At 73.1% G+C, this 45,675-nt stretch carries 39 protein-coding genes and 2 tRNA genes; 15 read left to right on the top strand and 26 right to left on the bottom strand.

Annotation, left to right across the window (positions count from 1 at the left end; genetic code table 11):
• Window positions 1-117: 117 nt before the first annotated feature.
• Complete coding sequence (locus tag ACFV6I_RS02570) at window positions 118-837, bottom strand: DedA family protein (RefSeq protein WP_079135742.1); 720 nt, start codon at window positions 835-837, stop codon at window positions 118-120.
• A 342-nt stretch (window positions 838-1,179) separates the two neighbouring features.
• Here ACFV6I_RS02570 and fbaA point away from each other — a divergent pair, with 342 nt between their 5' ends.
• Window positions 1,180-2,202 (top strand): class II fructose-bisphosphate aldolase, encoded by a 1,023-nt coding sequence (gene fbaA, locus ACFV6I_RS02565; RefSeq protein WP_380423333.1) that lies wholly within the window; start codon window positions 1,180-1,182, stop codon window positions 2,200-2,202.
• Between the two features lie 114 nt (window positions 2,203-2,316).
• Here the strand turns inward: fbaA and ACFV6I_RS02560 are convergent, their stop codons facing one another.
• Window positions 2,317-2,736, bottom strand: coding sequence for a DUF3151 domain-containing protein (locus ACFV6I_RS02560; RefSeq protein WP_063348524.1), 420 nt, complete (start codon window positions 2,734-2,736; stop codon window positions 2,317-2,319).
• 122 nt (window positions 2,737-2,858) lie between these two features.
• Here ACFV6I_RS02560 and ACFV6I_RS02555 point away from each other — a divergent pair, with 122 nt between their 5' ends.
• Window positions 2,859-3,737 (top strand): DUF3152 domain-containing protein, encoded by an 879-nt coding sequence (locus tag ACFV6I_RS02555; RefSeq protein WP_063348523.1) that lies wholly within the window; start codon window positions 2,859-2,861, stop codon window positions 3,735-3,737.
• A 19-nt stretch (window positions 3,738-3,756) separates the two neighbouring features.
• On the opposite strand, the gene ACFV6I_RS02550 is transcribed toward ACFV6I_RS02555, so the two are convergent.
• From ACFV6I_RS02550 to purS, 4 genes are all read right to left on the bottom strand, one after another.
• Window positions 3,757-4,584, bottom strand: coding sequence for a sterol carrier family protein (locus ACFV6I_RS02550; protein ID WP_380423332.1), 828 nt, complete (start codon window positions 4,582-4,584; stop codon window positions 3,757-3,759).
• A gap of 65 nt (window positions 4,585-4,649) precedes the next feature.
• Window positions 4,650-6,905: a phosphoribosylformylglycinamidine synthase subunit PurL gene (gene purL, locus ACFV6I_RS02545; protein ID WP_063348521.1), complete on the bottom strand. Its 2,256-nt coding sequence runs from the start codon at window positions 6,903-6,905 to the stop codon at window positions 4,650-4,652.
• Window positions 6,905-7,606 carry a phosphoribosylformylglycinamidine synthase subunit PurQ gene (gene purQ, locus ACFV6I_RS02540; RefSeq protein WP_363579827.1) on the bottom strand — a complete coding sequence of 234 codons (702 nt, stop codon included), beginning with the start codon at window positions 7,604-7,606 and terminating at the stop codon, window positions 6,905-6,907. The genes purL and purQ overlap by 1 nt, the downstream gene beginning before the upstream one ends.
• Window positions 7,603-7,857: a phosphoribosylformylglycinamidine synthase subunit PurS gene (purS, locus tag ACFV6I_RS02535; RefSeq protein ID WP_045692676.1), complete on the bottom strand. Its 255-nt coding sequence runs from the start codon at window positions 7,855-7,857 to the stop codon at window positions 7,603-7,605. Before purS ends, purQ begins: the two co-directional genes overlap by 4 nt.
• 467 nt (window positions 7,858-8,324) lie before the next feature.
• On the opposite strand from purS, the gene ACFV6I_RS02530 reads away from it, so the two are divergent.
• From ACFV6I_RS02530 to ACFV6I_RS02500, 7 genes are all read left to right on the top strand, one after another.
• Window positions 8,325-8,642, top strand: a complete 318-nt coding sequence (locus ACFV6I_RS02530) for an Lsr2 family protein (RefSeq protein ID WP_063348519.1) — start codon at window positions 8,325-8,327, stop codon at window positions 8,640-8,642.
• 137 nt (window positions 8,643-8,779) lie between these two features.
• A tRNA-Gly gene (locus ACFV6I_RS02525) sits at window positions 8,780-8,852 on the top strand.
• A gap of 39 nt (window positions 8,853-8,891) precedes the next feature.
• Window positions 8,892-8,967 (top strand) — tRNA-Gly (locus ACFV6I_RS02520).
• Window positions 8,968-9,125: 158 nt separating this feature from the next.
• Entirely contained in the window at window positions 9,126-10,139 is a 1,014-nt protein-coding gene (locus ACFV6I_RS02515; RefSeq protein WP_380339112.1) for an ABC transporter ATP-binding protein, read from the top strand.
• Window positions 10,136-10,969, top strand: a complete 834-nt coding sequence (locus ACFV6I_RS02510; RefSeq protein WP_063348517.1) for an ABC transporter permease — start codon at window positions 10,136-10,138, stop codon at window positions 10,967-10,969. The genes ACFV6I_RS02515 and ACFV6I_RS02510 overlap by 4 nt, the downstream gene beginning before the upstream one ends.
• 103 nt (window positions 10,970-11,072) lie before the next feature.
• Window positions 11,073-12,305 (top strand): sensor histidine kinase, encoded by a 1,233-nt coding sequence (locus ACFV6I_RS02505; RefSeq protein WP_380369807.1) that lies wholly within the window; start codon window positions 11,073-11,075, stop codon window positions 12,303-12,305.
• A 28-nt stretch (window positions 12,306-12,333) separates the two neighbouring features.
• The gene (locus ACFV6I_RS02500) at window positions 12,334-12,954 is read left to right on the top strand and encodes a response regulator transcription factor (RefSeq protein WP_350876631.1); all 621 of its coding nucleotides are present in this window, start codon (window positions 12,334-12,336) and stop codon (window positions 12,952-12,954) included.
• Between the two features lie 51 nt (window positions 12,955-13,005).
• Here ACFV6I_RS02500 and ACFV6I_RS02495 read toward each other — a convergent pair whose 3' ends face one another.
• From ACFV6I_RS02495 to purD, 4 genes are all read right to left on the bottom strand, one after another.
• Entirely contained in the window at window positions 13,006-13,905 is a 900-nt protein-coding gene (locus tag ACFV6I_RS02495) for a phosphoribosylaminoimidazolesuccinocarboxamide synthase (RefSeq protein ID WP_063348514.1), read from the bottom strand.
• 73 nt (window positions 13,906-13,978) lie between these two features.
• Window positions 13,979-15,619 carry a N,N-dimethylformamidase beta subunit family domain-containing protein gene (locus ACFV6I_RS02490; protein ID WP_380423331.1) on the bottom strand — a complete coding sequence of 547 codons (1,641 nt, stop codon included), beginning with the start codon at window positions 15,617-15,619 and terminating at the stop codon, window positions 13,979-13,981.
• Window positions 15,620-15,838: 219 nt separating this feature from the next.
• Window positions 15,839-17,419: a hypothetical protein gene (locus tag ACFV6I_RS02485; RefSeq protein WP_380423330.1), complete on the bottom strand. Its 1,581-nt coding sequence runs from the start codon at window positions 17,417-17,419 to the stop codon at window positions 15,839-15,841.
• Window positions 17,420-17,951: 532 nt separating this feature from the next.
• Window positions 17,952-19,199 carry a phosphoribosylamine--glycine ligase gene (gene purD / locus ACFV6I_RS02480; protein ID WP_063348512.1) on the bottom strand — a complete coding sequence of 416 codons (1,248 nt, stop codon included), beginning with the start codon at window positions 19,197-19,199 and terminating at the stop codon, window positions 17,952-17,954.
• A 375-nt stretch (window positions 19,200-19,574) separates the two neighbouring features.
• Between purD and ACFV6I_RS02475 the strand changes: the two genes are divergently transcribed.
• The gene (locus ACFV6I_RS02475) at window positions 19,575-20,360 is read left to right on the top strand and encodes an SLATT domain-containing protein (RefSeq protein WP_079135741.1); all 786 of its coding nucleotides are present in this window, start codon (window positions 19,575-19,577) and stop codon (window positions 20,358-20,360) included.
• Window positions 20,361-20,413: 53 nt separating this feature from the next.
• Here ACFV6I_RS02475 and ACFV6I_RS02470 read toward each other — a convergent pair whose 3' ends face one another.
• From ACFV6I_RS02470 to ACFV6I_RS02460, 3 genes are all read right to left on the bottom strand, one after another.
• Window positions 20,414-21,061 (bottom strand): hypothetical protein, encoded by a 648-nt coding sequence (locus ACFV6I_RS02470; protein WP_063348510.1) that lies wholly within the window; start codon window positions 21,059-21,061, stop codon window positions 20,414-20,416.
• Between the two features lie 115 nt (window positions 21,062-21,176).
• Window positions 21,177-22,313 (bottom strand): GntR family transcriptional regulator, encoded by a 1,137-nt coding sequence (locus ACFV6I_RS02465; RefSeq protein ID WP_380423329.1) that lies wholly within the window; start codon window positions 22,311-22,313, stop codon window positions 21,177-21,179.
• Between the two features lie 197 nt (window positions 22,314-22,510).
• Window positions 22,511-23,308 (bottom strand): carbon-nitrogen family hydrolase, encoded by a 798-nt coding sequence (locus tag ACFV6I_RS02460; RefSeq protein ID WP_063348508.1) that lies wholly within the window; start codon window positions 23,306-23,308, stop codon window positions 22,511-22,513.
• Window positions 23,309-23,481: 173 nt separating this feature from the next.
• Between ACFV6I_RS02460 and ACFV6I_RS02455 the strand changes: the two genes are divergently transcribed.
• The 3 genes from ACFV6I_RS02455 (at window position 23,482) to ACFV6I_RS02445 (ending at window position 26,515) form a co-directional block, all read left to right on the top strand.
• The gene (locus tag ACFV6I_RS02455) at window positions 23,482-24,303 is read left to right on the top strand and encodes a maleylpyruvate isomerase family mycothiol-dependent enzyme (RefSeq protein ID WP_380339134.1); all 822 of its coding nucleotides are present in this window, start codon (window positions 23,482-23,484) and stop codon (window positions 24,301-24,303) included.
• A 165-nt stretch (window positions 24,304-24,468) separates the two neighbouring features.
• A complete protein-coding gene (locus ACFV6I_RS02450; RefSeq protein ID WP_380339137.1) occupies window positions 24,469-25,302 on the top strand; it encodes a Bro-N domain-containing protein in 834 nt (277 codons plus the stop codon).
• 364 nt (window positions 25,303-25,666) lie between these two features.
• Window positions 25,667-26,515 (top strand): Bro-N domain-containing protein, encoded by an 849-nt coding sequence (locus ACFV6I_RS02445; protein ID WP_380423328.1) that lies wholly within the window; start codon window positions 25,667-25,669, stop codon window positions 26,513-26,515.
• A gap of 57 nt (window positions 26,516-26,572) precedes the next feature.
• Here ACFV6I_RS02445 and ACFV6I_RS02440 read toward each other — a convergent pair whose 3' ends face one another.
• The 6 genes from ACFV6I_RS02440 to pdhA all read right to left on the bottom strand — a co-directional run bounded on the left by ACFV6I_RS02440 (window position 26,573) and on the right by pdhA (window position 34,552).
• Window positions 26,573-27,919, bottom strand: a complete 1,347-nt coding sequence (locus tag ACFV6I_RS02440; RefSeq protein WP_380423327.1) for a nitrate/nitrite transporter — start codon at window positions 27,917-27,919, stop codon at window positions 26,573-26,575.
• Between the two features lie 98 nt (window positions 27,920-28,017).
• Window positions 28,018-29,196, bottom strand: coding sequence for a M64 family metallopeptidase (locus tag ACFV6I_RS02435; protein WP_380423326.1), 1,179 nt, complete (start codon window positions 29,194-29,196; stop codon window positions 28,018-28,020).
• 230 nt (window positions 29,197-29,426) lie between these two features.
• On the bottom strand, window positions 29,427-30,650 hold the full coding sequence (locus tag ACFV6I_RS02430) for a benzoate/H(+) symporter BenE family transporter (RefSeq protein ID WP_380423325.1): 1,224 nt from the start codon (window positions 30,648-30,650) through the stop codon (window positions 29,427-29,429).
• A gap of 294 nt (window positions 30,651-30,944) precedes the next feature.
• Window positions 30,945-32,408 (bottom strand): dihydrolipoamide acetyltransferase family protein, encoded by a 1,464-nt coding sequence (locus ACFV6I_RS02425; protein WP_380423324.1) that lies wholly within the window; start codon window positions 32,406-32,408, stop codon window positions 30,945-30,947.
• Between the two features lie 15 nt (window positions 32,409-32,423).
• The gene (locus ACFV6I_RS02420; protein ID WP_063348502.1) at window positions 32,424-33,398 is read right to left on the bottom strand and encodes an alpha-ketoacid dehydrogenase subunit beta; all 975 of its coding nucleotides are present in this window, start codon (window positions 33,396-33,398) and stop codon (window positions 32,424-32,426) included.
• The gene (pdhA, locus tag ACFV6I_RS02415; protein ID WP_063348501.1) at window positions 33,398-34,552 is read right to left on the bottom strand and encodes a pyruvate dehydrogenase (acetyl-transferring) E1 component subunit alpha; all 1,155 of its coding nucleotides are present in this window, start codon (window positions 34,550-34,552) and stop codon (window positions 33,398-33,400) included. Before pdhA ends, ACFV6I_RS02420 begins: the two co-directional genes overlap by 1 nt.
• A gap of 426 nt (window positions 34,553-34,978) precedes the next feature.
• Here pdhA and ACFV6I_RS02410 point away from each other — a divergent pair, with 426 nt between their 5' ends.
• Both ACFV6I_RS02410 and ACFV6I_RS02405 read left to right on the top strand, forming a co-directional pair.
• On the top strand, window positions 34,979-35,638 hold the full coding sequence (locus ACFV6I_RS02410) for a response regulator transcription factor (protein WP_063348500.1): 660 nt from the start codon (window positions 34,979-34,981) through the stop codon (window positions 35,636-35,638).
• 67 nt (window positions 35,639-35,705) lie between these two features.
• Entirely contained in the window at window positions 35,706-36,806 is a 1,101-nt protein-coding gene (locus ACFV6I_RS02405) for a phosphotransferase (protein ID WP_079135737.1), read from the top strand.
• Between the two features lie 20 nt (window positions 36,807-36,826).
• Here the strand turns inward: ACFV6I_RS02405 and ACFV6I_RS02400 are convergent, their stop codons facing one another.
• From ACFV6I_RS02400 to ACFV6I_RS02370, 7 genes are all read right to left on the bottom strand, one after another.
• Window positions 36,827-38,473: a protein kinase gene (locus ACFV6I_RS02400; RefSeq protein ID WP_380423343.1), complete on the bottom strand. Its 1,647-nt coding sequence runs from the start codon at window positions 38,471-38,473 to the stop codon at window positions 36,827-36,829.
• A 264-nt stretch (window positions 38,474-38,737) separates the two neighbouring features.
• Complete coding sequence (locus ACFV6I_RS02395) at window positions 38,738-40,216, bottom strand: protein kinase (protein ID WP_380423323.1); 1,479 nt, start codon at window positions 40,214-40,216, stop codon at window positions 38,738-38,740.
• Window positions 40,217-40,473: 257 nt separating this feature from the next.
• On the bottom strand, window positions 40,474-41,085 hold the full coding sequence (locus ACFV6I_RS02390; RefSeq protein WP_380369757.1) for a bacterial proteasome activator family protein: 612 nt from the start codon (window positions 41,083-41,085) through the stop codon (window positions 40,474-40,476).
• 198 nt (window positions 41,086-41,283) lie between these two features.
• Window positions 41,284-41,970: a hypothetical protein gene (locus ACFV6I_RS02385; protein WP_380423322.1), complete on the bottom strand. Its 687-nt coding sequence runs from the start codon at window positions 41,968-41,970 to the stop codon at window positions 41,284-41,286.
• Between the two features lie 134 nt (window positions 41,971-42,104).
• On the bottom strand, window positions 42,105-43,082 hold the full coding sequence (locus ACFV6I_RS02380) for an NAD(P)H-quinone oxidoreductase (RefSeq protein ID WP_380423321.1): 978 nt from the start codon (window positions 43,080-43,082) through the stop codon (window positions 42,105-42,107).
• 47 nt (window positions 43,083-43,129) lie between these two features.
• Window positions 43,130-44,176 (bottom strand): TrkA family potassium uptake protein, encoded by a 1,047-nt coding sequence (locus ACFV6I_RS02375; RefSeq protein ID WP_079135735.1) that lies wholly within the window; start codon window positions 44,174-44,176, stop codon window positions 43,130-43,132.
• A 49-nt stretch (window positions 44,177-44,225) separates the two neighbouring features.
• Complete coding sequence (locus ACFV6I_RS02370) at window positions 44,226-45,479, bottom strand: molybdopterin molybdotransferase MoeA (protein ID WP_380423320.1); 1,254 nt, start codon at window positions 45,477-45,479, stop codon at window positions 44,226-44,228.
• Window positions 45,480-45,675: the final 196 nt, after the last annotated feature.

Raw genomic sequence — 45,675 nt, 5'->3', positions numbered from 1 at the left:
GCGCCGCGCCGGCCCCCCGCGCCCCCCCCCCCCCCCGGGGGGCGGGGGGGGGTGTGTCCCGCGCCTCGGCCCCGGCGCCCCGCCCCCCTTCGCGTGCACTGCGCGAAGCCCCGGTGCTCAGCCGCGCCGGTGGCGGCCGCCGCTCTGCACGGCGTCGGCCTCGGTGCTCTCCACGGCGCCGCCGGCCTTCCGCTTCTTGCGCTCGCGCAGGACCTCGATCAGGATCGGCGAGATCGAGAGCAGGACGATCAGCAGCACCGCCGGGATCAGGTACTTGTCGATCACCGGGGCGAGCGCGTCGCCGAAGAAGTAGCCGATCAGCAGCATGGACTCGGTCCAGAGCACGCCGCCGACGACGTTCCACAGGAAGAACGTCCGGGCGGGCATCTCCAGGGTGCCCGCGACCGGGTTGAGGAAGGTCCGGACGATCGGCATGAAGCGGGCCAGCACCACGGCCTTGCCGGGCCCGAACTTGTTGAAGTACTCCTCCGCCTTCATCACGTACTCGCGGCGGAAGATCTTCGACTCGGGCTTGTCGAACATCTTCGGCCCGACCTTGACCCCGATCAGGTGCCCGAGCTGGGCCCCCGCGACCGCGGCCACCGGGGCGCCGACGAGCAGGACGGCGATCGGCAGCTTGGCGCCGTCGCCGAGCACCGACGAGGCGGCGTTCGACGCCGCGACGCCGGCGATGATCAGCAGTGAGTCACCCGGGAAGAAGAAGCCGACCAGCAGGCCGGTCTCCGCGAAGATGATCGCGATCAGCCCGATGGCGCCGACGGACGAGATCAGTGATTTGGCGTCGAGAAGGTTGACGGCCAGCTGGTTGTAGTCCACGGCCGCAGGATAGCTGGCCGTTCTGTCCGGAGGCTTCGCCCGGCAGGTGTATCCGGTGTCCGCCGAACGTCGTAGGAGCGGGCCGTCCGCGTCGTCGCCGGCGACGGTCCGACTGGCGGGCTCCTGCTGACCTGCGGGCACGAGTCTGGGAGGATGGCACGGGCGTCCGGTCCGCAGCGGCACACCACCCTCATTGCCGTACCGCGGAGGTCGCTCGAACCTTGGTGCCGGAGAGCCACACCGCAGCGCCGCGCGTCGGCGGCCGGCACGGAGTCGTACCGAAGGCGTACACAGCGTCGGACAGCACCGTCCGTACGCCGCAACCCGACAGGAGCGGATCGCATGCCCATCGCAACTCCCGAGGTCTACAACGAGATGCTGGACCGGGCCAAGGCGGGCAAGTTCGCCTACCCGGCCATCAACGTCACCTCGTCGCAGACCCTGCACGCCGCACTGCGTGGTTTCGCCGAGGCCGAGAGCGACGGCATCATCCAGATCTCGACCGGTGGCGCGGAGTTCCTGGGCGGCCAGCACAACAAGGACATGGTGACCGGCGCCGTGGCGCTGGCCGAGTTCGCGCACATCGTCGCCGCCAAGTACGACATCACCGTCGCGCTGCACACCGACCACTGCCCGAAGGACAAGCTGGACGGCTACGTCCGCCCGCTGCTGGCGGTCTCCGCCGAGCGCGTGGCCAAGGGCCGGAACCCGCTGTTCCAGTCGCACATGTGGGACGGCTCGGCCGAGACCCTCGCCGACAACCTGGCGATCGCCCAGGAGCTGCTGGCCCAGGCCGCCGCCGCCAAGATCATCCTTGAGGTCGAGATCACCCCGACCGGCGGCGAGGAGGACGGCGTCACGCACGAGATCAACGACGAGCTGTACACCACCGTCAACGACGCCGTGCGCACCGCCGAGGCGCTGGGCCTGGGCGAGAAGGGCCGCTACCTGCTGGCCGCCTCGTTCGGCAACGTGCACGGCGTCTACAAGCCGGGCAACGTCGTGCTGAAGCCGGAGCTGCTGCGCGAGCTGCAGGACGCGATCGGCAAGCAGTACGGCAAGACCGACCCGTTCGACTTCGTCTTCCACGGCGGTTCGGGCTCGACCGCGGCGGAGATCGCCACCGCGCTGGAGAACGGCGTCGTGAAGATGAACCTGGACACCGACACCCAGTACGCCTTCACCCGCCCGGTCGTGGACCACATGTTCCGCAACTACGACGGCGTGCTGAAGGTCGACGGCGAGGTCGGCAAGAAGAACACCTACGACCCGCGCACCTGGGGCAAGCTCGCCGAGGCGGGCATGGCCGCCCGCGTGCTGGAGGCCGCGCAGCAGCTGCGCTCGGCCGGCAACCGCCTGAAGTGAGCCCGGTGGCCGGGCTGAGCCCGGCCACCGTGTGAACGCGGATGCGCCCCCCGGTGGACTTCACCGGGGGGCGCACCTGTGTTGTGGGTCCGCTGCCTCAGCAGCCGTGCGGGTCTACTGCTTCAGCTCCGCGTACGCCTCCGCGCTGCTGTCCTTCAGGAACTGCCAGCAGCGGGCCTCCTCCTCGGTGTCCTTGATCGCGCCGGCCGCCCGTGCGAGCCCGGCCAGGCAGCGCAGGAAGCCGCGGTTGCCGCGGTGCTCCCACGGCACGGGGCCGTGGCCCTTCCAGCCGTTGCGGCGCAGTGCGTCCAGGCCGCGGTGGTAGCCGGTCCGGGCGTAGGCGTAGGACTCGACGTAGCGGCCGGCCGCGTAGGCGTCGTCGGCGAGCATCGCCCAGGCGAGGCAGAAGGTCGGGAAGTCGGCGGCCACCTGGGTGGGTGAGGCCGATTCCTCCGCCAGCATGCGGTAGGGCTGCTCGTCCTCCGGGAGAAGGGTCGGGTCGGGGCCGTCGAGAAGATTCCGGTGAATCGCCATGCAGGCAGTCTGCCACCCGAGACGCCAGGGTCAACCGCCGTCCCGGGATCGGCGGCGGCGGCCGGACGCCTGCATACCCGGTATGTGGACATTCACCCGTTCGCCATGTCAGGGTGTCGATCATGCCCGCAGCCAGATCCGCCGCCAGGAGCAGCAGTGCCCGCGGCCGACGACGCCGCCGGCCGCCGCGCCGGCTCGGGCCCGGCATGCTCGCGGCGCTGGTCACGGCGGTGGCGGTGCTGGGCGGTACAGCGGCCGTGCTGACCCGCTCCTTGGACGCGCCCGACGGCGGGCCGACCGCCCAGGCGCGGATCGCCCCGCCGACCGAACAGGCCCCCTCGCCCGCCGGCCCGACACCGACCCCGACGCCGACCGACACCCCGAGCGAGCCCCCCGCCCCGCCCTCGCCGCCCGCCCCCACCACGCCCGACCCCGGCCCGGCCAAGGGCGCGGGCACCTTCAGCATCGCCGCCGCCACCGCCCAGCCGGTCGGACGCGGCACCGTGCGCCGCTACCGGGTGGAGGTCGAGGACGGCATAGGCATCGACGCCGCCTCCGCCGCCGCCCAGATCCACGGCTTCCTCGGCGACAAGCGCGGCTGGACCAACGACCGCAAGAACGGCTTCCAGCTGGTCGCCGGCGGCGGGTACGACTTCACCGTGAAGATCGCCTCGCCGGCCACCGTGGACCGGATCTGCGGCGCCTCCGGCCTGGACACCCACGGCGAGGTGAACTGCAACGTCGGCAACCAGGTGCTCGTCAACTCCAAGCGCTGGAACACCGGTTCACCGCAGTTCAGCGGCCCGCTCGACGAGTACCGGGCGCTGATCATCAACCACGAGGTCGGCCACCGGATAGGCCACGGGCACGAGACCTGCCCCGGCCCGGGCAAGCCGGCGCCCGCGATGATGCAGCAGATCTACGGGCTCAAGGGCTGCGAGCCGAACGCCTGGCCGTACTCGGAGAACGGCACCTACCTCAGCGGGCCGTCGGTGCCGTAGGACGCCCCCTGAAGCGCGGCTACCCGAGCACCGGCAGGTACTCCCGCAGGTCGCTGCGCTCGCCGGAGGCGGAGACCGCCGCCGCGTCCACCGCGGCCGCCCAGTCGGCCCGGCCGGTGGCCAGCCGGATCCAGGTCAGCGGGTCGGTCTCGACCACGTTCGGCGGGGTGCCCCGGGTGTGCCGGGGGCCCTCGACGGCCTGCACGACGGCGTACGGCGGGATCCGCAGCTCGACCGCGCCGCCCGGCGTGCGGTCGGCGAAGGCGTCGGCCAGCAGCCGGGTGACGGCGGCGACGGCCTGGCGGTCGTGCGGGAAGCCGTCGAGGCCGAGCGCGGCGGCCAGGTCGTCGGCGTGCACGACGGCCTCCACCAGCCTGGTCACCAGCATGTCGGCGAGTGTCATCGAGCCGAGCCGGATCTCGAACCGCCGTACCGGGTCGGCGGCTTCGGGCCGGTCCAGCAGGCCGGTCAGCGCGTCCGCCGCCCGGGTGAAGGCCTGCGCCACCGAGGCCGCGTCCCCGCCGAAGTCGCCGGCGGCCCTCGCCCGGGCCTGCTCGTCGAGCAGCGGCGCGACCGTGCCGACCGCGGCCACCCACCCCGGCAGGTCCAACGGCGCCCGCCCCTCCAGCGGATCGTCGAGGTGCTCGGGGACGAAGGCGAGCTGGACGGCGAGGTGCGCGATCAGCTCGCGGACCGTCCACTCCCCCAGCCTGGTCGGCCGGGCCAACCACTGCTCGGCGTCCGGGCGTTCACAGAGCTGCCGGACGGCGTCGCGCAGCGCGCCGGTCTGCGCCGCGAGCGCGATGCGCACCTTCTGCGGCTGGTAGGTACGGGGCTTGGGGGGCATGGCCCCCAACATACGCCGAAGGGCGGACGGCCCCGTCGGACCGTCCGCCCCTCGAACCGTGCGGGTCAGGCGAGCAGAGCCTCGATGACGCCGGTGTGGGCGTCCTTCAGCTCGGCCAGCGAGACGGTGAACTGGCCCTGGACGTCCAGGGATTCGCCGTCCACGACACCGATGCGGGTGGCCGGCAGGCCGCGCGCGGTGCACATGTCGTTGAACCGGAGCTCCTCGCTGCGCGGCACCGCCACGACGGCGCGGCCGGCCGACTCGGAGAACAGGAACACGAACGGGTCCGCGCCCTCGGGCACGATGATCCGCGCGCCGTGGCCGCCCTTGAGGCAGCTCTCCACGAGCGCCTGACCGAGGCCGCCGTCGGAGAGGTCGTGCGCGGCGTCGATCATGCCGTCGCGCGAGGCGGCGATCAGGATGTCGCCGAGCAGCCGCTCGCGCTCCAGGTCGACCTTGGGCGGCAGACCGCCCAGGTGGTCGTGGACCACCTGCGACCAGGCCGAGCCGCCGAGCTCGTCCGCGGTGTCGCCGAGCAGGTAGAGCAGCTGCCCCTCCTCGGCGAAGGCGGCCGGGGTGCGCCGGGTGACGTCGTCGATGACGCCGAGCACCGCGACCACCGGGGTCGGGTGGATGGCGACCTCGCCGGTCTGGTTGTACAGCGAGACGTTGCCGCCGGTGACCGGGGTGCCGAGCACCAGGCAGGCGTCGGCCAGGCCGCGGGTGGCCTCGGCGAACTGCCACATCACGTCCGGGTCCTCGGGGGAGCCGAAGTTGAGGCAGTCGGAGATCGCGAGCGGCTTGGCGCCGCCGGCCGCGACGTTGCGGTAGGCCTCGGCGAGGGCCAGCTGGGCGCCGGTGTACGGGTCCAGCTTGGTGTAGCGGCCGTTGCCGTCGGTGGCGACCGAGACGCCGAGGTTGGTCTCCTCGTCGATCCGGATCATGCCCGAGTCCTCGCCGACCGAGAGCACGGTGTTGCCGAGCACGTAGCGGTCGTACTGGTCGGTGATCCAGGACTTGGAGGCCTGGTTCGGGGAGCCGGCGACCTTCAGCAGGTCGGCCTTGAGGCCCTCGCCGGTGGTCGGGCGGGCCAGCCGCTCGCCGGTGGGGGCGTCGGCCTGCAGCGCGTCCTGCCAGCTCGGGCGGGCGTACGGGCGCTGGTAGGTCGGGCCCTCGTGGGCGACGGTGCGCGGCGGCACGTCGACGACGAGTTCGCCGTGCCAGAAGATCTCCAGGCGCTCGCCGTCGGTCACCTCACCGATGACGGTGGCGATGACGTCCCACTTCTCGCAGATCTCCAGGAAGCGGTCGACCTTGCCGGGCTCGACGATGGCGCACATGCGCTCCTGCGACTCGCTCATGAGGATCTCCTCGGGCGAGAGCGTGTTGTCGCGCAGCGGCACGGTGTCCAGCTCGACCCGCATGCCGCCGGAGCCGGCGCTCGCCAGCTCCGAGGTCGCGCAGGACAGGCCGGCGCCGCCCAGGTCCTGGATGCCCTTGACGAGCTTCTCCCGGAAGATCTCCAGGGTGCACTCGATCAGGAGCTTCTCCTGGAACGGGTCGCCGACCTGGACGGCCGGACGCTTGGTCGGCTTGCTGTCGTCGAAGGTCTCGGAGGCGAGCACGGAGACGCCGCCGATGCCGTCGCCGCCGGTGCGGGCTCCGTACAGGATGACCTTGTTGCCGGCGCCGGAGGCCTGCGCGAGGTGGATGTCCTCGTGCTTCATGACGCCCACGCACAGCGCGTTGACCAGCGGGTTGCCCTGGTAGCAGGAGTCGAAGACGACCTCGCCGCCGATGTTCGGCAGGCCCAGGCAGTTGCCGTAGCCGCCGATGCCCGCGACGATCCCGGGCAGCACGCGCCGGGTGTCCGGGTGGTCGGCCGCACCGAACCGCAGCGGGTCCATCACGGCGACCGGGCGGGCGCCCATCGCGAGGATGTCGCGCACGATGCCGCCGATGCCGGTGGCCGCGCCCTGGTAGGGCTCGATGTACGACGGGTGGTTGTGCGACTCGACCTTGAAGGTCACGGCGTAGCCCTGGCCGACGTCGACCACACCGGCGTTCTCGCCGATGCCGACGAGCATCGCGTCCGAGTCGGGCTTCTTGTCGCCGAACTGCTTCAGGTGGACCTTGCTGCTCTTGTACGAACAGTGCTCCGACCACATGACCGAGTACATCGCGAGTTCGGCGCCGGTCGGGCGGCGGCCGAGAATCTCGCGGATGCGCGTGTACTCGTCCTCCTTGAGGCCGAGTTCGGCCCAGGGCTGGGCGACGTCCGGGGTCTGCTCGGCGTTCTTGACGGTGTCGAGGCTCATCAGGCGTTCACCAGCTGCTTCAGGACGGAAGTGAAGAAGCCCAGGCCCTCGACGGTCGGACCGGTGAGCGGCTCCACGGCGTGCTCCGGGTGCGGCATCAGGCCGACGACATTGCCGGCGGCGTTGGTGATGCCGGCGATGTCGCGGTACGAACCGTTCGGGTTACCGCATCCGTCAGCGGCATCGCCGCGGGCCACGTAACGGGCCACCACCCGGCCCTCCGCCTCCAGTTGGTCCAGGACGCGCTCCTCGGCGACGAACCGGCCCTCGCCGTTCTTCAGCGGAACGACGATTTCCTGGCCCGCCGAGTAATCCCGGGTCCAGGCGGTACCGGTGTTCTCGATGCGCAGCTTCTGGTCGCGGCAGACGAAGTGCAGCGAGTCGTTGCGGGTGAGCGCGCCGGGCAGCAGGTGCGATTCGCAGAGCACCTGGAAGCCGTTGCAGATACCGAGGACCGGCATTCCCAGCTTCGCCTGCTCGATGACGGTGTCCATCACGGGCGAGAAGCGGGAGATCGCGCCGCAGCGCAGATAGTCGCCGTAACTGAATCCGCCCGGCAGGACGACGGCGTCGACCTGGTGGAGATCCTTGTCACGGTGCCAGAGCGCGACCGGCTCGGCGCCGGCCAGGCGGACCGCGCGCTGGGCGTCACGGTCGTCGAGGGAGCCGGGGAAAGTGACGACGCCAACGCGGGTGGTCACTTCGCCGCCTCCTCGACGCGGACGGTGAAGTCCTCGATCACGGTGTTGGCGAGAAAGGTCTCGGCGGCTTCGCGGATACGGGCGAGCGCGGCGTCGTCGACCGGGCCCTCCACTTCCAGCTCGAAACGCTTGCCCTGGCGGACGTCGGCGATCCCGGTGAATCCGAGACGGGGCAGTGCACGCTGCACCGCCTGGCCCTGGGGGTCGAGGATCTCCGGCTTGAGCATGACGTCGACTACGACGCGTGCCACTGGCACTCCCGGTGGTGTCTTCGGTGAGGCGGGGGAACTCCAGACTACCGGGGGTTTCGGGCGGGATTGCTGGCCGGGGCAGGCGACGCGCGTAGACCCGAGACCCTTACGCGGCAAGGGATCCGCGCCCGTGAACCCCCGGCCGGGCCGCGCGGTTTCCACGGATTCGGCCCCCGGAACGAGAACACCCGAAGAACACCCGAATACGGCACTCCGGGACAGATCGACCCGTCCCGCACTCCGGTATCCGGCACTCCGGCGAAGACACGTGAATATCCGGAAAAGAATGCCGGACTCTTCGATTTCGACCCCCTTCGGGTGCAGAATAGGGCCACCTGTCGCGGCAAGTGCTGCGTATCCGGCGGGCCACCAGGCCTGCCCGTATGCGCTTGCGCGAGTGGTGCACATCAGGCCCCCGGACGCACCCCGCGGACCGGCGGCCGAATTGCCCGAGAGGATTGACACCCATGGCTCAGCGTGTAGTTGTCACGCTCTCCGACGACCTGGACGGCGGCGCCGCGGCGGAAACCGTCCACTTCGGCGTCGACGGGAAGTCGTACGAGATCGACCTGTCCGTGGACAACGCGGAAAAGCTGCGGGAGGCCCTCGCTCCGTTCGTCGCGGCCGGCCGCCGCCAGAGCCGCACCGGAAAGTCCTTCCGCCGCACCGCGCTCACCCCGGACCCGGCCGCGGTGCGCGCCTGGGCCCTGTCGCGCGGCATGGAGCTGCCGGCCCGCGGACGCATCCCCAAGCACGTGTACGAGCAGTTCGCCGAGGCGAACTGACCGCCCCGGGCACCCCGGTCGCCCCGCCCGCCTGGACCGAAAGGGTGGGGCGACCACCCCGAACGATGCTGTAGAGTAATCCTCGTCGCCGCAACGGAGAGATCCGAAGAGGCGGCGGGTGCCCCACCAGGCACCATGCGGACGTGGCTCAGTTGGTAGAGCATCACCTTGCCAAGGTGAGGGTCGCGAGTTCGAATCTCGTCGTCCGCTCGCAGTGTGCGAGCACAGCACAACTCCATAGTTAGACCTGCGGACGTGGCTCAGTTGGTAGAGCATCACCTTGCCAAGGTGAGGGTCGCGAGTTCGAATCTCGTCGTCCGCTCCAGAACGAAAGGCCCCCTCGATCGAGGGGGCCTTTCGGCATTCCCGCGCCACCTTGATCCCGGGCCCATGACATTTGTCATCGCCGACCCGTGGATCTCCACCGCCGGCTCATGACGGCGCGCACTGCCCGCCCGACCGGGGAGGCGGAAGGCTTGAGCCATGGAAACGAGCCAGCCCCTGCGCCCCGGCGACAGCGTGATCGAGGTCACCGACCTGCACCGCCACTACGGCACCGGCACCACCGGCTACCACGCCGTCCGAGGCATCGACCTGACCGTCGGCCGCGGTGAGCTGTTCGCCCTGCTCGGCACCAACGGGGCGGGCAAGACCTCCGCCATGGAGCTCATCGAGGGCCTGGCCGCCCCGTCCGGCGGCACCGTCCGGGTGCTCGGCCACGACCCCCACCGGGAGCGCGCCGCCGTCCGCCCGCGGATCGGCATCATGCTCCAGGAGGGCGGCTTCCCCGGCGACCTCACCATCGCCGAGACCGGCCGCAGCTGGGCCGGCATGACCAGCGGCGCCCGCCCGGTCGACGAGGCCCTGGAGCTGGTCGGCCTCGGCCACCGCCGTGACGTCCGCGTCAAGCAGCTGTCCGGCGGCGAGCGGCGCCGGCTCGACCTCGCAATGGCCCTGCTCGGCCGCCCCGAGGTGCTCTTCCTGGACGAGCCCAGCACCGGCCTCGACCCCGAGGCGCGCGCCGCCGTCTGGCGGCTGGTCCGCGAACTGCGCGCCCAGGGCACCACCGTGCTGCTCACCACGCACTACCTGGAGGAGGCCGAGGAGCTCGCCGACCGGCTGGCCATCATGCACGGCGGCCGGGTCGTCACCACCGGCACCGTCGCCGAGGTGATCGCCGGCCGGCCCTCCCGGATCAGCTTCGACCTCCCCGAGTTCACCGGGACCGCGCTGCCGGTCCTCGCCGGGGCCGAGATCGCCGTCGACGGCCGCAAGGTCACCGTGCAGACCGGCGGCCTCCAGCGCACCCTCTTCGAACTGCTCGGCTGGGCCCAGCAGCACGGGATCGCGCTCGGCTCCCTGGACGCCCGCAGCGCCTCGCTGGAGGAGGCCTTCCTCGCCATCGCCTCCGAGGCCGCCCACCAGGCCCCGCCCCAGTCGCCCGCCGCCCCCACCGCCCGCACCGCCCGCCGCCGCCTGATCGGATCCGCCCGATGACCACCGCCACCGCCGCCAAGACCGCCGCCGGCCCGCAGAGCACCACCGCCCGCCGACTGCTCTCCCTCGGCCGCGCCGAGGCCACCCTGCTGCTGCGCAACCGGGCCGCCCTGTTCACCGCGCTGCTGCTGCCGCTGCTGCTGATCGCAGGCCGGCGCAACATGCTCAAGCAGCAGGCCGAGTCCCACCCCGGACTGGACGTCGACACGCTGCTGATCACCGGCACCATCGGCGGCATCCTCGCCTTCGTCGTCTACTACAACCTGACCGCCGCGTACGTCGCCCGCCGCAACGAGCTGGTGCTCAAGCGGCTGCGCACCGGCGAGGCCCGGGACATCGAGATCCTGGCCGGCACGGCGGTGCCCTCGGTGAGCCTCGCCCTGATGATGTGCGCCGTGGTCGGCGTCGGCGCAGCCGCCCTCCTCAAGCTCAGCACGCCGGTGAACCCGCTGCTGCTGGCCGTCGGGCTGGTCCTGAGCATCGCCGTCTTCATCGCACTGGCCGCCATCTCCAGCGCCTTCACCAAGACCGTCGAGACCGCCGGCATCACCACCCTCCCGGTGCTGCTGGTCTCCCAGTTCGGCTCCGGCCTGCTCATCCCGCTGGAGATCATGCCCCCCGGGCTGGCCGACTTCTGCCGCCTGCTGCCCACCACCCCGGCCTTCCAGCTGATCCGGATCGGCTGGACCGGCAGCGACGGCTCGGCCGCCGCCACCGGCTTCGCCGGCACCTGGTCCACCGCCGCCCCGCACCTGGTGACCGGCGCCGTCTGGCTCGGCCTGGCGGTCTGGGGCGCGGTGCGCTACTTCCGCTGGGAGTCGCGCCGCTGACGCCCCGGCGGGCACCCTCTCTGGAAGTGCGAAGGTCAGACCCCCGTTCCGCCTCTGATATGAAGGTAGCGACACGATCTTGATCGATACGGGGAGCGATTCGATGGCCGTCCAGGGGCCGGTTCGCAGATGGAAGGGCTTCGGCAAGCCCCAACGCGCCGAGCTGTACTTCCGCTGGTCGCTCTACATGGTGGCCTGGTGCATCGTTCCGGTGAACCTGGTGCTCAGCGCCTCCTCCGTCGCGAACCTCGACCGGTCGGTCGGCGCCGTCCGGGTCACCCTGGTCGTCTCGCTCGCGTCCACCCTGCTCTGCCTCCGGGCGTTCCGCACCTCGCTCGACCACTACCTGCACCGCCCCACCGAGCACCTGCGCTGGCTGATCGTCAACAGCGCGCTCTCGGTCGCCGGTTCCTGGGCCGTCCTGCTGCTGGGCCCGTCCGCCGCCGAATCCGGGCAGCCCGGAGGGACTCCGTTCACCGCGGCGATCGCCATCGCCATGCTGTGCGCCGCCATCGGTCCGATCAGCGTGGGCCTGCCCCTGCGCCAGGTCTTCCCCGCCGGACTCGGCCTGATCCTGCTGACCGCCCCGGCGATGCTGCTGACCGGGGTGAGCCCAGCCACCACGGCCGGACTGGCGGTCGGGGCGGCGATCAGCCTGACCGCCCTCGTCGGCACCTGCCGCAGCTTCGCCTGGGTGACCGCGATCATCTGGGAACTGGAGACCGCCCGCGAGGCCCAGTCCCGGCTGGCCGTCGCCGAGGAGCGGCTGCGGTTCTCCCGCGACCTGCACGACGTGATGGGCCGCAACCTCACCACCATCGCGCTCAAGAGCGAACTCGCCGTCCAGTTCGCCCGCCGCGGGCGCCCGGAGGCCGCCGACCAGATGGCCGAGGTGCAACGGATCGCCCAGGAGTCGCAGCGCGAGGTCCGGGACGTCATCCGCGGCTACCGCACCGCCGACCTGCACGCCGAGGCGATCGGCGCCCGCGCGGTGCTCCGCAGCGCCGACGTCGCCTGCGAGATCGACCTCGGCGAGAACGCCGACCAACTGCCGCCGCCGATCCAGTCGGTGCTCGGCTGGGTGATCCGCGAGGCCACCACCAACGTGCTGCGGCACAGCGAGGCCGCCCACTGCCTGATCCGGCTGGACCTCCAGGACGGCCGCGCCGTCCTGGAGCTGGAGAATGACGGGGTGCCCGCCGTCCCGCTCCCCTCGCAGGGCGGCGGCACCGGACTGCGCGGCCTGCGCGAACGGCTGGCCGCCCACGACGGCGAACTGACCATCCCCGAGACCGCCCAGGGCACCTTCCGGATGCTCGCCGCCGTACCGCTCTGACCCGCACCCACCGACGGAGGACCGCCCGATGACCGACCCCGCACCCGTGCGTGTCCTGCTCGCCGACGACGAGCACCTGATCCGGGGCGCGCTGGCCGCGCTGCTCTCCCTGGAGGAGGACATCACCGTGGTCGCCGAGGCCGGCTCCGGGCCGGAGGCGCTGGCGATGGCGCAGGCCCACCGCCCGGACGTCGCGGTGCTGGACCTCCAGATGCCCGGCAAGGACGGCATCGAGGTGGCCACCGAACTGCGCCGGCTGCTGCCGGACTGCCGCTGCATGATCGTCACCGGCCACGGCCGCCCCGGCTACCTCAAGCGGGCGCTGGAGGTCGGGGTGCGCGGCTTCCTGCCGAAGACCGTCTCGGCGGCCGACCTGGCCGGCATCATCCGGACCGTCCGGGCCGGCGGCCGGTACGTGGACCCGGAGCTGGCCGCGGACGCGATCAGCGCGGGCGAGACCCCGCTCACCCCGCGCGAGACGGACGTCCTGGAACTGGCCGCCGACGGCACCTCGATCACCGAGATCGCCGAACGGGCGGCACTGTCCCCCGGCACCGTCCGCAACTACCTGTCCTCGGCGGCCGGGAAGCTGGGCGCCGAGAACCGGCACGCGGCGGTGCGGATCGCCCGCGAGCACGGCTGGATCTAGGCCGATCCAGATCGGTCCAGGACCGGGCACCGGCTCGCGGGCGGCCGGGCGTCAGGCCCAGGCGGTGCCGGTCAGCCGCTCGTACACCTCGATGTACTTGGCGCGGGTCTGCTCGACCAGCTCGGCCGGCAGCTCCGGCGGCGGCTGCTCGCTGTAGCGGTCCCAGCCGGAGGCCGGGGAGACCAGCCAGTCGCGGATCAGCTGCTTGTCGAAGGACGGCTGCGAGCGGCCGGGCTGCCACTCGTCGGCCGGCCAGTACCGGGAGGAGTCCGGGGTGAGCACCTCGTCGCCGATCAGCAGCTCGCCGTCCAGCAGGCCGAACTCGAACTTGGTGTCGGCCAGGATGATGCCGCGGTCGCGGGCGATGTCCCGGGCCCGGCCGTAGACGTCCAGGGTGGTGCGGCGCAGCTGGGCGGCCAGGTCGGCGCCGATCCGGCGGGCGGTCTCCTCGTAGGAGACGTTCTCGTCGTGCTCGCCGACCTCGGCCTTGAGCGCCGGGGTGTAGATCGGGGCGGGCAGCTCGGAGCTGTTCTCCAGGCCCTCCGGCAGGGCGATGCCGCAGACCGTGCGGTTCTCCTGGTACTCGGCCAGGCCGGAGCCGGCCAGGTAGCCGCGGGCGACCGCCTCGACCGGGACCATGTCCAGGCTGCGGCAGATCAGCGTGCGGCCCTTCCAGTCGGCGGGGGCGCCGGACGGGACCTCGGTGGAGATCACGTGGTTGGGGACGATGTCGGCGATCCGCTCGAACCACCACAGGGACAGCTGGGTGAGGACGCGACCCTTGTCGGGGATCTCGTTCGGCAGCACCCAGTCGTGGGCGGACATCCGGTCGCTGGCGACCATGACCAGCTCGCCCGACTCGGTCCGGTAGAGGTCGCGCACCTTGCCGGTGTGCAGGTGGACCAGGCCGGGCACCTGGACCGGCTCGGGCTTGGTGACAAATCCGCTCAAGGTGTCTCAGTCCTCAGGGGTCGTTCGCGGGCGTGGGGCGCGCGAAAGGGGAGGTCACTGCCCCCGCAGTCTTTCACGAACCCCCGAGACCCCGTTTCTGGCCGAGGGCGGCCCCGCTCCGGCCGAGGGCGGCACCGTTCTTGCCGGGGGCGGCACCGTTCTTGCCGGGGGCGGGCTCGTTCTTGCCGAGGCGGTCGAGCAGGTTCGCGGTGGCCCGCTGGATCCGCTCGTCGGTGAGGCCGGGGCGGCCCAGCGCGGGCGACCAGGCGAAGGTGCCGGCCGCGAACACGTACGCGCCGCTGGGCGCCCGGTACAGCGAGGTCTCCTGGTAGCGGGTGCGGCCGCCGAGGTCCTGGTACGGCGAGTGCGCGAGCAGCACCCGCTCGGTGTGCTCGGGCAGCGCCACCTTGGGGTAGTAGCGGTCGGCCTCGCCGGCGACCAGGCCGGGCAGTTCGTCGCCCTCCTGCAGGCCCGTACCGTCCCAGAGCCAGTGCGCGGTGTGCCGGGCGATCAGCGGGACGGGCGCGGCGACCCGGCCCGAGTACTGCAGGCCGAGCACCTGCTGCTCGGGCTCGCCGGCGTCCCGCCACAGCGCGCTGGCCGAACCGGGCACCCCGACGGCCGGGCTGCCCGGCTGGACCTTCTGCCGCTTGCGGCAGTTGAGTAGCCGGTTGGGTTCGCCGGAGGCGGCGGCGGTCAGCTCGACCCGCCAGTACATGGTGTTGGCGGACAGGAACACCAGCGAGGTGCCGTCGTCCCTGGCCTGCTCGACGGCCCGGCGCATCGGCTCGGACCAGTACTCGTCGTGGCCCGGGAAGATCAGCGCCCGGTGCCGCCCCGGGTCGACCAGGCCCGCGTGCAGGTCGGTGGCGGTGGCGTAGGAGAGGTCGTAGCCGTAGCGCTCGGCCCAGCGGATGAAGTCGTAGGCGTGGCCGACGTGCAGCGGCAGCCCGGCGGTGGCGTGCGGGCGGTCGAAGGAGACCGTGACGGCCGCCTCCGGCTCGCCGACCAGGCCGCCCAGACCATCCCAGGCGTGGTAGAGGCTGGCGCCGCTGCGGCCGTCCTCGGGGAACAGGTTGTAGGCCTGCCAGGTCACGTCCGGGACCACCAGGAGCAGCTCGGCGGCGTGCTCCCGGTCCTCGAAGTCCCGGACGGTGAACGGGATGTGGCTGCGGTGCAGCATGTCCGCGGTGGTCAGCACGGCGACGTACGCGCCGGGCTTCCAGTGCACCGGGATCTGCAACCGCCAGGAGTGCCACCAGTGGTGGCAGGAGACCGTCCGCTCGACCACCAGCGGGGCGGGCTGGGCCAGCCCGGCGATCAGCGGGCTGGACGTCATGTGGCGGGCGCCGTCGCCGCCGTAGTGGCCGATCCGCCAGACGTCCACGGTGAACTCGCGGGGCGGGTTGACGGTGACCCGGAAGTCCACCGAACCGCCGGGGCGGATCACCCCGGCCGAGGCGAAGCCCTTGATCTGCTGGTCCACGTCGTTGGCGCTCTGCGGGGTGCCGACCGGCGGCTTGGGCCGGGCGCCGACCGCCAGCGGCCGCTGGCCGGGCGCGTTCACCGAGACGTACCAGGGGACGGCGCCCTCGGCGCCGGCCAGGTACTGGTCCGGGCTGCGCAGCCAGGGCAGCGGGCCCTGGCCGAAGGGGTCGGAGACGCTGTAAGCGTGCGTTCCGGACTCCCAGCGGCGGTTGAGTTCCGTGCCCACGCGCCCCTCCCAGGTGCACTTCCGCCCGGTTGGCACGTGCCCCCCGGATGTGCGTGCGGTCTAATACACCACAGAGTGCTGGCGCTCCGTCACCCTGTGGTCGCAATTGGTGCCGGGAATCTCACGCCCTCCCCCGGCCGGGCCTCCGGCCTGCGAAGACGGCCGCCCGCCGGTCGGTTTGGGGGCGCGCGCCGGAGCGCCGAGCGCCGCCTGTCCGGCTCACAACCGGACGGGTTTCTCCAGACGGACGTCGGCGGCGTCCAGCCAGGCCCGCAGCGGGCCGTCCTGGCCCTGCTCGACGGCCTGGGCGACCGGCCCGGCCAGGTCGGTACGGCGGATCCCGCCCAGCAGCAGCACCGGACCGTCCAGCCAGTCCAGGCCGGGCGCGCCGCCCGCGGTGTCCACGGCGGCGCAGCAGACCATCGCGGTGACGTGGTCGACCAGCAGGTCACGGCCGCTGCGGGCGGTTTCGAGCAGCGGGGCCGGGGCGGTGGTGCGGGCCAGCTGGGCGGCCAGCGCGGCGGCCAGCTGCTCCCCCTCGCCCTCGGCGAGCCGGACCAGCAGCCGGGTGAGCGTCGGGGAGCCGGGGCGGGCCTGCGGGGCGAGCCGGTCCAGGGCGGTCTGGAGGGCGGCAGCACGGGCCCGCCAGCCGGCGTCCACCACGTCGGCCGGGTAGTCGGTCCACTCCAGCTCGTGCCAGGCGCCGGCGGCCGGGCTGCCGAAGAACAGCTCGGCGGCGAGCCGGGAGACCGCCCGGTCGACGGTGCCGGGCTCCTCCAGCAGGTCGCAGGCGGGGCGGTCGCCGAGCCGGGTGCCGTAGCCGTCGGCCAGGCGGTCGCGCCGGGACAGCTCGGTGAGGGCGGAGACGACGCCGGCGTTGAGATGGGCGGGGTGGCGGCCGAGCCGCCAGGCGGGCAGCGCGACCCGGGTGAGCAGCCGGTCCCAGCCCGCGTAGGCCAGGCCGACCTGCTCCTGGGCGGCGATCCGCAGGCCGTAGTCGACCGTCCTGGCCTGCTCGGAGGCCCAGCTCGCGACGGAGCGCTCCAGCTCGGCGGCGTGGCCGCGGCAGGCGCCGAGCAGCCGGCGGGTGATCCCGCGGGTGATCCGCTCGGCGAGCCCGGCCGGACCGCGGCGCTCCGGCCGGGGCGGGCCCGCCAGGGTGCCGCCGCCGAGGCCGGGGGCGGCATGGCCGGAGTCCAGGCTGGCGTCCAGGCTGCGCAGGAAGCGGCGGGCGGCGGCGATCTCCGGGTCGGCGGAGGCGGCGGTGCCGGCCACCACGGGGGCGAGCAGGGCGCGCAGTTCGCCGGCCCGCATCCACCACAGGAAGGGCGAGCCGATCACCAGGACCGGGCCGGGCGGCTCGGGGTGCGGCCGCAGCGGGCGGGCCCGCCGAGCCTGCGGCACGTCCTCCAGCCAGCTGTCGCAGTCCGGGGTGAGGGCCACCGCGGAGGGCGCGGGCACGTCCAGCCGGTCGGCGAGTTCGTCGATCAGCCGGTACAGCTCGGGCGCCTCGACGCGTTTCAGCGGGACGGCCGGGGTCCGGGGCGGGACGGCCCGGTGGTAGGCGCGGGCGGTCAGCCCGGCCACCAGGAGGGTCAGCGCGGCCACTGCGCAGACCGCCCAGCGGGCGGCGTCCCACCCGGTGGCGTCGGAGGAGCCGGGTGCGCCGATCCGCCCGGTGAACCGGCCCGCGAGCAGGACCACCGCGACGGCGGCGGGCATGACGGCGGCGGCCAGGGCGAGACCTCGGACCCGCAGGACCGCCTGGGCGTGAGCGCGCGCGGTGTCGACTGCGGCCATACGGTGCGGCACCCCCTTCGGAGCCCTCGGGCGCCCGGCGACGGGCCCTGAGCCGACTCGAAACGATCAGTTCCGACCGGGAAGCGGAGGCGTCCGATCCCCGGTAGTGCATGCTGTGTGGCGCTTCTGCCATGTTCGACGCACCGGCCCGGGTGGGTGTTCCGGATCGCCCCGGTTTCCACTCGTCCCGGTGACACCGCCCGGATTCCGGACGGTCACGACCGGTCCGGTGCGAAGCACCCGGGCACCCGCCCGGCCGGACGCCGTCCAGCATCCCCCCGTGGGAACACCGCTACCCGGCGGCGACCCCGGCGCACGGCCACGTCGCACTGCGATCCAGCGCACCATAAGGCCGGGCGCCCGGCTACGTCAGCCGGATGCGGGTGCTGTCACCCGATGGGCTGGAATCCGACCGCCGAACGGTGCGCCGGCCCCCGGAGTCACTCCCGCCCCGGAAACGCCGCAGGGCGCTGCGTCCATGGGGGGAAATCCCATGGTGCGCGGCGCCCTGCGGGCGGAGGCGGGGCAGGGCCTACTCGGTGGCTGCCTTCAGGGCGATGTCGGTGCGGTGCTGGCCGCCCTTGAGGGTGATCCGGTCCACGGCGGCGTACGCGCGGTCGCGCGCCTCCACCAGGTCGGCGCCGGTCGCGGTGACCGACAGGACGCGGCCGCCGGCGCTCAGCACCCGGCCGTCCTCGTCGGCCCTGGTACCGGCGTGCAGGACGAACGCGGTGCCGTCGGCCTCGGCCTCGGCCAGGCCCTCGATCGGGTCACCGGTGCGCGGCGCGGCCGGGTAACCCTCGGAGGCGACGACCACGGTGACGGCCGCGCCCTCGTCCCAGCGCAGCGGCTCCAGCTGGTCCAGGGTGCCGGTGGCGGCGGCCAGCAGGACGGCGGCCAGCGGGGTGCGCAGCCGGGCCAGCACGACCTGGGTCTCCGGGTCGCCGAAGCGGGCGTTGAACTCGATCACCCGGGTGCCGCGCGAGGTGAGCGCGAGGCCCGCGTACAGCAGGCCGGAGAACTCGGTGCCCCGGCGGCGCAGCTCGTCGACGGTCGGCTGCAGGACGCTCTGCTGGACCTCCTCGACCAGCCCGGCGGGCGCCCACGGCAGCGGCGAGTAGGCCCCCATGCCGCCGGTGTTGGGGCCCTCGTCGCCGTCCAGCGCGCGCTTGAAGTCCTGCGCGGGCTGGAGCGGGACGACGGTGGTGCCGTCGGTGATCGCGAACAGCGACACCTCGGGGCCGTCCAGGTACTCCTCGATGACCACGCGCTCGCAGGAGGCGGCGTGCTCCAGCGCGGCCGCGCGGTCGGAGGTGACCACCACGCCCTTGCCGGCGGCCAGGCCGTCGTCCTTGACCACGTACGGCGCGCCGAAGGCGTCCAGCGCCTCGGCGGCCTCGGCAGGGGTGGTGCAGACGTAGGAGCGGGCGGTGGGCACGCCGGCCCCGGCCATCACGTCCTTCGCGAAGGCCTTGGAGCCTTCCAGTTGGGCGGCTTCGGCGGACGGGCCGAACACCGGGATGCCGACCGCGCGCACGGCGTCGGAGACGCCCGCGACCAGCGGGGCCTCCGGGCCGACGACGACCAGGGCGGCGCCGAGCCGCACGGCCAGGTCGGCGACCTGCGCGCCGTTCAGCTGGTCGACCGGGTGGACCGTCGCCACCTGCGCGATCCCGGCGTTGCCCGGGGCACAGTGCAGCTCGGAGACAGCGGGATCTTGGGACAGAGAGCGGCACAGGGCATGTTCGCGGGCGCCGCCGCCGATGACGAGGACCTTCACGCTTGGCAAGGGTAGTCGGTGGCCAGTTCCGGCCGCTCTCCGGTCCCGTCCGATCCTCCAGTCGGGGAGGTCCGTACGCCGAGGATGTCGGAGAAACCTCCAACTCGGACCGGCTCGGTGCGCACCGGGTGCCCGAGTCAGGACGGCGGGTCACCGGACCCTCCCTCGGACGGGTGAAATCTCGCCGCCCCCCGCATCCCTTCCACCTCGGGCTCCGGTGGCCGAATCCGGTAACGATCACCGGGGAAGCGACCCCATGGTCAGCCATTTGGCGGTAAGAAGTGCTGTTGGACAACCAACGGCAGACGCCGCGTCAGCCGATGGACCGCCAGACCGCCAGACCCAGCAGTCCGCCCGCCACAGGGAGCCCCACAGGTGAGCCAGCCGGAAATGCAGCCCGAGGAGAGTGCCTGGGGCAAGGAGATCGGCGAGGAGGACCCGCCCGCCGCGACCATCGCCCGCCAGGCGTCCACCCGCCGACGGACCGATCTGAGCACTCGACAGTTCCCCCTCGGGGACTGGGGCGAGCCGGCCGAGCGCCTGGAGGAGCTGTACCGCTGGTCCGAGGAGCGGGCGGTCGAGGCGATCGAGTGGTACCGCAAGGACCGGATCTGGAAGCGCCGCTGGGCGCGCCTGCTGCGGTTCGGCACGGCCGGCTTCGCGGTGGGCGGGGTGACCGCGCCGCTGGTCGACCTGACCGGCGCGGTCTCGCACGGCACCAGCTGGGGCTACGTCGGCCTGGCCCTCGCCGCCGCCTGCTACGGCACCGACCGGGTGTTCGGCCTCACCTCCGGCTGGATGCGTGACGTCAGCACCGCGCAGGCGCTGCAACGCCGGCTGGAGGCCTTCCAGTTCGACTGGGCGTCGGAGTGCGTGCGCGAGGTGCTCGGCCCGACCGAGGGCACCGCGGGCGAAGCCGCCGAGCGCTGCCTCGGCGTGCTGCGCCGGTTCTGCGAGGACGTCTCGGACATGGTCCGCACCGAGACCTCGGAGTGGATGCTGGAGTTCCGCGCGTCCATGACCCAGCTGCCCACCCAGGCCCCGGGCACCTGGGGCGGGCGCAGCGAGAACGGGGTGGGCGCCCAGGTGCGGGTGCTGCCGCCGCCGGGCACCCGACCCACCATGCCGCGCCAGCGGCCGCCGGAGGGGCCGCTGCGGTAGCGGGCGGGAGGGCCGCCTGCCGTGGTGGGCGGGAGGATGCAGCGGGCGGCGCCTCAGGCGAAGACCACCATCGAGCCCTGGGCGAGGCTGCGGGTCGCCGCCGCGTACAGGCCCGCCCACGCGTGCCGCTCGCGAGCGAAGGGGTGCAGGTCGTCCAGCGGCGGCCCGAACGGCTGCTCCAGGCCGGTCGGGCCGAGCGGCCGGGTCGGGCCCGGCGGGTTGAGCGGGTCGAGGCCCAGCGCCGGGGCGACGGCCTGCAGTTCGCGCAGCAGCCCGTGGCTGGAGCCGAGCGGACCACCGGAGGCGAGCAGTGCGTCGTCCACCAGCGGCGCCGGGAACTCTATCGGCACGTAGGCACCCGCGTGGTCGAAGTGCCAGACCAGGTGCGACTGTTCGGCGCTGCTCTCGAACATCTCCAGCAGCTGCTCGTAGTCGCCGCCGAGCGAGTCCACCGGCGTGATGTCCAGCCCGGTGAGGCCCAGCAGGTAGGCGCGGCGCAGGAAGTGCAGCGAGTCGTAGTCGAAGGCGGCTATCGGCTCGACCGCCCCGCTCAGCCCCGGCACGTACTGGTAGACCGGCACCTCGGGCAGCCCGCGGGAGGCCAACACCGAGTTGTAGAGGGCGAGATCGTCCCTGAAGGGATTGTCGGGGCTGTGGCTCAGCACGTCCACGAGCGGGACGAGCCAGAGGTCGCAGGCCATGGCCGGCAGTTCCTCTCCGGGCGGCGGGGTCGCCCGCAGGACGGGACGACGACGGGGGCGGGGTCGGTACCCGGACGGCCGTTGTGCGGGACGCCCGGTTCGACGACCGCCCACCCTACCGGCCCGGGGCGGGGCGCGGGTCGGGCCGTCCCTGCGGTGCGTCCGGGGGCGGTTCGGGCAGCCGCCGGCCGAACCGGCCGTACGGCACCGAGCGCGGCTGCGGCACCAGGCCGAGGCCCAGCCCGAGTTCGCGGCCGAGCTCCCGGCCGACCTCCTCGCCCGGCCGGCGTCGGCCCCTCCCGACCTGGTCGAACGCCTGGCCGGGAACCGGTTCCGCCGCCACCGACGGGACTTCGGCGGACGGGGCCGGCGGCACGGGCTCGCCGCCCAGGAGCCCGCCGCCGGGCCCGCCGCCATCGGGCTCGCCGTCCAGGGGTTCGCTATTCAGGAGTTCGCTGTCCAGAGGCTCGCCGTCCAGGGGTTCGCCGTCCAGGGGTTCGCCGTCGAGGGGTTCGCCGTCGAGGGGTTCGGTGAGCAGCCCCAGCACCGTCACCGACTCCAGCGGCCGCCCGGCCAGCCCGGCCAGCAGCCGGGCGGTGTACAGGTTGTACTCGCAGATGATCCGGTGCGCGCCGACCAGGTCCCGCGCGCCGATGGCGTCGACCAGGTCGAGGTGGCGGTCCCAGCAGATCTCGGCCAGGACGGGCAGCTCCCGCAGGTAGGGCGCGGCGAACATCCACGACTGCACCCGCAGCCAGTCCAGGTAGTCGCCGATCCGGCGGTTGCCGATCAGCGCGGCGACCTCCTGCCAGAACCTGCGGTCGCAGCCCACCATCACGTCCAGGTTCCCGGCCCGGGCGGCCCGGACCGCCGCGTCGGCGCGGCGGCGCAGCGAGGGCAGCCTGGCGAGGTCCGGCAGCGCCCGGCGGGCGGAGAACTGGCGGTAGTAGCTGTCGGTGACCAGCACCCGGGACTCGAAGATCTCCAGGAAGTCGTCCCAGCCCAGCTCGGGCACGGTGAACCCGCGGTGGTGCTCGGCCCGCAGCAGGCCCTGCGCACCGAGGTCGACCAGCGCCTCGCGGGCCGGGGTCGCCGAGACTCCGTACAGCTCGGCGATCTCCTTGACGGTGAAGTTGCGGCCGGCCGCCAGCCGGCCGGCCATCATCTCCTCGCGCAGCGCACCGGCGATCTGCTCGCGCAGGCTGTTGCGCTGGATGACGGGACGGGTGTCGCCTGCGCCGTTGCCGGGCATGCGCGCAACCTCCTGGGGCGGGCTGATCAGGCCGCCCCTCGGCGGACCGGCCAACGAGCGGCGGGGAACACGACGAGTGCTCATCTTCTCAAACCCGCCCCGAGAAGGTACAAACCAACCCCCCGGAGGCCTCCGACACCCCCGGACTCCCCCCGCCCGGGCCATGCCGGGCGGGGCCGAGCGGGGCCGGGCCCGGGTCAGCGCTGGACCGGCGCCGGGATCCCCAGCAGGCGGTCCCGCAGCACCGGGAACTCCTCGCGAGCCTTGCCCACCTCGGCCGGATCGAACTCGACGGTCAGCACCTGCTCCTCCGTACCGGCCTCGGCCAGCACCCGGCCCCACGGGTCCACCACGATGCTGTGCCCGGCCTGCTCGACCCCGGCGTGCGTCCCGGCGGTGTTGCAGGCCAGCACGAACGCCTGCTCCTCCACCGCGCGCGCCCGCGCCAGCAGCGTCCAGTGCTCGCGCCGCCGGGCCGGCCAGGCCGCCGGAACCACCAGCAGCTGCGCGCCGGCGTCCAACAGCGCCCGGAACAGCTCCGGGAAGCGCAGGTCGTAGCAGGTGGCCAGGCCCAGGGTGGCGAAGTCGGTGGCCGCGGTGACGATCTCCTGCCCGGCGCCCATCACCACCGCCTCGCCGCTGTCGAAACCGAAGCGGTGGATCTTGCGGTAGGTGTGCACCAGCTCGCCGTCCGGGGCGAACAGCAGCGAGGTGTTGTAGATCGGCCCGTCCGGATCGCGCTCGACGATCGAACCGGCGTGCAGCCAGACCCCGGCCGCCCGCGCGGCCGCCGCCATCGCGTCCGACGTGGGCCCGTCCAGCGTCTCGGCGCCGTCCGACCACAGGTCGTAGGCGAAGCCGCCGAGCGGCCACAGCTCCGGCAGGACCACCAGGTCCGCACCCTGCTGCGCCCGGACCAGCGCGGCGGCCCGGGCCCGCCGTTCGGCGGGCGGCTCGGCGTCGGAGACCCCGAGTTGGATCAATGAAGCGCGCACAGTACCACCGTCCACGGCAAGAGACCTACGATCGTCACCCGAAAGCGCTGCCCAGCTGTCTCCCGGCAGCGTAACGTGCGGTTAGCTTGTGCGCCCGGAAGCCGGACCATCCCGGCCGACCGGGGAGGCCGGGCGCAGAGGGCAAGGAAGCTGACGGAGGGCCGGAGATTCCCGTGACGGACAACCAGACCGTGCAGGCTTACACGGAGGCGTGGGCCCAGAGCATCGAGTCCATATCGGAGCTGGTCGCCCCCCTCCCCGAGGGCTCCTGGAACCGGGCCACCGAATGCCCCGGCTGGTCGGTCCGGGACGTCGTCTCGCACATCATCGCGGTCGAGTCCGAACTCCTCGGCGACCCCCGCCCGATCCACTCCCTGCCACGTGACCTTCGCCACGTCACCACCGACTTCGCCCGCTACATCGAACTGCCGGTCGACAAGCGCCGCTGCCACACCGCGCTGGAGATGACCAGCGAGCTGGAGTACACGATCATCCGCCGCTCCCGGGCACTGCGGAACGCCAAGCAGATGCCCCTGGAGCCGGTGCGCTGGCCGGGCGGCCCGAACAGCCGCGACGTGCCGTACCACGAGCTGCTGCGCCTGCGGGCCTTCGACGTCTGGGTGCACGAGCAGGACCTGCGCCGCGCCCTGGGCACCCCCGGCAACCTCGACTCCCCGGCCGCCCTGATCGCCCGGGACGTCCTGCTGGGACTGCTGCCCAAGGCCGTCGCCCACCAGGCCGGCGCCCCGGCCGGAACGGCCATGGTCCTGGACGTCACCGGCCGCGTGGAGTTCCTGCGCACCATCCGGGTCGACTCGACCGGCCGCGGCACCGTCGACGAGTCGATCAGCCTGGCCCCCGACGTCCAGCTCACCATGGACTGGGAGACCTACCTCCGGCTCGCCTGCGGCCGCGGCCGCCCCGGCCCGGTCACCATCGACGGCGACAAGGAACTCGCCGACCGCGTCCTGTCCGCCTTCGCGGTCACCATCTGACCCCAGCCACCCCACAGCGCACGCCACCCGGCGTACACGCACGAGTGCGCGCCGGGTCGGCACCACTCGTGCATCCATCCGTCAATCCAGCACCAACACCTCACCCGTTCGACCTCGTTGTTCCGGGCGCCCCCACCACCACCCGGAAGAAGGAGGGGCGTCCCCATGGACGACGAACAGCAGCAGATGGTCCTGGTCCGGTCGAGCTTCCCGGTCACGGGGCAACCGATCAGAGTCGTGATGATCGACGGACAACCGTGGTTCGTCACGGCGGACGTGTGCCGAATCCTGGGCCGAGGCAATCCGAGCGAGGCCCTCAAGATCGTGAATCCGGCGGACGCACGTACCGTCAACCTGCGCTCGATTACTCTCAGAAATTCTGAGAGTAATCACGTTTTCGCAGGTCAAAAACCCTACACGCGCGGGAATCCGGTCCTCGGAGTGGTCAATGAGAGCGGCCTGTACGCGCTGATCATGCGCTCCACGAAGCCCAACGCCCGACCGTTCCAGGAATGGGTCACCCGCGACCTCCTTCCCTCCGTCCGTCGTGGGGACACCGACATCCCCACCCAGCAACGACGGATGGCGGAGACCCTGACCGAGGCGATCGGACAACAGGTACAGATCGTCGCCGAGATCGACCACGAGGACTGGCCCGGCCTGACCGTCCACTCGGACGGGACGGTCCACTGCCGCCACGGCGAGATGGTCCTCCACCTACCGAACCGCGAAGAGGACAGCGGACCACCGTTCGGCGCCTACTTCGCCTGCACCGGCGAAGAACGAGTCGGAATCCGGGCCAGCCGGATCGTCCCCGGCTGCCCCAAACTGAAGCTGGTGGACCTGATCCGCATGCGGCGCGAAGCACTACCCAGGCCGGACCGTGAACCCGAGCCCGATCGCGGGCTCATGTACGCAGAAGTGAACGACGGCCACATTGGCCGCATCTACGGGACACCGCCACAGCTCGCCGAACTACTGCGCGAGTACCGGCGCTGAACTACCGATGCCGTATGCCCCCGGTATGCCTGAGTTGAACTCAGGCATACCGGGGGCAAGTTCTCAAGACCATCGCCAAAAGCGATGGTTACGACGTTTTCGCAGGTCAGAAACCCTGCGCCCCCGCCGCCGCAACCTTCCGGCGCAAACGGAGGAACTCGCCGACCGGGTCCTGTCCGCCTTCGCGGTCACCATCTGACCCCAACCGCCCCACAGCGCACGCCACCCGGCGTACACGCACGAGTGCGCGCCGGGTCGGCACCACTCGTGCATCCATCCGTCAATCCAGCACCAACACCTCACCCGTTCGACCTCGTTGTTCCGGGCACTCCCACCACCACCCGGAAGAAGGAGGGGCGTCCCCATGGACGACGAACAGCAGCAGATGACTCTGGTTCGATCGAGCTTCCCGGTCACGGGACAACCGATCAGAGTCGTGATGATCGACGGACAACCGTGGTTCGTCACGGCGGACGTGTGCCGAATCCTGGGCCGAGGAAACCCGGCCTTCGCCGTCAAAGGGCTGGAAACCCACCAGCACCGCACCGTCGACTTGCGTTCGGTAACCATCAGCCGAGCTGATGGTTTGGCCATTTCCCCAGCTCAGAAAGCCTATCAACGAGGAAATCCATTGCTCGGCGTGGTGAGTGAGGCAGGGCTGTACACCCTTCTCATGAGGTCGGACAAGAAGTCCGCCCGGCCGTTCCGCGCGTGGGTCACTGAGGAACTTCTCCCCTCCGTCCGCCGCGGGGACACCGACATCCCCACCCAGCAGCGGCGGATGGCGGGGACCCTGACCGAGGCGATCGGACAACAGGTACGGATCGTCGCCGAGATCGACCACGAGGACTGGCCCGGCCTGACCGTCCACTCGGACGGGACGGTCCACTGCCAGCACGGCGAGATGGTCCTCCACCTGCCAAACCGGGAAGAGGACAGCGGGCCGCCGTTCGGCGCCTACTTCGCCTGCCCGGGCGAAGAGCGAGTCGGCATCCGGGCCAGCCGGATCGTCCCCGGCTGCCCCAAACTGAAGCTGGTGGACCTGATCCGCATGCGGCGCGAAGCCGCCGAGCAGCCGGCGCGACCGGGGGCGCATCCGGCTCGCACACCGATGATGCCGCCGGAGGGCACGGTGCTCTGTGTGATCGACCGGGTCCAGCTCTACGGACGGCCGACGGAGATCACCGAGGTGCTCCGGGGCATCGGGCTGTAGCGGCGGGAAACCATCACCCAAAGTGATAGTTTCAACGCCCTCCGCAGGTCAGAGACCCTACGCCCCCGCCGCGACCTTGCGGCGCAGGCGCAGGATCATCGCCGTGCCGACCGCCAGCGGGACGTACTGCCAGCAGAACGCCCAGCGGAAGGCGTCGGCCGAGTAGGAGTCGGTGCCGGCCGGGGAGAGGCCGTCGAGGAGGACGCCGATGCCGAAGAGGGTGATCATCGTGCCGATGAAGCCGCCCATGTTGACGATCCCGGAGGCGGTGCCGAGGCGCTCCACCGGGTTGCGGGCGCGGGCGTAGTCGAGGCCGACCAGTGAGGCGGGGCCGTTGCTGCCCATCACCACGATGATGGCGGACAGCAGCCAGATCGGCGGGTGTCCGCCGGGCCAGGCCAGGACGAGCGCCCAGCCGAGGGCGGTGGCCGTGATGACGGTGAGGACGATCGGCATCCGGGCTCGCGCCGAGACGGAGAGCACCCGGCCGAACAGGAAGCCGAAGGCCATGTTGCTGAGCACCAGCAGGGTCAGCATTCCGCCGGCCGCGGCCCGGGAGAGGCCTTGCGCCTCCACCAGGTAGGGCAGGCCCCAGAGCAGGCCGAAGGCGTTGCCGGGGAACTGGGTGGTGAAGTGCACCCAGAGCCCGAGCCGGGTGCCCGGTTCGCGCCAGCACGCGCGGACCTGCTGGCCGACGTTCGGCCGCGGCGCGGGCGGGTGTTCGACCGGCCGTACGGCGGCGGCGGCCGGGGCCTCCTTGAGGAAGAGCGCGACCAGCGCGAAGACCGCGACGCCGAGCAGGGCGATCGCGGTGAAGGTGGGTGTCCAGCCCTCGCGGTGCAGGGCCTGTGCGAGCACCACGGTGGTGATCAGGTTGCCGCCCATTCCGGCGAGGCCGGTCAGCTGGGCCACGAACGGGTTCCGGGCGGCGGGGAACCACCGGGCGGCGAGCCGCAGCACGCTGATGAAGGTCATCGCGTCGCCGCAGCCGAGCACCGCCCGGGAGGCCAGCGCGGGGGCGAAGGAGGAGCTGAACGCGAAGGCCAGTTGGCCGAAGCTCAGCAGGACGACGCCGATCAGCAGCACCCGGCGCGGCCCGATCCGGTCGACGAGCAGGCCGACCGGTATCTGCATGGCCGCGTAGACCAGCACCTGGAGGATCGAGAAGGTGGAGAGCGCGGAGGCGCCGATGCCGAAGCGGTCGGCGGCGTCCAGTCCGGCCACGCCGAGGCTGGTGCGGTGGATCACCGCGAGGATGTAGACGCTGACGCCGATGGACCAGGCGAGCCAGGCCGCGCGCCCGCCGGGCGGGGACGGCGCGGGGGCGGCCGACGGCGGCGAGTCGGCGGTTCGGGGAGCGGGGACGGACAGGGGTGCGGCTGAGCGGGCGGGCTCCACGGTCATAGTGCGACCAGACTAGTCATCCCATGATGGGACGCCCAGTGCGGGGTGCGGTCGATCGTCCACGGACCGCGGATTCCACGGATTCCGCGGACCGGGCATCAGCCGGTCACCGTCCAGGACACCGACCGGGTCATGTAGCGGTCCCGGAAGGCCTCGTCCCGCACCCAGTCGGTGGTGTCCCGGACGGTCGCCGTGACGGTGGCCGTCCGGCCCGGGGCCAGGTTCAGCTGGTCGGTGTCGAGCCAGGTGCCGTCGGCGGCCTGCGGCGTCACCGCGACGCCGTCCACCTTCCACTCGACCTTCAGCTGTCGCGGGCCGGTCAGCGGCACCGGCCGGACGTTCAGCCGGGGGTGCCCGCTCACCTCGCCGGGCGGCGGCGACGGGGCGTCGGTGGGCCGGATCCTGCGGTACAGCTCCTCCATGATCGCTTCGCGCGACGGCAGGTTGTAGGCGCTGCCCAGGGTGCGCATCACCGAGTCGGGGGTGGGCCGGTAGAGGCCGTTGGCGCTGCGGTAGGCGCCGACCGTCCCGGCGCCGTCCGGGGACTGCGCGCCCAGCCAGCGCCACCACTTGGTCTGCTTCTTGCGCATGTCGTCGGCGTCGAGGGTGGCGAGGTTCGGGTACTCGGCGTCGTCCGGGGCGCTGTCGTACTCGTCGCCGAGGTCCCCCACGGTGTGTCCGATCTCGTGCTGGATGATCCGCCCGGCGTCCGGGCTGCCGCCGGCCAGGGTGGTCACCCCGGTGCCGCCGGCGCCGCCGTACTCGGTGGAGTTGGCCAGGGCTATCAGGTACTGCGGCCCGGAGCTGTCGCCCGCGTACCGGGCGGTGGCGGATTCGTCGGCGCAGAGCAGCCGGGCGGTTCCGTCGCACCAGAAGTGCATGCCGAGCGGGGTGGCGGGGTTGCGGCCGCGGCTCTCGGTCTCGGCTATCCCGGAGACCGGGGAGACCACTTCGACCCGCCGTATGTTGAAGAACCCCTGGTAGGTGCGGAACGGCTCGATGGCCATCAGCGCGTGCCAGGCCCGGTCGACCTGCTGTCGGAACAGGTCCTGTTCGGTGGCCGTGTAGCCGTCGCCGAGCAGGACCAGGGTGATCCGGTTGGCCGGGTCCCCGGTGCGGCGTATGTCGACGGTGGGGGCGGCCGTGACGGTCCGGCGGTCGGCGCGCTGTGCGCTGTGCGGCGGGACCGCCCGGTCGGCGGGGGCGCCCGGCCCGATCACGCCGAACGGCGAGGGGCCGACCAGTTCCAGGGCGGCGGGGAGTACGGCGGTGGACACCAGCACGAGCGCGGCCAGACTCCGAACGAGACGGCCAGGGTTGCCAGGTGGCATACGGGTGCGTCCTCGGGGTTCCGGTCACCCGGCGTAGCCCGGGTGGTGGAGCGAAGACGTACCCGGACGGGTGTGTCACCCCTACCGCGCGCCGAAAATGTCACCGACCTGGCCGAATGACCCTCACCTAACCAGTCATCCCAATGACTGGAATATGGCCGATGACAGGCCCCTCGTCAGCGCCTGCGGAGGTTCAGCACCAGGTGGGTGCCGAGCCCGAACAGCAGGCCCCAGAAGGCCGAGCCGATCCCGAACAGGCTCATCCCCGAGGCGCTGGCCAGGAAGGTCACCACCGCCGCGTCCCGCCCCCGCTCGTCCGCCACCGCCGCCGCCAGGCTGCCCTGCAGCGAGGCCAGCAGGGCGACCCCGGCGATCACCGCGATCAGTTCCTTCGGCAGGCCGGTGAACAGGCTCACCAGCACCCCGCCGAAGCTGCCCACCAGCACGTACAGCACGCCCGAGGACATCCCCGCGACGTAGCGGCGGCGCGGGTCGGGGTGGCTCTCCGGGCCGGAGCAGATCGCCGCCGTGATCGCCGCCAGGTTCACCCCCGGCGAGCCGAACGGTGCCAGCAGCAGCGACACCACACCGGTCGACCCGATCAGCAGCCGGTCGTCCGGCCGGTAGCCGAAGGCCCGCATCACCCCCAGGCCCGGTGCGTTCTGCGAGGCCAGCACCACGATCGTGAGCGGCAGCGCCAGCCCCACCGTGGCCGCCCAGGAGAACCCCGGCACGGTGAACACCGGCCGGGTCGGCCCGCCCGCGCCCAGGTGCAGCGGGAGTCCGACGGTCAGCGCCGCCAGCACCCCGCCCACCAGCAGCGCCACCGGGACGGCGTACCGCGGGGCCAGCCGCTTGGCCAGCAGGAAGGCCGCGAGGCTGCCGACCACCAGCACCGGCGCGCCGTGCACGGCGCCGAAGATCCCGGCGCCGAAGGAGAACAGGATGCCCGCCAGCATCGCGTTGACGATCCCGGTCGGCACCGCCGCGATCAGCCGGCCGAACCAGCCGGTCACCCCGAAGAGCGTCACCACCACCGCGCTCACCAGGAACGCCCCCACCGCCTCCCGGTACGGGTACGCGCCCAGGCTGGTCACCAGCAGCGCGGCGCCCGGGGTGGACCAGGCGGTGATCACCGGGGTCCTGGTCCACCAGCTCAGCGCGAAGCCGCTCAGCCCGCTGCCGATGGCCATCGCCCAGATCCAGGACGCCGTGTGCGCCGCGTCCAGCCGTCCGGCGGCCGCCGCCGCAAGCACCACCACCAGCGGCCCCGAGAACGACACCGCGATGCAGACCAGCCCCGCCAGCAGCGCCGGCCCCGACACGTCCCGTCGCAGTGACCGGCGCTCCCCGCCCCTGTCCGGCACCGTCTCCGGTCGGACCGTCAGCTCTTCAGTCATTCCGGAAGTATCCCGAACGCCGCGCCGGGGCCCCGGAAAAGTCTTTGAAACCACCTGCAACCCCCGGCGAGGATGCACGTCTGTAGGGATGAAGTCACGTCATGTGCGTGTCCGTCATCGGCTGGTCCTGATCGCCGTCCGCCGGCCTCGCTCCCAGCGCCGGCCGACGGGCGGGCAGAAGCGGTGGGGGGGGGGCCCCCCCCCCCCGGGGGGGGGGGGGGGGGGCGCGTCCCCCCGCCGGTGGGTGTGGGGGAAGGCCCCTTCGTGGCTTCCCGTTCGCGACGTCCCGGACCGTCAGCCCCAGGTGATCAGGCGCTTCGGGCGCTCCAGCAGCGCGGCCACGTCGGCCAGCACCTTGGAGCCCAGCTCCCCGTCCACCAGGCGGTGGTCGAAGGAGAGCGCCAGCGTGGTCACCTGACGCGGGACGACCTTGCCCTTGTGCACCCACGGCATGTCCCGGATCGTGCCGACGGCGAGGATCGCGGCCTCGCCGGGGTTGAGGATCGGGGTGCCGGTGTCGACGCCGAAGACGCCGACGTTGGTGATGGTGATGGTCCCGCCCTGCATGTCGCCCGGCGAGGTCTTGCCCTGGCGGGCGGTGTCGATCAGCTCGCCCAGCGAGACGGCGAGGCCCGTGAGGGTCTTGCCGCCGGCGTCCTTGATGTTGGGGACGATCAGGCCGCGCGGGGTGGCCGCGGCGATGCCGAGGTTCACCTGGCCCTTGATGACGATCTCCTGGGCCGCCTCGTCCCACTGCGCGTTGATCTCGGGGTGCCGCTTGACCGCGGTGAGCAGCGCCTTGGCGACCAGCAGCAGCGGGCTGATCCGGACGTCCCGGCCCAACTCGCCGCTCTCCTTGAGCCGGCGGACGAACTTCATCGTGCGGGTCACGTCGACCTGGACGAACTCGGTGACGTGCGGGGCGGTGAAGGCCGAGGCCACCATCGCCTGCGCGGTCGCCTTGCGGACGCCCTTGATCGGCACCCGGACGTCGCCCGTCACGGTGACCGGCACCGGCACCGCAGCACCGACCGGCCCGGCCTCGACCGGCGCCGCCGCCGGGGCGGCCTGCGCGGTGGCCAGGGCCGACGCGTGGGCGTGCACGTCCTCGCGGGTGATCACACCGTCCCGGCCGGTCGGGACGACCGCGCGCAGGTCGATGCCGAGGTCCTTGGCCAGCTTGCGCACCGGCGGCTTGGCCAACGGCCGCTCCCCGGCGGGCTGTTCGGCCAGGACGGACGAGGCGGTCGCGACCGGTGCGGCCGGTGCCGGAGCGGCCGGCACGACGGACGCAGCCGGCACGACGGGTGCGGCCGGAGCCGGCGTCGCGGTGACGGTCGTCGTGGTCGTGCGCCGGGCCCGGCGCTGGGCGGTGCCGGTGCGCGGGCCGTAGCCCACCAGCACCTCGCGCCGCTCGGGTTCGGCCGGTTCGGCCGGCGCGGCGGCGGCGACGGACGCAACAGCAGCAGCAGGAGCGGCAGGAGCCGCGGCCCCGGCCTCCCCGGCGACCGCGACCGAGATGATCACGGTGCCGACGTCGACCGTCGCGCCCGCGGGGAAGAAGAGCTGCTCGACGACCCCGTTGAACGGGATCGGCAGCTCCACCGCCGCCTTGGCGGTCTCCACCTCGCACACGACCTGCCCGTCGGTGACGGTGTCACCGGGCTTGACGTACCAGCTGAGGATTTCGGCCTCGGTCAGGCCCTCGCCCACATCGGGCATCTTGAACTCGCGGAGCGAGCGAACTTCGGTGGTCATCTTCGCTCCCCCGGATCAGTACGCGAGTGCGCGGTCGACGGCGTCGAGCACGCGGTCCAGGTCGGGGAGGAAGGCCTCCTCGACGCGGGACGGCGGATACGGCGCGTGGTAGCCGCCGACCCGCAGAACGGGCGCCTCCAGGTGGTAGAAGCACCGTTCGGTGAGCCGGGCGGCCAGTTCGGCGCCCATGCCCAGGAAGACCGGCGCCTCGTGCACCACGACGGCCCGACCGGTGCGCTTGACCGACTCCTCCAGGGTGGTGAAGTCCACCGGGGAGAGCGAGCGCAGGTCGACGACCTCCAGGCGGCGGCCGTCCTCCTCGGCGGCCGCGGCGGCCTCCAGGCAGACCTTGACCATCGGGCCGTAGGCGAGCAGCGTGGCGTCGGTGCCGGAGCGCACGATCCGGGCGTCGTGCAGTCCGAGGTCGGCGGCGTCGCCGACCTCGCCCTTGTCCCAGTACCGGCGCTTGGGCTCCAGGAAGACCACCGGGTCGTCCGAGGCGATGGCCTGCCGCAGCATCCAGTGCGCGTCGTGCGCGTTGGACGGGCTGACCACGCGCAGGCCCGCGGTGTGCGCGAAGTACGCCTCGTGCGACTCGCTGTGGTGCTCGACCGCGCCGATGCCGCCCGCGAAGGGGATGCGGATGGTGACCGGGAGCTTGATGTTCCCGAGCGCGCGGGCGTGCATCTTGGCCAGCTGGGAGACGATCTGGTCGAAGGCCGGGTAGACGAAGCCGTCGAACTGGATCTCCACCACCGGGCGGTAGCCGCGCAGCGCCAGGCCGATCGCGGTGCCGACGATGCCGGACTCGGCGAGCGGGGTGTCGATCACCCGTCCCTCGCCGAAGTCCTTCTGCAGGCCGTCGGTGATCCGGAAGACGCCGCCGAGCTTGCCGATGTCCTCGCCCATCAGGACGGTCTTCGGGTCGCTCTCCAGCGACTTGCGCAGCGCGCCGTTGAGCGCCTTGGCAATGCTGAGCTGACCGGCCATCAGTGGTTCTCCCCCGCCTCGAAGGAGGCCGCGTACTGGACGTACTCGGCCCGTTCCTCATCGACCAGCGCGTGCGGCTCGCTGTACACGTGGTCGAAGATCAGGGTCGGGTCCGGGTCGGGCATGCCGCGCACGCCCTCGCGCACCCGCAGCCCCAGCCGCTCGCTCTCGGCGTCGATCGCGGTGAAGAACTCCTCGTCGGCCAGGCCCTCCTTCTCCAGGAGGGCGCGGAGCCGGGCGATCGGGTCCTTGGCCTTCCAGGCCTCGGTCTCCTCGGTGGGCCGGTAGCGGGTGGGGTCGTCGGAGGTGGTGTGCGCGCCCATCCGGTAGGTGAACGCCTCGATCAGCACCGGGCCGTTGCCGCTGCGGGCGTGGTCGAGCGCCCAGCGGGTGACGGCCAGGCAGGCCAGCACGTCGTTGCCGTCGACCCGGACGCCGGGGAAGCCGAAGCCGGAGGCGCGGCGGTACAGCGGGATCTTGGTCTGGGTGGTGGTGGGCTCGGAGATCGCCCACTGGTTGTTCTGGCAGAAGAACACCACGGGCGCGTTGTAGACCGAGGCGAAGGTGAAGGCCTCGTTGACGTCGCCCTGGCTGGAGGCGCCGTCGCCGAAGTAGGCGATGACCGCGTCGTCGGCGCCGTCCTTGCTGATGCCCATCGCGTAGCCGGTGGCGTGCAGGGCCTGCGCGCCGATCACGATGGTGTACAGGTGGAAGTTCTTCTCGTTCGGGTCCCAGCCGCCGTGGTTCACGCCGCGGAACATGCCGAGCAGGTTGAGCGGGTCGACGTCGCGGCACCAGGCGACACCGTGCTCGCGGTAGGTGGGGAAGGCGTAGTCGCCGGTGCGCATGGCGCGGCCGGAGCCGACCTGGGCGGCCTCCTGGCCGAGCAGCGAGGCCCACAGGCCCAGCTCGCCCTGGCGCTGGAGTGCGGTGGCCTCGCCGTCGAACCGGCGGACCAGCACCAGGTCGCGGTAGAGGGCGCGCAGCTCCTCCGGGGTGGTGGTGAGCGGGTAGTCCGGGTGCTCGACCCGCTCGCCTTCCGGGGTGAGCAGCTGTACGAGCTCCGGCTGGGCGTCCTTCCCCGTGGCGCGGAGGGTGTCAGGGACGCCGGGGGCCGCCTTCTTGCGGGCCCTCGCCGTGCTTTTGACGGTCACGTTCACTCCTCGGTCTGTCCGGCCGCCCGGGGTCGCCGGTGACCGGTCCGGTCACCGCCTCGCGGGGCGCGCGTGGGTGTGCGCTCCTACTGCGGGGCAGGTGGTGATCCTGTTCCGACGGCGTCCCTCACGAGAACGTTACCCAGCGTCCGCCCTTGGCGCGCTTGCGCTAGGACGTCCTACTTGTTCAGGGCTTACAACCCCGAGGGTGCCGCGGGCAGCGCGCCGTCGGAAGGGTGGGGGTGACGGACCGCGTGACGCAGCTCTCAATTCGGGCGCCTTCAGGACACCAGCGCACGTTATCCGGGCGCGGGCCCGTACGTAAGGGGGTTCTCGGTATCGGTTTTGGACCGCCCCGGCCGGACCACCTGGCTGCGGCACCAGGGACGATAGGTCTTCCGTACGGTGATATGGGAGGCTTTGGACGTGACTGATAACGGACAAATCAGGGTGTTCCTGCTCGACGATCACGAGGTTGTCCGGCGGGGCGTGCACGATCTGCTCTCGGTCGAGGACGACATCGAGGTGGTCGGCGAGGCCGGCACCGCCGCCGAGGCGCTCACCCGGATCCCGGCGGTCCACCCCGATGTCGCGGTGCTCGACGTCCGGCTGCCGGACGGCAACGGGGTCGAGGTCTGCCGGGAGATCCGGTCCCGGATGCCGGAGATCAAGTGCCTGATGCTGACCTCGTTCTCGGACGACGAGGCGCTGTTCGACTCGATCATGGCGGGCGCGTCCGGCTACGTCCTGAAGGCGATCCGCGGCACCGATCTGATCACCGCCGTCCGGGACGTCGCGGCCGGCAAGTCGCTGCTCGACCAGGTCGCCACCAGCCGGGTGCTGGCCCGGCTGCGCGACGGCGGCGAGAAGGAGGACGAGCGGCTGGCGCAACTCACCAAGCAGGAGCGCCGGATCCTCGATCTGATCGGCGAGGGGATGACCAACCGTCAGATCGGCAACGAGTTGCACCTGGCCGAGAAGACGGTGAAGAACTACGTCTCCAGTCTGCTCGCCAAGATGGGCATGGAGCGACGCACCCAGGCAGCGGCCTTCGTGGCACGGCACCAGGCGGACCAGCAGCACTGATCAGAACAGCGATCACAGAACCGACGACTTGTCAAGGGCCCCCGCACGGGGGCCCTAACCTCTGGCTGTGACTTTCAGCCAGACCCTCTCCTGTTCCCCGGCCCGCCCCGACCTCTCCGCGCCGCCGATAGGGACCCTCAGTCCGCCCGTCCCGCGCGCCGCACTCGCCGAGGTCCTGGGCCGCTACCGGGTGGGGGGGCTGCTGACCGCCGAACCGGTCGCCGAAGGCCTGCTGAACCGCGGGTACCGGGTCACCACCGAGACCGGCGCGTACTTCCTGAAGTGCTACGTCGACGCCGCCACCGCCAGCCGCCCGAAGATCGTCGCCCACCACCGGGCGATGGCCGGGCTCCAGGCCCTCGGACTGCCCGTCGCACCCCCGCTGACCTGCGCCGAACGAGCCGGCACGGTGGCCGGCTACGGCGGCCGGCTGTTCGCGCTGTTCCCCTGGGTGGATGGCCGACACCGGCACGGTACCGACCTCTCCCCGCCGCAGTGCGACGCGCTCGGCGCGCTGCTCGGCCGACTGCACGGCGCGCTCGACGACGTGTGCGCCCCCTTCGAACAGCCCCCCGGCTACCGCACCGCCGACCCCCTCGACAGCGCCGACCTCGCCCGCGACCTGCGGCGCCACGCCCGCGACCACCGCCCGTACGGCGACCTGGACGCGCTGGTCGAACGGCGGCTCACCGAACGGCTGGAACTGCTCGCCGAACACGCCCACCGCCGCCCCGCCCCGCAGACCGCCCCGCCCACCGGCTGGACCCACGGCGACTTCCACGGACTCAACCTGCTGTACGGCGACGGCCCCGACGGCGGCCCGGTCGCGGCCGTCCTGGACTGGGACAAGCTCGGCCCGCAGCCGCGCGCCGAGGAGGCCGTCCGCGCCGCCACGCTGCTCTTCAACGACCGGGCGTCCGGCACCCTCGACCTGGTGCGGGTCCGCCACTACTCGCAGTCCTACCGGGCCACCGGGGCCGCCACCGCCGAACACCTGGCCGCCGCCGTCCACCGGGTCTGGTGGGAGCGGCTGAACGACTTCTGGATGCTCCAGTGGCGCTACCAGCGGGCCGACCACCGGGCCGACCCGCTCTACCCCGCCTCGGCCGGCCAGTTGACGTGGTGGTGCCAGGAGTACGAACAGGTCCTGGACGCCTTCGCCAACTGACCGGTGTCAGCCCGGCCCGATCAGGGCGTCGCCGGCGGCTGGGTCGCCGGCGGCTGGGTGGCCGGCGGGTTCGACTTGGTCGCCGGCGGCTGCGTGGCCGCCCCCGTGCTGCCGCCACTTCCCGTGCTCGGGGTGGTCGGCGCCGTGCTGGGCGTGCCGGGCGCCGTGGTGGGGGGCGGAGTGTGGCTGGGGGTCTGGCTGGGCGACGGGGTCGTCGAGTGCTTGCCCGAACCCGGCGACGGCGACATGTTGTTGTTGCCGTTGTTGTTGCCGCCGTTGTTGTTGCCGTTGTTGTTGCCGCCGTTGTTGTAGCTGCCGCCGTTGCTGCCGTTCTCGGTCGGCTGCGTCGGGCGCCGGCTGCCGGTGTTGGACGCGGGCGGGCTCTGCGAGCCGCTCTGGGGCGGCGTGCTGGGCTCGGTCGTGCTGACCGCCGGGAGCGGCGTCGGCGGCACGATGTGCGAGTTCCCGGGTTCGTTGCCGCTGAACGCGAACGCCATGCCGACCCCGGCCGCGAGCAGCACGGCCACGGCGCCGGCCACCCAGGCCCACGGCCCGCGCCGACGGCCGGAGTCGCCGTCTTCGTCGCCACCGTAGGGGCCGCCGGCCCCCGGGTAGGGCGTCGACGGGGTGTGCGGGCCGCCCGGGCCCCCCATCCCCTGGTAGGGCAGCACCGAGGTCTGGTCGCCGGGGCCGATCGCGCCGAAGGCCGCGGTGGCCGCGGTCTGGTCGGGCCGGATCACCTGGGTGGCGTCGGTGTTCCCCTGCCCCGCGGCGGCCAGCCCGGCCGTCGCGCCGGCCCAGCCCGCGCCGCCCGCGCCGTGCATCTCGCGCAGCGCGTGCTGGAGGTGCGCGCGGAACTCGTCGGCGTCCTGGAAGCGGTCGTCCGGGTTCTTGGCCAGCGAGCGCAGCACCAGCTGGTCCAGCCCGACCGGCACCCGGCCGTTGGCCTGCGAGGGCGGCACCGGCATGTCCTGGACGTGCTGGTAGACCACCGAGAGCGGGGTGTCGCCGGTGAACGGCGGGCGCAGCGCCAGCAGTTCGTACAGCATGCAGCCGGCCGCGTACAGGTCGGAGCGGTGGTCGACGGGCTTGCCGAGGGCCTGCTCGGGCGAGAGGTACTGCGGGGTGCCCATGACCATGCCGGTCTGGGTCATGGTGCTGGCCGTGCCGGTCAGCGCCCGGGCGATGCCGAAGTCCATCACCTTGACGGCGCCCGCGGTCGTGATGATCACGTTGGCGGGCTTGATGTCCCGGTGGACGATGCCGTTGCGGTGGCTGTAGGCCAGCGCCTCCAGCACCCCGGCGATGATGATGAGCGCCTGGTCGACCGGCGGCGCGTCCTCGTCCACCAGCAGCTCGCGGACGGTCCGGCCCTCGACCAGCTCCATCACGATGTACGGCGTGGACTCGTCCCCGGCGTACTCCTCGCCGGTGTCGTAGACCGCGACGATCGAGTGGTGGTTGAGCCCCGCGACGGCGTGTGCCTCGCGGGTGAACCGCAGCCGGGCGATGTCGTCCTGGGCCAGCTCGCCGCGGAGCAGCTTGACCGCGACCGTCCGGCCCAGCCGTACGTCCTCGGCCGCGAACACCTCGGCCATGCCGCCGCGGCCGAGCCGGTAGGTCAGCCGGTAGCGGCCGTCGCCGACCGTGCCCAGCGGCGCGGCCATGCCGCGGCCGGGGGTCTGCGGGCCGCCGGGCCCGACCGGGGGAAACGCGCTGGTCGCGGCGTCGTTGCCGGGTCCGGGCATCCTCGGCGTCCCGCCGGTCCGGCCGTCAGCTCCGGCACCCGTTCCGTCATCCGGCTGCTGCGTCTGTGCCATCGCTCCTCGCCCCGGGCGTTCGCTCGGATCGCGGTGCCCTGTCGCTTCGTATCCCCGAACGCTACCGCCTCCGGCGCGGGCCCGTGGCACGCCCGAACCGGCCGGAAAGCGTCAGAGCAGGCCATTCCGGTCGACCGGGAGGTCAACCACCAGCACCACTGCGGGCCGCTCACCGGTGGTGTGCCCGGTCTTGGTCTTCGTCTTGTTGTCCTGCGCCTTGTTGACCACGATCGCGATGATGATGCCGGCCAGCACGAGCACGCCGACGATGATCGCGATGACGACCACGGCCGTCGAGCAGCCGCCGCCGCTGGGCGCCTTCGGCTGCTGGTACGACGGCATCGGCTGCGGCGGCGGGGTGTGCGCCCGCTGCGGCGGGGCCTGCTGGAGGTACTGGGGGTGCGGCGTGTGCGGCCCCTGCGGACGCGGCGGCTGGAAGGCCGGCGGCGGCGTCCGGTACTGCGGCTGCTGCGGCTGCTGCGGCGGCGGCGGCGCCTGCTGGAGGTACTGGGGGTGCGGGGTCTGCGGTCCCTGCGGACGCGGCGGCTGGAAGGCCGGCGGCGGCGTCCGGTACTGCGGCTGCTGCGGCGGCGGAGCCTGCTGCGGGTACTGGGGGTGCGGGGTCTGCGGCGCCGCGTGCACCGAGCGCGGCCCCTCGTTGATCACCAGCGGCGTGCTGGCCTGCAACGGGTGCCCGCTGCCGCCGCCCTTCGCGGCCGCGATCAGCCGCTCCGCCTCGTCCCGCATCGCCGCCGCGCTCTGGAACCGGTACGCCGGGTCCTTGCGCAGCGCCTGGGCGACGAAGGCGTCCACCGCCGGGGTGACCGACCGGTTGAGGGTGGACGGCGCCGGCGGCTCCTCCTGGACGTGCTTGTAGGCGATCGAGAACGCCGAGTCGCCGTCGAAGACCAGCTGCCCGGTGAGCATCTCGAAGAGCATCACACCGACCGAGTAGAGGTCGGAGCGGGCGTCCACCGGCTTGCCGAGCGCCTGCTCGGGCGACAGGTACTGCGGGGTGCCGACCACCATGCCGGTCTGCGTCATCGACGTGGCGCCCGGTTCCAGCGCCCGGGCGATGCCGAAGTCCATGACCTTGACGTTGCCCTTGCGGTCGAACATGACGTTGCCGGGCTTGATGTCGCGGTGCACCAGGGACATGTCGTGCGAGGCCTCCAGCGCGTTCAGCACGCCGACGATGACCCGCAGGGCCTCCTCGGTCGGCATCGCGCCGTACTGGGCGACCGCCTCGTTGATCGCCTCGCGCAGGCCCTTGCCGTCCACCAGCTGCATGACGATGTACGGGGTGCTGGAGCCGTCCGGCGCGACGTCCTCGCCGCTGTCGTACACCGTGACGATGTTCGGGTGCTCCAGCCGGGCCACCGCCTGCGCCTCGCGGCGGAACCGCTCCTTGAACGAGGCGTCCCGGCCCAGCTCGTTGTGCATGCTCTTCAGCGCGACCTGCCGGTCCAGCACGCTGTCGTACGCGAGGTGCACCGAGGCCATGCCGCCCTCGCCCAGCAGCCGCTGCAGCACATAGCGGCCGTTGCCCAGGGAGGAGCCTCCGACCGCCGCGTTGCCGTGCTCGCTCATGGTCCTCTGCTCCCCCTCGGCGCGGCCGTGGCGCCGCGACCGTGACGTTCGGTCTCGTCCGTGCGTGGTGGGCCGGGCCCGCGGGCCTGGCGGACCCCTGCCGCGGCGGTACGACCGGCCTGCGACAGGGGTCAGGGTATCGGCTGACGCCGACGGTGATCGGTCCAGGGCCGGTCCTGCCCCCGGACCGCCGGCGCCGCCGGACGGCGCCCCGGCCCGGGGCGGACCGTCGTGGTACGTCCGGTGTCGGCGGCCCGTTACAGGTACGGGCCGGAACGGATGCCGCGGCCCTGGCCCGGCTCGTCCTCGTCCAGCTCGCCGCCGTTCAGACCGGGCGGCAGCGCCCGCCGCATCTGCTCCAGCTGGGCCCGCGCCGCCATCTGCTGGGCGAACAGCGCGGTCTGGATCCCGTGGAACAGGCCCTCCAGCCAGCCGACCAGCTGGGCCTGGGCGATCCGCAGCTCCGCCTCGGTCGGAATGATGTCCTCGTTGAAGGGCAGCGACAGCCGCTCCAGCTCGGCGACCAGCTCGGGGGCCAGGCCGAGCTCCAGCTCCTTGATCGAGCTGGCGTGGATGTCCTTCAGCCGGGCCCGGCTGGCCTCGTCGAGGGGCGCCGCCCGGACCTCCTCCAGCAGTTGCTTGATCATGCTGCCGATGCGCATGACCTTCGCGGGCTGCTCGACCATCTCGGTCACCGGGAGCTCACGCGGCAGGTCGCCCTCGTCCTCGTCCCCCGCCGAGCCGGCGAACCCCTGGCCCACGGGCAGCCCGTCCGGTCCGACGATCAGCACCTTCTGGCCGTCCTGCGACTGCCCGCCCGCGGCCTGGAATGGCTGCTGAAACGAGCGCTCGTTCATCGGATTCGTCATGAACAACATTCTCTCTCACTGGGGTTGGTCGGGCGGAAGCCCCCGTACAACCGCCGTCCTGAGCCACCGCTGACGACGGTACGCCCCCGGGCGCCGCCCCGGAATCCGTACGGATACTCAGCTCCCGGCCCGCCCCGGCCCCCCTGGGGCGTGCACACACCCCTCACGGAACCTCCCCCGCCGCACCCGCCCCGCGACTCAGCCCCGGCGCAGCCGCAACCCGATCAACCCCAGGCCGCAGCCGATCAACCCCAGCCCCGCGCCCAGCGGGAACTGGACGGTCGAGGCGTCCCGCCAGCGGGCGGGCAGGACGGCGGGGACGGCGGCCGCGATGGCCTGGGCGGTCGCGGCGGCGGCGTCCGATGCGGCGGCGGCGTTCGGTGCGGCGGCGGCGTTCGGTGCGGCGGCGTCCGCCGTGTCCGGGGCGCCCTGGTCGGCCTCGGGCTGGTCCCCCGCACCGACCTGCCCGGTGCTCCGGTCAGGAACCTGGTCGGGGTTCTGCTCGGGAACCTGCGCAGGGGCCTGCCCGGGAGCCTGCCCGGGAGCCCGGTCCGGGGCGGTGTCGGCGTGCTCGGGCACCCACACCGCCCAGCGTCGGTACACCCGGGCGTCGCCCCGACCGGGGCGCGGGTGCTGCGGCGGCCCGACCGCCGGAACGGCCTCGGGCTCCGGCCCGCCCACGGCGGCGGGCTCGGCGGTGAACGGGGGCGGCGACGACGACGCCGGCCCGACGGCGGCGGCCGCCGAAGCGGCGGCCAGCGGGAGCGTGAGCCCGAGCACGGCCGCCGCGATCAGTCGCTGGGCCCGGCCCGGGCCGGTACGGCGGGTACGACGGTGGTGCGGCGCGGCGGGCAGCGGCCCGAGGAGGTGCGTTGGTGCGGCCACGGTCGGAGGTCCTTCCGACGGCCGACCGCGCGCGGCGGGGTCGGCGGCGGGACAGCTCCGAACCAGCCTCACACAATCCGACGATCAGGGCATTTCGGATGTTCCGCCCCGGGCCGCAGCCCCGCGGACCCGACTCAGGCCCGCAGCACGACCTTGCCGACCTGCTCCCCCGCCTCCAGCGCCCGGTGCCCGTCGCCGGCGTCGGTCAGCGGCAGCACCCGGTCGATCACCGGCTTCACCACCCCGGACTCCACCAGCGGCCACACGTGCTCGCGCACCGCCGCCACGATCGCCGCCTTCTCCGCCAGCGGGCGCCCGCGCAGATTGGTGGCGATCACCGCGGCGCGCTTGCGCAGCAGCGCGTTGAGGTCGAGCTCGCCCTTCACGCCGCCCTGCAGTCCGATGATCACCAGCCGCCCGTTGACGGCCAGCGCGTCCACGTTCCGCTGCAGGTACTTGGCGCCCATGATGTCCAGGATCACGTCCACCCCGGCCCCGCCGGTGGCCTCCTTGACCGCCTCGACGAAGTCCTGCTCGCGGTAGTCGATCGCGATGTCGGCACCGAGTTCGACGCACCGGGCCAGCTTCCCGGCGCTGCCCGCGGTCACCGCGACCCGCGCGCCGACCGCCTTGGCCAGCTGGATCGCCATGGTCCCGATGCCGCTCGCGCCGCCGTGCAGCAGCACCGTCTCGCCGGGCCGCAGGTGGGCGGTGAGGAACACGTTGGACCACACCGTGCAGGCGACCTCGGGCAGCGCGGCGGCCTCCTCGAAGCCCAGGCCCTTGGGCAGCGGCAGCAGCTGTCCGGTCGGCACCGCGACGAGCTGCGCGTACCCGCCGCCGGACAGCAGCGCGCACACCTCGTCGCCGACCGCCCAGCCGGACACACCCGGGCCGAGGGCGGCGATCCGCCCGGCGCACTCCAGCCCGGGGTAGGGCGAGGCGCCGGGCGGCGGGTTGTAGTGGCCCTGCCGCTGGAGCAGGTCGGCGCGGTTGACGGCGGTGGCCGCCACCTCGACCAGGACCTCGCCCTCGCCGGGCACCGGGTCGGGCACCTCCGCCCACACGAGTGCCTCGGGACCGCCGGGTACGGGAATCGTCATCGCATACATGCCCCGAACCTACTGCGCGTCACGGCGAGGAGGGGGCAAGGCCCGCGTCAGCCGGTCGACTTGATCACGATCACCCGGTCGGTGAGCTGGAGCACGGCGGCCTCGGGCTCGCTGTAGTTGAGCACCCGCCGGCCGCGGACCACCGCGACCACCAGGTCCTCGCACGCGCGCGGGCTGTGCCCGGCCTCGGCCCGGGTGACGGGGCGCTCGACCACGTCCAGGCCGTTGCCGTAGGTGAGCAGGTCCTCCATCACCGCGCCGGCGTGCGGGCTGAGCATCGACAGGCCGAGCAGCCGCCCGGCCGAACTGGAGCTGGTGACGACGACGTCGGCGCCGCTCTGCCGCAGCAGCGGGGCGTTCTCATCCTCCCGGACGGCCGCGACCACAGTGGCGCCCTTGTTCAGCTGGCGCGCCGTCAGCGTGACCAGGACGGCGGTGTCGTCCCGTTCCGGCGCGATCACCACCCGGGCGGCGGTGGGCACCTCGGCCCGCAGCAGCGTGTCGGTGCGGGTGGCGTCGCCGACCACGCCGACCAGCCCGTGCCGGGCGGCCTGGTCGATCACCTTGCGCTGCGGGTCGACGACGACGATCTCGTCCTTCTTCACGCCCTGCCCGAGCAGGGTGTCGACGGCGCTGCGGCCCTTGGTGCCGTACCCGATGACGACGGTGTGCTCGCGCACGGTGGACCTCCAGCGGTTCAACCGCCACTGCTGGCGGGTTCGTTCGGTGAGCACCTCCAGCGTGGTCCCGACCAGGATGATCAGGAACACCACGCGCAACGGGGTGATCACGAAGATGTTGGTGAGCCGGGCGCCGTCGCTGTACGGGGTGATGTCGCCGTACCCGGTGGTGGACAGCGTCACGGTCGCGTAGTACGCCGCGTCCAGGAAACTGACCCCGCCGCCCGCGTTGTCGTTGTAGCCGTCCCGGTCGACGTAGACGATCAGCGTCGTGGCGACCAGGACGGCGAGCGCCACCAGCAGCCGGGAGCCGACCTGCCGGACGGCCGGCGCGCTCCGCCGGGCGGGCAGCACGATCCCGGCGTCCGACCACGGCTCGGTCCCCGGGGCGGGCGCACCCCGCAGCCTGCTCATGCGGTCGCCTCCCCGCTGTCGTGGGACGCGCACGCCCCGGTGGGCCCGTTCACGGTGCCTCCAACAGTTCGACGGGTGCGCCGGCCGCCGCGCCGCCGGGCGGTACCACGGCCAGCGCCTCGGCCCGGGCGAGACCGCGCAGCATCGCGGGCCCGTCGAAGGCGAGTGGGACGACGCCGTCGGCGGTGTGCCGGACGGGCAGCAGCCGGGTGTCCACCGGGTGCCCGGGCAGGCCGACGGCGGCGGGTGCGAGGGCCGGGGTGACGGCGGACCGCCCGCTGCGGGCGTGCAGCAGCGGCAGGGCGAGGGTGACCGTCCCGGCGACGGCGGCCAGCGGGTTGCCGGGCAGCCCCACCAGGTGCCGCCCGCCCGGAAGCCCGCCCCCGGCGGGGCCGGCCGACGGGGATGCGGCCGACGGGAGTTCGGCCAGCAGCATCGGGTGTCCGGGGCGGACGGCCACGCCGTCCACCAGCAGCCGGGCGCCGGCCTCGGCGAGGGCCCGGTGCAGGAAGTCGACCGGGCCGGCCGCCGTTCCGCCGGTGGTGACCACGATGTCGGCGGTGGAGTGCCGCAGCGCGTCCCGGAGCAGCCCGAAGTCGTCCCGGACGGCCCGCACTTCGGCCACCTCGGCACCGGCCGCCCGCAGCCAGGGCGGCAGCAGCGGCCCGAGCGCGTCCCGGACCAGGCCCGGACCGGGGACGCCCGAGGCGAGCAACTCATCGCCGAGGACGAGCAGTTCGACCACCGGGCGGCGGCGCACGGCGAGCCGGTCGTGACCGCAGGCGGCGGCCAGGCCGAGCACGGCCGGGCCGACCGGGACGCCACCGGGCAGCAACGCCTCGCCGCGGCGGCACTCCTGGCCACGCGGGCGGACGTCCTGACCGGTGGTCAGCGGGTGGCGGCCGCAGTCGTGCAGCAACGTGCCGTCCGTGCGGCCGTGCTCACGGCGCAGGACGGCGGTGGCGCCCGGCGGCAGTTGGGCGCCGGTGGCGATCTCGACGGCGGCGCCGTCGGCCAACGGCACGGACGCCGCCCGGCCGGCCAGCACCCGCCCGGCGACCCGCCAGGGGCCCGGCCCGGCGACCGCCCAGCCGTCCATCGCGGAGGTGTCGAAGGCGGGCAGGTCGGTCAGCGCGGTGAGCGGCTCGGCGAGGGTGCGGCCGAGCGCCTCGGCGAGCGGCAGCCCGACCGCCGGCAGCGGGCTCAGCCCGGCCCGGCGGGCGGCCTCGCGGGCCTGCGCCCAGCTCAGCACGCCGGGACCGGTCGACGGGGCGGCCACGGTGGTCTGCCCGACGGCGCTCACGCCTCGCCCGGCCCGGCGGCGGCGCTCCAGCGCTCGGCGAGCGCGGCGGTCCGCCGGGCGGCCTCGGCCACGGCCCCCGGCCCGGCCCCCCGGGGGGCGGCCCCCGGGGCGCAGAGAAACGCGGGGCGCGGCGCCGGCGGGCGGGGCCCCCCCGGGGGGCCCCGCGGCGCCCGGGGGGGCGGGGGGGGGGGCGGGG

The organism is Kitasatospora sp. NPDC059803, assembly GCF_042732255.1.
Classification (GTDB): domain Bacteria; phylum Actinomycetota; class Actinomycetes; order Streptomycetales; family Streptomycetaceae; genus Kitasatospora.
Note: the sequence above shows the minus strand (reverse complement) of the source record. Positions and strands in the feature narration are given on the sequence as shown.

Excerpts from the sequence above, each read along its gene's own strand:
- ACFV6I_RS02390 (WP_380369757.1), bottom strand. The coding sequence starts at position 41,085 with ATGACGAATCCGATGAACGAGCGCTCGTTTCAGCAGCCATTCCAGGCC.
- ACFV6I_RS02485 (WP_380423330.1), bottom strand. The coding sequence starts at position 17,419 with ATGGCCGCAGTCGACACCGCGCGCGCTCACGCCCAGGCGGTCCTGCGG.
- ACFV6I_RS02555 (WP_063348523.1), top strand. The coding sequence starts at position 2,859 with ATGCCCGCAGCCAGATCCGCCGCCAGGAGCAGCAGTGCCCGCGGCCGA.
- ACFV6I_RS02515 (WP_380339112.1), top strand. The coding sequence starts at position 9,126 with ATGGAAACGAGCCAGCCCCTGCGCCCCGGCGACAGCGTGATCGAGGTC.
- ACFV6I_RS02430 (WP_380423325.1), bottom strand. The coding sequence starts at position 30,650 with ATGACTGAAGAGCTGACGGTCCGACCGGAGACGGTGCCGGACAGGGGC.
- ACFV6I_RS02450 (WP_380339137.1), top strand. The coding sequence starts at position 24,469 with ATGGACGACGAACAGCAGCAGATGGTCCTGGTCCGGTCGAGCTTCCCG.
- ACFV6I_RS02505 (WP_380369807.1), top strand. The coding sequence starts at position 11,073 with ATGGCCGTCCAGGGGCCGGTTCGCAGATGGAAGGGCTTCGGCAAGCCC.
- ACFV6I_RS02420 (WP_063348502.1), bottom strand. The coding sequence starts at position 33,398 with ATGGCCGGTCAGCTCAGCATTGCCAAGGCGCTCAACGGCGCGCTGCGC.
- ACFV6I_RS02445 (WP_380423328.1), top strand. The coding sequence starts at position 25,667 with ATGGACGACGAACAGCAGCAGATGACTCTGGTTCGATCGAGCTTCCCG.
- ACFV6I_RS02440 (WP_380423327.1), bottom strand. The coding sequence starts at position 27,919 with ATGACCGTGGAGCCCGCCCGCTCAGCCGCACCCCTGTCCGTCCCCGCT.
- ACFV6I_RS02510 (WP_063348517.1), top strand. The coding sequence starts at position 10,136 with ATGACCACCGCCACCGCCGCCAAGACCGCCGCCGGCCCGCAGAGCACC.
- ACFV6I_RS02400 (WP_380423343.1), bottom strand. The coding sequence starts at position 38,473 with ATGGCCGCGCCGCTGGGCACGGTCGGCGACGGCCGCTACCGGCTGACC.
- ACFV6I_RS02560 (WP_063348524.1), bottom strand. The coding sequence starts at position 2,736 with ATGGCGATTCACCGGAATCTTCTCGACGGCCCCGACCCGACCCTTCTC.
- ACFV6I_RS02375 (WP_079135735.1), bottom strand. The coding sequence starts at position 44,176 with ATGAGCAGGCTGCGGGGTGCGCCCGCCCCGGGGACCGAGCCGTGGTCG.
- ACFV6I_RS02470 (WP_063348510.1), bottom strand. The coding sequence starts at position 21,061 with ATGGCCTGCGACCTCTGGCTCGTCCCGCTCGTGGACGTGCTGAGCCAC.
- purL (WP_063348521.1), bottom strand. The coding sequence starts at position 6,905 with ATGAGCCTCGACACCGTCAAGAACGCCGAGCAGACCCCGGACGTCGCC.
- fbaA (WP_380423333.1), top strand. The coding sequence starts at position 1,180 with ATGCCCATCGCAACTCCCGAGGTCTACAACGAGATGCTGGACCGGGCC.
- ACFV6I_RS02425 (WP_380423324.1), bottom strand. The coding sequence starts at position 32,408 with ATGACCACCGAAGTTCGCTCGCTCCGCGAGTTCAAGATGCCCGATGTG.
- ACFV6I_RS02530 (WP_063348519.1), top strand. The coding sequence starts at position 8,325 with ATGGCTCAGCGTGTAGTTGTCACGCTCTCCGACGACCTGGACGGCGGC.
- ACFV6I_RS02395 (WP_380423323.1), bottom strand. The coding sequence starts at position 40,216 with ATGAGCGAGCACGGCAACGCGGCGGTCGGAGGCTCCTCCCTGGGCAAC.
- ACFV6I_RS02380 (WP_380423321.1), bottom strand. The coding sequence starts at position 43,082 with ATGTATGCGATGACGATTCCCGTACCCGGCGGTCCCGAGGCACTCGTG.
- ACFV6I_RS02465 (WP_380423329.1), bottom strand. The coding sequence starts at position 22,313 with ATGCCCGGCAACGGCGCAGGCGACACCCGTCCCGTCATCCAGCGCAAC.
- ACFV6I_RS02500 (WP_350876631.1), top strand. The coding sequence starts at position 12,334 with ATGACCGACCCCGCACCCGTGCGTGTCCTGCTCGCCGACGACGAGCAC.
- ACFV6I_RS02550 (WP_380423332.1), bottom strand. The coding sequence starts at position 4,584 with ATGCCCCCCAAGCCCCGTACCTACCAGCCGCAGAAGGTGCGCATCGCG.